The organism is Citrobacter sp. CK181 (assembly GCF_030333595.1).
Classification (GTDB): Bacteria; Pseudomonadota; Gammaproteobacteria; order Enterobacterales; family Enterobacteriaceae; genus Citrobacter_B; species Citrobacter_B koseri.
Genome location: NZ_JAOWFN010000010.1, coordinates 1 through 52835 on the forward strand (window position 1 = coordinate 1; position 52835 = coordinate 52835).

49 protein-coding genes and 6 tRNA genes are annotated in these 52835 nt (G+C 54.8%); 44 read left to right on the forward strand and 11 right to left on the reverse strand.

Going from position 1 to position 52835, the window contains the following annotated elements; all coding sequences use genetic code 11:
• The first annotated feature begins 2 nt into the window (after positions 1-2).
• Positions 3-79, forward strand: a tRNA-Asp gene (locus OGW17_RS03810).
• A gap of 8 nt (positions 80-87) precedes the next feature.
• A tRNA-Trp gene (locus OGW17_RS03815) sits at positions 88-163 on the forward strand.
• A 103-nt stretch (positions 164-266) separates the two neighbouring features.
• Here OGW17_RS03815 and hdfR read toward each other — a convergent pair.
• A complete protein-coding gene (gene hdfR, locus OGW17_RS03820) occupies positions 267-1112 on the reverse strand; it encodes an HTH-type transcriptional regulator HdfR (protein WP_012131114.1) in 846 nt (281 codons plus the stop codon).
• Between the two features lie 106 nt (positions 1113-1218).
• On the opposite strand from hdfR, the gene maoP reads away from it, so the two are divergent.
• A complete protein-coding gene (gene maoP / locus OGW17_RS03825) occupies positions 1219-1557 on the forward strand; it encodes a macrodomain Ori organization protein MaoP (RefSeq protein ID WP_012131115.1) in 339 nt (112 codons plus the stop codon).
• Between the two features lie 26 nt (positions 1558-1583).
• Here the strand turns inward: maoP and OGW17_RS03830 are convergent, their stop codons facing one another.
• Positions 1584-3104: a YifB family Mg chelatase-like AAA ATPase gene (locus OGW17_RS03830; RefSeq protein ID WP_071258123.1), complete on the reverse strand. Its 1521-nt coding sequence runs from the start codon at positions 3102-3104 to the stop codon at positions 1584-1586.
• 351 nt (positions 3105-3455) lie between these two features.
• Here OGW17_RS03830 and ilvL point away from each other — a divergent pair, with 351 nt between their 5' ends.
• The 7 genes from ilvL (at position 3456) to ilvA (ending at position 10011) form a co-directional block, all read left to right on the forward strand.
• Positions 3456-3554, forward strand: a complete 99-nt coding sequence (gene ilvL, locus OGW17_RS03835) for an ilv operon leader peptide (RefSeq protein WP_001311244.1) — start codon at positions 3456-3458, stop codon at positions 3552-3554.
• 86 nt (positions 3555-3640) lie between these two features.
• Positions 3641-3691, forward strand: a complete 51-nt coding sequence (ilvX, locus tag OGW17_RS21585; RefSeq protein WP_202401504.1) for a peptide IlvX — start codon at positions 3641-3643, stop codon at positions 3689-3691.
• Positions 3692-3693: 2 nt separating this feature from the next.
• Positions 3694-5340: an acetolactate synthase 2 catalytic subunit gene (ilvG, locus tag OGW17_RS03840; RefSeq protein WP_071258124.1), complete on the forward strand. Its 1647-nt coding sequence runs from the start codon at positions 3694-3696 to the stop codon at positions 5338-5340.
• Positions 5337-5600: an acetolactate synthase 2 small subunit gene (ilvM, locus tag OGW17_RS03845; RefSeq protein WP_012131119.1), complete on the forward strand. Its 264-nt coding sequence runs from the start codon at positions 5337-5339 to the stop codon at positions 5598-5600. The genes ilvG and ilvM overlap by 4 nt, the downstream gene beginning before the upstream one ends.
• A 17-nt stretch (positions 5601-5617) precedes the next feature.
• Positions 5618-6547, forward strand: coding sequence for a branched-chain-amino-acid transaminase (gene ilvE / locus OGW17_RS03850; protein ID WP_012131120.1), 930 nt, complete (start codon positions 5618-5620; stop codon positions 6545-6547).
• A 66-nt stretch (positions 6548-6613) separates the two neighbouring features.
• Positions 6614-8464, forward strand: a complete 1851-nt coding sequence (ilvD, locus tag OGW17_RS03855) for a dihydroxy-acid dehydratase (protein WP_024130091.1) — start codon at positions 6614-6616, stop codon at positions 8462-8464.
• Between the two features lie 2 nt (positions 8465-8466).
• Complete coding sequence (ilvA, locus tag OGW17_RS03860) at positions 8467-10011, forward strand: threonine ammonia-lyase, biosynthetic (RefSeq protein ID WP_024130092.1); 1545 nt, start codon at positions 8467-8469, stop codon at positions 10009-10011.
• Positions 10012-10103: 92 nt separating this feature from the next.
• Here the strand turns inward: ilvA and ilvY are convergent, their stop codons facing one another.
• Positions 10104-10994: an HTH-type transcriptional activator IlvY gene (gene ilvY / locus OGW17_RS03865; RefSeq protein ID WP_024130093.1), complete on the reverse strand. Its 891-nt coding sequence runs from the start codon at positions 10992-10994 to the stop codon at positions 10104-10106.
• Positions 10995-11159: 165 nt separating this feature from the next.
• On the opposite strand from ilvY, the gene ilvC reads away from it, so the two are divergent.
• Positions 11160-12635, forward strand: a complete 1476-nt coding sequence (gene ilvC / locus OGW17_RS03870; protein ID WP_012131124.1) for a ketol-acid reductoisomerase — start codon at positions 11160-11162, stop codon at positions 12633-12635.
• A 121-nt stretch (positions 12636-12756) separates the two neighbouring features.
• Here the strand turns inward: ilvC and ppiC are convergent, their stop codons facing one another.
• A complete protein-coding gene (gene ppiC, locus OGW17_RS03875) occupies positions 12757-13038 on the reverse strand; it encodes a peptidylprolyl isomerase PpiC (protein ID WP_071258125.1) in 282 nt (93 codons plus the stop codon).
• A gap of 194 nt (positions 13039-13232) precedes the next feature.
• Here ppiC and OGW17_RS03880 point away from each other — a divergent pair, with 194 nt between their 5' ends.
• The 4 genes from OGW17_RS03880 (at position 13233) to rep (ending at position 17555) form a co-directional block, all read left to right on the forward strand.
• Complete coding sequence (locus OGW17_RS03880; RefSeq protein ID WP_024130094.1) at positions 13233-13934, forward strand: Crp/Fnr family transcriptional regulator; 702 nt, start codon at positions 13233-13235, stop codon at positions 13932-13934.
• A 28-nt stretch (positions 13935-13962) separates the two neighbouring features.
• The gene (locus tag OGW17_RS03885) at positions 13963-14706 is read left to right on the forward strand and encodes a nucleoside phosphorylase (protein WP_047460034.1); all 744 of its coding nucleotides are present in this window, start codon (positions 13963-13965) and stop codon (positions 14704-14706) included.
• Positions 14706-15434: a nicotinamide riboside transporter PnuC gene (gene pnuC, locus OGW17_RS03890; RefSeq protein ID WP_071258126.1), complete on the forward strand. Its 729-nt coding sequence runs from the start codon at positions 14706-14708 to the stop codon at positions 15432-15434. The genes OGW17_RS03885 and pnuC overlap by 1 nt, the downstream gene beginning before the upstream one ends.
• 99 nt (positions 15435-15533) lie before the next feature.
• Entirely contained in the window at positions 15534-17555 is a 2022-nt protein-coding gene (rep, locus tag OGW17_RS03895; RefSeq protein ID WP_049009050.1) for a DNA helicase Rep, read from the forward strand.
• Positions 17556-17602: 47 nt separating this feature from the next.
• Here the strand turns inward: rep and gppA are convergent, their stop codons facing one another.
• Together gppA and rhlB are read right to left on the reverse strand one after the other, a co-directional pair.
• Entirely contained in the window at positions 17603-19087 is a 1485-nt protein-coding gene (gene gppA / locus OGW17_RS03900) for a guanosine-5'-triphosphate,3'-diphosphate diphosphatase (protein ID WP_071258127.1), read from the reverse strand.
• An 8-nt stretch (positions 19088-19095) separates the two neighbouring features.
• On the reverse strand, positions 19096-20361 hold the full coding sequence (gene rhlB, locus OGW17_RS03905; RefSeq protein ID WP_012131132.1) for an ATP-dependent RNA helicase RhlB: 1266 nt from the start codon (positions 20359-20361) through the stop codon (positions 19096-19098).
• 143 nt (positions 20362-20504) lie between these two features.
• Here rhlB and trxA point away from each other — a divergent pair, with 143 nt between their 5' ends.
• From trxA to OGW17_RS04005, 20 genes are all read left to right on the forward strand, one after another.
• A complete protein-coding gene (gene trxA / locus OGW17_RS03910) occupies positions 20505-20834 on the forward strand; it encodes a thioredoxin TrxA (protein ID WP_001280776.1) in 330 nt (109 codons plus the stop codon).
• 169 nt (positions 20835-21003) lie between these two features.
• Positions 21004-21096, forward strand: coding sequence for a rho operon leader peptide (locus tag OGW17_RS03915; RefSeq protein WP_223849128.1), 93 nt, complete (start codon positions 21004-21006; stop codon positions 21094-21096).
• A 78-nt stretch (positions 21097-21174) separates the two neighbouring features.
• The gene (gene rho, locus OGW17_RS03920) at positions 21175-22434 is read left to right on the forward strand and encodes a transcription termination factor Rho (RefSeq protein WP_002437993.1); all 1260 of its coding nucleotides are present in this window, start codon (positions 21175-21177) and stop codon (positions 22432-22434) included.
• A gap of 202 nt (positions 22435-22636) precedes the next feature.
• On the forward strand, positions 22637-23767 hold the full coding sequence (gene wecA, locus OGW17_RS03925) for a UDP-N-acetylglucosamine--undecaprenyl-phosphate N-acetylglucosaminephosphotransferase (protein ID WP_012131134.1): 1131 nt from the start codon (positions 22637-22639) through the stop codon (positions 23765-23767).
• Positions 23768-23779: 12 nt separating this feature from the next.
• Positions 23780-24826 (forward strand): ECA polysaccharide chain length modulation protein, encoded by a 1047-nt coding sequence (gene wzzE / locus OGW17_RS03930; protein WP_049009048.1) that lies wholly within the window; start codon positions 23780-23782, stop codon positions 24824-24826.
• Between the two features lie 55 nt (positions 24827-24881).
• A complete protein-coding gene (wecB, locus tag OGW17_RS03935) occupies positions 24882-26012 on the forward strand; it encodes a non-hydrolyzing UDP-N-acetylglucosamine 2-epimerase (protein ID WP_071258128.1) in 1131 nt (376 codons plus the stop codon).
• Positions 26009-27271 carry a UDP-N-acetyl-D-mannosamine dehydrogenase gene (wecC, locus tag OGW17_RS03940; RefSeq protein WP_012131137.1) on the forward strand — a complete coding sequence of 421 codons (1263 nt, stop codon included), beginning with the start codon at positions 26009-26011 and terminating at the stop codon, positions 27269-27271. Before wecB ends, wecC begins: the two co-directional genes overlap by 4 nt.
• Positions 27271-28338 carry a dTDP-glucose 4,6-dehydratase gene (gene rffG / locus OGW17_RS03945; protein WP_047460017.1) on the forward strand — a complete coding sequence of 356 codons (1068 nt, stop codon included), beginning with the start codon at positions 27271-27273 and terminating at the stop codon, positions 28336-28338. The genes wecC and rffG overlap by 1 nt, the downstream gene beginning before the upstream one ends.
• Positions 28339-28355: 17 nt before the next feature.
• Positions 28356-29237 (forward strand): glucose-1-phosphate thymidylyltransferase RfbA, encoded by an 882-nt coding sequence (gene rfbA / locus OGW17_RS03950; RefSeq protein WP_071258130.1) that lies wholly within the window; start codon positions 28356-28358, stop codon positions 29235-29237.
• A complete protein-coding gene (gene rffC, locus OGW17_RS03955; protein ID WP_071258132.1) occupies positions 29215-29892 on the forward strand; it encodes a dTDP-4-amino-4,6-dideoxy-D-galactose acyltransferase in 678 nt (225 codons plus the stop codon). Before rfbA ends, rffC begins: the two co-directional genes overlap by 23 nt.
• Positions 29893-29896: 4 nt before the next feature.
• Positions 29897-31027, forward strand: a complete 1131-nt coding sequence (gene rffA / locus OGW17_RS03960) for a dTDP-4-amino-4,6-dideoxygalactose transaminase (RefSeq protein WP_049009039.1) — start codon at positions 29897-29899, stop codon at positions 31025-31027.
• Position 31028: 1 nt separating this feature from the next.
• Positions 31029-32279, forward strand: a complete 1251-nt coding sequence (gene wzxE, locus OGW17_RS03965; protein WP_060816125.1) for a lipid III flippase WzxE — start codon at positions 31029-31031, stop codon at positions 32277-32279.
• Positions 32276-33355 carry a TDP-N-acetylfucosamine:lipid II N-acetylfucosaminyltransferase gene (locus OGW17_RS03970; RefSeq protein ID WP_058668338.1) on the forward strand — a complete coding sequence of 360 codons (1080 nt, stop codon included), beginning with the start codon at positions 32276-32278 and terminating at the stop codon, positions 33353-33355. Before wzxE ends, OGW17_RS03970 begins: the two co-directional genes overlap by 4 nt.
• Complete coding sequence (gene wzyE, locus OGW17_RS03975; protein ID WP_058668339.1) at positions 33352-34704, forward strand: ECA oligosaccharide polymerase; 1353 nt, start codon at positions 33352-33354, stop codon at positions 34702-34704. The genes OGW17_RS03970 and wzyE overlap by 4 nt, the downstream gene beginning before the upstream one ends.
• Positions 34705-34706: 2 nt before the next feature.
• Positions 34707-35447 carry a lipopolysaccharide N-acetylmannosaminouronosyltransferase gene (wecG, locus tag OGW17_RS03980; protein WP_012131145.1) on the forward strand — a complete coding sequence of 247 codons (741 nt, stop codon included), beginning with the start codon at positions 34707-34709 and terminating at the stop codon, positions 35445-35447.
• 206 nt (positions 35448-35653) lie between these two features.
• Entirely contained in the window at positions 35654-37039 is a 1386-nt protein-coding gene (gene thrP / locus OGW17_RS03985) for a bifunctional threonine/serine APC transporter ThrP (protein WP_058668340.1), read from the forward strand.
• Positions 37040-37141: 102 nt separating this feature from the next.
• Positions 37142-37218 (forward strand) — tRNA-Arg (locus tag OGW17_RS03990).
• Positions 37219-37272: 54 nt separating this feature from the next.
• Positions 37273-37348 (forward strand) — tRNA-His (locus OGW17_RS03995).
• A gap of 19 nt (positions 37349-37367) precedes the next feature.
• Positions 37368-37454, forward strand: a tRNA-Leu gene (locus OGW17_RS04000).
• 43 nt (positions 37455-37497) lie between these two features.
• Positions 37498-37574: transfer RNA gene (locus OGW17_RS04005), tRNA-Pro, on the forward strand.
• Between the two features lie 624 nt (positions 37575-38198).
• Here OGW17_RS04005 and hemY read toward each other — a convergent pair.
• The 4 genes from hemY to hemC are packed head-to-tail and all read right to left on the reverse strand — an operon-like array spanning position 38199 to position 42279.
• On the reverse strand, positions 38199-39395 hold the full coding sequence (gene hemY, locus OGW17_RS04010; RefSeq protein ID WP_047460000.1) for a protoheme IX biogenesis protein HemY: 1197 nt from the start codon (positions 39393-39395) through the stop codon (positions 38199-38201).
• A gap of 2 nt (positions 39396-39397) precedes the next feature.
• Entirely contained in the window at positions 39398-40579 is a 1182-nt protein-coding gene (gene hemX / locus OGW17_RS04015) for a uroporphyrinogen-III C-methyltransferase (RefSeq protein WP_012131148.1), read from the reverse strand.
• 21 nt (positions 40580-40600) lie between these two features.
• On the reverse strand, positions 40601-41341 hold the full coding sequence (gene hemD, locus OGW17_RS04020) for a uroporphyrinogen-III synthase (protein WP_071258134.1): 741 nt from the start codon (positions 41339-41341) through the stop codon (positions 40601-40603).
• A complete protein-coding gene (hemC, locus tag OGW17_RS04025) occupies positions 41338-42279 on the reverse strand; it encodes a hydroxymethylbilane synthase (RefSeq protein ID WP_071258150.1) in 942 nt (313 codons plus the stop codon). The genes hemD and hemC overlap by 4 nt, the downstream gene beginning before the upstream one ends.
• A gap of 387 nt (positions 42280-42666) precedes the next feature.
• Here hemC and cyaA point away from each other — a divergent pair, with 387 nt between their 5' ends.
• Positions 42667-45213: a class I adenylate cyclase gene (gene cyaA / locus OGW17_RS04030; protein ID WP_071258135.1), complete on the forward strand. Its 2547-nt coding sequence runs from the start codon at positions 42667-42669 to the stop codon at positions 45211-45213.
• Positions 45214-45292: 79 nt separating this feature from the next.
• On the opposite strand, the gene cyaY is transcribed toward cyaA, so the two are convergent.
• A complete protein-coding gene (gene cyaY, locus OGW17_RS04035) occupies positions 45293-45613 on the reverse strand; it encodes an iron donor protein CyaY (protein ID WP_047459992.1) in 321 nt (106 codons plus the stop codon).
• Between the two features lie 138 nt (positions 45614-45751).
• Here cyaY and lptM point away from each other — a divergent pair, with 138 nt between their 5' ends.
• The 8 genes from lptM (at position 45752) to corA (ending at position 52812) form a co-directional block, all read left to right on the forward strand.
• Entirely contained in the window at positions 45752-45955 is a 204-nt protein-coding gene (gene lptM, locus OGW17_RS04040) for an LPS translocon maturation chaperone LptM (RefSeq protein WP_012131153.1), read from the forward strand.
• Positions 45956-45991: 36 nt separating this feature from the next.
• Entirely contained in the window at positions 45992-46816 is an 825-nt protein-coding gene (dapF, locus tag OGW17_RS04045; RefSeq protein WP_024130100.1) for a diaminopimelate epimerase, read from the forward strand.
• Positions 46813-47520, forward strand: a complete 708-nt coding sequence (locus OGW17_RS04050; protein ID WP_012131155.1) for a DUF484 domain-containing protein — start codon at positions 46813-46815, stop codon at positions 47518-47520. Before dapF ends, OGW17_RS04050 begins: the two co-directional genes overlap by 4 nt.
• The gene (gene xerC, locus OGW17_RS04055) at positions 47517-48419 is read left to right on the forward strand and encodes a tyrosine recombinase XerC (RefSeq protein ID WP_060816126.1); all 903 of its coding nucleotides are present in this window, start codon (positions 47517-47519) and stop codon (positions 48417-48419) included. Before OGW17_RS04050 ends, xerC begins: the two co-directional genes overlap by 4 nt.
• On the forward strand, positions 48419-49135 hold the full coding sequence (yigB, locus tag OGW17_RS04060; RefSeq protein WP_012131157.1) for a 5-amino-6-(5-phospho-D-ribitylamino)uracil phosphatase YigB: 717 nt from the start codon (positions 48419-48421) through the stop codon (positions 49133-49135). The genes xerC and yigB overlap by 1 nt, the downstream gene beginning before the upstream one ends.
• Positions 49136-49221: 86 nt before the next feature.
• A complete protein-coding gene (gene uvrD / locus OGW17_RS04065; protein ID WP_071258136.1) occupies positions 49222-51384 on the forward strand; it encodes a DNA helicase II in 2163 nt (720 codons plus the stop codon).
• Positions 51385-51650: 266 nt separating this feature from the next.
• Positions 51651-51707 carry a YsgD/CorL family protein gene (gene ysgD / locus OGW17_RS04070; protein ID WP_213164972.1) on the forward strand — a complete coding sequence of 19 codons (57 nt, stop codon included), beginning with the start codon at positions 51651-51653 and terminating at the stop codon, positions 51705-51707.
• 154 nt (positions 51708-51861) lie between these two features.
• Positions 51862-52812 (forward strand): magnesium/cobalt transporter CorA, encoded by a 951-nt coding sequence (gene corA, locus OGW17_RS04075; RefSeq protein ID WP_012131160.1) that lies wholly within the window; start codon positions 51862-51864, stop codon positions 52810-52812.
• The last annotated feature ends 23 nt before the right edge of the window (positions 52813-52835 follow it).

Sequence of the window (52835 nt, forward strand, 5' to 3'; positions counted from 1 at the left end):
GTGGAGCGGTAGTTCAGTTGGTTAGAATACCTGCCTGTCACGCAGGGGGTCGCGGGTTCGAGTCCCGTCCGTTCCGCCACCCTAATTAGGGGCGTAGTTCAATTGGTAGAGCACCGGTCTCCAAAACCGGGTGTTGGGAGTTCGAGTCTCTCCGCCCCTGCCAGAAAATTATCCTTAGCATTTGCTAAGGATTTTTTTTGCCTGAAAAACGGCCCCCGGCATATCCATTCAACTCCTTTCCCGGCATCCTTGCCATGGCTGTCCCTTTAATCTTCCAGGACGTTTGTTTTTAACAGATCGCGGATCAACGTATGTTTATCGCTATTTTGTAGCCATATTGCATATAACGGGCGTGAAAGCGTAGCGCTGTCGGCAACGGTATGAAGCCCGCCTTTTTCTTTGGCCCAGCCAACAGGAAGCCAGCTGCATCCATTAAGAGCAGACAGTTGCTGTCTCGCCAGTTCAGCTGAACTGGTGGTAAGAACGGGAACCTCATCGCTCGCAATCAAACCCACTTCATGCTGTTGAAAATCAGGCCCCCATTCAAGACGCAGATAATTTAATTCATCTTTCATCTGTGATGGGCTGCTGCAATACAATGCGAGTGTGAAATGTCCCAGCAATTGACTGCTAAACTCATCCATTTTTGGCGCTTCGGTGGTAATGAGCAGATCAAGCTGACGTTCATGGAGTTGCTTTACTAACGACTGGCGTTGAGCGATCCTGGCTTCAAATTGCAGACTGGCTTGCGGCTCCAGAGACTGATATAAGCGTGCCAGCCAGCCATTGAGCATGCACTCCCACAGAGAAGCGCTGGCACCGATAGAAAACTCATTATGCCGCGATGTATGCGCCACTTCCTTACGTGCCGCCTGCCACGTATTCATCAGCGTTTCTGCATAGGGTAGTAGCTTTTCACCTGCTGCGGTTAAGCGGATATTGTTTCTGTGCCGGGTGAACAGGTTCACACCAAGCTGATTTTCCAGTTGTCTTATCCGAAAACTGACCGCCGATTGGGTCAGGTAGAGCGCTTCTGCCGCTCGTCCAAAGTGGCGTGTCCGGCTAACTTCCAGGAAAGTTTTTAACAATTCCGTATCCACAACGCTCTCCACAAAATTATTTGTCGTAATGATTTAAATCTTTTGTTTTACACTCTGTCAAGCGTAACTAATACTCCGCGCCATAAATAGCTCGGCCAAAGAATTAGGAGCGTGCAGGATGGCGGAAAGCTTTACGACGACTAATCGATATTTCGACAACAAATATTATCCACGCGGATTCTCTCGTCATGGTGATTTCACCATCAAAGAGGCACAACTGCTTGAACGTCATGGTTATGCCTTCAATGAGCTGGATCTGGGGAAACGTGAGCCAGTAACCGAAGAAGAGAGACTGTTTGTCGCGGTATGCCGTGGCGAACGTGAGCCGGTGACAGAAGCAGAACGCGTCTGGTCTAAATATATGACGCGTATTAAGCGTCCAAAACGTTTCCACACTCTGTCTGGCGGTAAACCGCAGATGGAAGGTGCGGAAGACTACACCGAATCTGACGATTAATAAAAAAAGGGCGAAATGCCCTTTTTTTACGTCAGTAGTTTTTGTAAATGAATCAGTAGTCTGTCTATTGCCCGATAGCCCACAGCCTCCTGCAAATGCAGGCGCGTAATATTCTCCGTTTGTTCCAGATCGGCAATGGTACGGGCAACCTTCAGTAAGCGCTGCCAGGCTCGTATAGACAATCCCAGATGTATCAGCGTCTCCTCCAGCCAGTGCGCATCATCACTGTGTAGAGAGCAGTACTTTCGTATACCCTGGCTGTCCAGATGGGCGTTTAGCTTCCCCTGTCGTTCGTACTGGCGTTTCCGTGCGGATATCACCCGTACTTTCACTGTAGCGCTGTCCTCGCCTTTCACCGCTGCCTGGCTGAGTATACCGGGCGGTGGCAGGGGAATTTCGAGCGAGAGATCGAATCGATCGAGAAAGGGGCCGGATAAACGGCTGAGGTAGCGCAACGTCTGTTCCGGGCTACAGCGATTATGGTTCCCCTGATAGTGACCGGTCGGGCTGGGATTCATCGCTGCAATCAGTTGGAAGCGCGCAGGATAGGTGATCTTTGCCCGGGTGCGCGAAAGGTGTATCTGACCAGACTCAATAGGTTCACGCAGCGCATCCAGCGTGCGTCGCTCAAACTCAGGCAGTTCATCCAGAAACAAAATACCGTTGTGCGCCAGCGATATTTCTCCTGGCGCGGGTATTGAACCTCCCCCCACCATTGCCGTTAATGACGCGCTGTGATGAGGCGAGCGGAAAGGACGTCGTTTCCACTGCCTTTGTACCGTATCGGCGTTCACCAGGCTGAGAATCGCCGCGCTTTCCAGCGCTTCTTTGTCGCTTAATGATGGCAGTAGCCCATTAATGCGGCTGGCCAGCATGGTTTTTCCCGTACCTGGCGGGCCTATCAGCAGCAGGTTGTGCCCTCCTGCGGCCGTGATTTCCAGGCCTCGTTTCCCCTGTTCCTGACCGATAACATCACTGAGATCGTCATGCAGTAAACAGGCGTCAGAATCGGTAGAGACTGGTTTCTCAAGATCCCGTTTCCCTTCCAGAAATGCGCATACCGTTTGCAGATGATCTGCAATCAGGCATCCCTCTCCGCTGATTAGCCCAACTTCTGTTGCATTCTCTTTTGCAACAATGATATGTCTGCCTGCCCGAATTGCCTCGGTTGCACTGGATATCGCGCCTGGAACGCCACGTAACGCACCTGTAAGGGCCAGTTCGCCCACCAGTTCATATTCATTAAGCTTATTTGTTGTAAGTTGCTCTGACGCCGCCAGAAGCGCAATTGCGATAGGTAAATCATATCTTCCGCCCTCTTTGGGTAAATCTGCCGGGGCCAGATTAATGGTGATTTTCTTCGCCGGAAATTCATACCCGCTATTGATGATTGCGCTGCGAACCCGATCCCGGGCCTCCTTTACCGTCGTTTCAGGTAGCCCAACCATTGTTAAACCCGGCAGGCCATTACTGATATGCACCTCGATGGTTATTGGGGGCGCATTAACGCCAAGTGCGGCGCGTGTGTGAACAATCGACAGTGACATAATTCCTCCCGTTGAGAGAATTATGCTGCATTAAAAACCAGGAATATCCTGCACGATCGTTAACTTTCGGCGCGTATTCCGGTAATTTTATCGCCTTTTCAAAATATGCTTTGCTGTTCGGAAGCGTGCTCGCAAAAAATCACAGATGCGAAAAAAAGATGGGGGTTGCTGCTGTTTATGAGGCAAAAAGTGAAAATTTTTCATTTCCTGTTTTTTGTATAAAAAACAATGATTTTTTGCTAAACCGTTAGCTGCGTCAGAAAAATGAAAATAAAAATATCTTGTGCTATTGGCGAAAGCTATGGTAACTCTTTAGGCATTCCTTCGAACAAGATGCAAGAATAGACAAAAATGACAGCCCTTCTACGAGTGATTAGCCTGGTCGTGATTAGCGTGGTGGTGATTATTATCCCACCGTGCGGGGCTGCACTTGGACGAGGAAAGGCTTAGAAATCAAGCCTTAACGAACTAAGACCCCCGCACCGAAAGGTCCGGGGGTTTTTTTTGACCTTAAAAACATAAACGAGGAGCAGACAATGACTAATAGCATAAAATTCTGTTTCTCCAGATTTACGGCGGGGATGTAGCTATGAATGGGGCACAGTGGGTGGTACATGCTTTGCGAGCACAGGGCGTTGAAACCGTTTTTGGTTATCCCGGTGGTGCAATTATGCCGGTTTACGATGCGTTGTATGACGGCGGCGTGGAACATCTGTTGTGTCGTCACGAGCAGGGTGCGGCGATGGCGGCAATCGGCTATGCGCGTTCAACGGGCAAAACGGGCGTCTGTATCGCCACGTCCGGCCCTGGCGCTACCAATTTGATCACCGGTCTGGCTGACGCACTGTTAGATTCCGTGCCGGTTGTGGCCATCACGGGTCAGGTTTCCGCTCCGTTCATCGGAACGGACGCTTTTCAGGAGGTTGATGTGCTGGGGCTGTCGTTGGCATGTACGAAGCACAGCTTCCTCGTGCAATCGCTGGAAGAGCTGCCGCGCATCATGGCTGAGGCTTTCCGGGTTGCTAACTCGGGTCGTCCTGGCCCTGTTCTGGTTGATATCCCCAAAGATATCCAGTTAGCCAATGGTTCACTGGAGCCGTATTTCACCACCGTTGAAAACGAAACGGCTTTCCCGCACGCGGACGTTGAACAGGCGCGTCGGATGATGGCGCAGGCGCAAAAACCGATGCTGTACGTGGGCGGCGGCGTAGGCATGGCGCAGGCCGTACCCGCGCTGCGCGAATTTATCGCTGCGACGCAAATGCCGGTGACCTGCACGTTAAAAGGCCTGGGCGCGGTGGATGCCGACTATCCGTATTATCTCGGTATGTTGGGGATGCATGGCACTAAAGCGGCAAACTTTGCGGTGCAGGAGTGCGATCTGCTGATTGCCGTAGGGGCACGTTTTGATGACCGGGTGACGGGCAAGCTGAATACCTTTGCGCCGAACGCCAGCGTGATCCACATGGATATCGATCCGGCGGAAATGAACAAACTGCGTCAGGCGCATGTCGCGTTGCAGGGCGATCTGAACGCATTATTGCCCGCGTTACAGCAACCGTTAAATATTGACGCCTGGCGTCAGCACAATGCTGAACTGCGTACTGAGCACGCCTGGCGTTACGATCATCCCGGTGAAGCCATCTATGCGCCGCTGCTGTTAAAACAGTTGTCGGAACGTAAACCCGCAGACAGCGTGGTGACAACGGATGTGGGCCAGCATCAGATGTGGTCTGCGCAGCATATGACGTACTCGCGCCCGGAGAATTTCATCACCTCCAGCGGCTTAGGTACGATGGGTTTTGGCCTGCCTGCGGCGGTTGGCGCGCAGGTTGCGAGGCCGAATGATACCGTTATCTGTATCTCCGGTGACGGCTCTTTCATGATGAATGTACAAGAGTTGGGCACCGTAAAACGCAAGCAGTTGCCGTTGAAGATTGTCTTACTCGATAACCAGCGGTTAGGCATGGTTCGACAATGGCAACAACTGTTTTTCCAGGAACGATATAGCGAAACCACCCTTACCGATAACCCCGATTTCCTCATGTTAGCCAGCGCCTTCGGCATTCCTGGCCAACACATCACCCGTAAAGACCAGGTTGAAGCGGCGCTCGACACCATGCTGAACAGTGATGGGCCATACCTGCTTCATGTCTCAATCGACGAACTTGAGAATGTCTGGCCCCTGGTGCCGCCTGGCGCCAGTAACTCAGAAATGCTGGAGAAATTATCATGATGCAACATCAGGTCAATGTGGCGGCTCGCTTCAACCCGGAAACGTTAGAACGTGTTTTACGCGTGGTTCGCCACCGTGGTTTTCAGGTGTGCTCCATGAATATGGAAGCCGCCACCGATGCGCAAAATATAAATATCGAATTGACCGTTGCCAGCCCCCGGTCGGTCGACTTACTGTTTAGTCAGTTAAGTAAACTGGTAGATGTTGCACATGTTGCTATCTGCCAGAGCACAACCACATCACAACAAATCCGCGCCTGAGCGCAAAAGGAAGAAAAATGACGACGAAAAAAGCTGATTACATCTGGTTCAATGGTGAGATGATTCGTTGGGAAGATGCGAAGGTTCATGTGATGTCCCACGCACTGCACTACGGTACTTCCGTGTTTGAAGGGATCCGTTGCTACGACTCTCACAAAGGTCCAGTGGTGTTCCGCCATCGTGAACACATGCAGCGTTTGCATGATTCAGCCAAAATCTATCGTTTTCCCGTCTCCCAGAGCGTTGATGAGCTGATGGAAGCCTGCCGCGACGTTATCCGTAAAAACAACCTGACCAGCGCGTATATTCGTCCGCTGGTGTTTGTGGGCGATGTGGGGATGGGCGTTAACCCGCCTCCGGGATACAGCACTGACGTCATCATCGCGGCGTTCCCATGGGGCGCATACCTGGGCGCAGAAGCGCTGGATCAGGGGATCGATGCGATGGTTTCTTCCTGGAACCGCGCAGCGCCAAACACCATTCCGACAGCGGCAAAAGCGGGCGGTAACTACCTTTCTTCACTGCTGGTAGGGAGTGAAGCGCGTCGTCATGGCTACCAGGAAGGTATCGCGTTGGATGTGAATGGTTATATTTCCGAAGGCGCAGGCGAAAACCTGTTTGAAGTGAAAGATGGCGTGTTGTTTACCCCGCCGTTTACCTCCTCCGCGCTGCCAGGTATTACCCGTGATGCGATCATTAAGCTGGCGAAAGAGCTGGATATCGAAGTGCGTGAGCAGGTGCTGTCTCGCGAATCTCTGTATCTGGCGGACGAAGTGTTTATGTCCGGTACTGCGGCAGAGATCACACCGGTTCGCAGCGTGGACGGTATCCAGGTAGGCGAGGGCCGCTGCGGTCCGGTCACCAAACGTATTCAGCAAGCATTCTTTGGCCTCTTCACCGGTGAAACCGAAGATAAATGGGGCTGGTTGGATCAGGTAAATCCATAAATTAAAAATAAATGGGACGGCACGCACCGTCCCATTTAACAGACAGACACTGGGAGTAAATTACGCATGCCTAAGTATCGTTCCGCCACAACCACACATGGTCGCAATATGGCGGGTGCCCGCGCGCTGTGGCGCGCCACCGGGATGACCGATGCCGATTTTGGCAAACCGATCATCGCCGTCGTGAACTCATTCACCCAATTTGTACCGGGTCACGTTCATCTGCGCGATCTCGGTAAGCTGGTCGCCGAACAGATTGAAGCCGCTGGCGGCGTCGCCAAAGAGTTCAACACCATTGCCGTGGATGATGGAATCGCTATGGGTCACGGGGGCATGCTGTATTCACTGCCGTCTCGCGAACTGATCGCCGACTCGGTGGAGTACATGGTGAACGCCCACTGTGCGGATGCGATGGTCTGTATCTCCAACTGCGACAAAATCACCCCAGGGATGCTGATGGCCTCGCTGCGCCTGAACATTCCGGTAATTTTTGTCTCCGGCGGCCCGATGGAAGCCGGGAAAACCAAACTTTCCGATCAGATCATCAAGCTCGATCTGGTTGATGCGATGATTCAGGGCGCGGACCCGAAAGTTTCCGACGATCAGAGCAATCAGGTCGAACGCTCCGCCTGCCCGACCTGTGGGTCGTGTTCCGGGATGTTCACCGCTAACTCAATGAACTGCCTGACGGAAGCGCTGGGCCTGTCGCAGCCGGGCAACGGCTCGTTGCTGGCAACCCACGCCGATCGCAAGCAGCTGTTCCTCAATGCCGGTAAGCGCATTGTTGAGCTGACTAAACGTTACTACGAGCAGGACGACGCTTCCGCACTGCCGCGTAATATCGCCAGTAAAGCGGCGTTTGAAAACGCCATGACGCTGGATATCGCTATGGGCGGTTCGACCAACACCGTTTTACACCTGCTGGCGGCGGCACAGGAAGCGGAAATCGACTTCACCATGAGTGATATCGACAAGCTTTCCCGCAAGGTTCCACAGTTGTGTAAAGTCGCGCCAAGTACGCAGAAATACCACATGGAAGACGTCCACCGCGCAGGCGGCGTGCTGGGTATTCTGGGCGAGCTGGATCGCGCCGGGCTGATGAATCGCGATGTAAAAAACGTGCTGGGTCTGACGCTGCCGCAAACGCTGGAGCAGTACGACGTTATGGTCAGCCAGAATGAAGCGGTAAAACAGATGTTCCGTGCAGGCCCGGCGGGTATCCGCACGACGCAGGCGTTCTCGCAGGATTGCCGCTGGGATTCGCTGGATACCGACCGCGCCGAAGGCTGCATTCGCTCGCTGGAACATGCCTACAGCAAAGATGGCGGTCTGGCTGTGCTCTACGGTAACTTTGCTGAAAACGGCTGTATCGTAAAAACCGCAGGCGTGGATGACAGCATCCTGAAATTTACCGGCCCGGCGAAAGTCTATGAAAGCCAGGACGATGCGGTTGAGGCGATCCTCGGCGGTAAGGTGGTTGCCGGTGATGTGGTGGTTATTCGCTACGAAGGGCCTAAGGGTGGGCCTGGTATGCAGGAAATGCTCTATCCGACCACCTTCCTGAAATCGATGGGGCTGGGTAAAGCCTGTGCGCTGATCACCGATGGCCGTTTCTCCGGCGGCACGTCTGGCCTCTCTATCGGTCACGTCTCACCGGAAGCGGCCAGCGGCGGTAATATTGCCATCATCGAAGATGGCGACATGATTGCTATTGATATTCCAAACCGTGGTATTCAACTGCAACTGAGCGATGCGGAAATCGCCGCGCGCCGCGAAGCGCAGGAAGCCCGTGGTGATAAAGCCTGGACGCCGAAAGATCGTCAGCGTCCGGTCTCCTTTGCGCTGCGTGCTTATGCCAGCCTGGCGACCAGCGCCGATAAAGGCGCGGTACGCGATAAATCGAAGCTGGGAGGTTGATGATGGCCGAGTCGCAACCCCTGTCAGCCGCCCCGGAAGGGGCGGAGTATCTGCGTGCGGTACTCCGCGCGCCGGTATATGAAGCAGCGCAGGTGACGCCGCTGCAAAAAATGGAAAAACTCTCTTCGCGCCTCGACAACGTTATTCTCGTGAAGCGTGAAGACAGGCAGCCTGTACACAGCTTCAAGCTGCGCGGAGCCTACGCGATGATGGCGGGGCTCACCGAAGAACAAAAAGCCCACGGCGTTATCACCGCATCGGCGGGTAACCATGCTCAGGGCGTGGCGTTCTCCTCCGCGCGTTTGGGTGTGAAAGCATTGATTGTGATGCCGCTGGCGACCGCCGATATCAAAGTGGACGCGGTGCGTGGGTTTGGCGGGGAAGTGCTGCTGCACGGCGCGAACTTTGATGAAGCGAAAGCGAAAGCTATCGAGCTGGCGCAACAGCAGGGCTTCACCTGGGTTCCGCCGTTCGATCATCCGATGGTGATTGCCGGGCAGGGCACGCTGGCGCTGGAACTGCTCCAGCAGGATGCGCATCTCGACCGCGTATTCGTGCCGGTTGGCGGCGGTGGACTGGCGGCAGGCGTAGCGGTGCTCATCAAACAACTGATGCCGCAAATCAAAGTGATCGCCGTTGAAGCGGAAGATTCGGCCTGCCTGAAAGCGGCGCTGGATGCCGGTCATCCGGTGGATCTCCCGCGTGTGGGACTGTTTGCCGAAGGCGTGGCGGTTAAACGTATCGGCGATGAAACCTTCCGTCTGTGCCAGGAATATCTCGACGACATTATCACCGTCGACAGCGATGCGATTTGCGCAGCGATGAAAGATCTGTTCGAGGATGTGCGTGCGGTGGCGGAACCTTCCGGTGCGCTGGCGCTGGCGGGGATGAAAAAATACATCGCCCAACACAATATTCGCGGCGAACGCCTGGCGCATGTGCTTTCTGGCGCGAATGTGAACTTTCATGGTCTGCGCTATGTGTCTGAACGCTGCGAGCTGGGTGAACAGCGCGAAGCGCTGCTGGCGGTGACTATCCCGGAAGAGAAAGGCAGCTTCCTGAAGTTTTGTCAGCTGCTGGGCGGCCGTTCCGTTACTGAATTTAACTACCGTTTTGCCGACGCTCAAGATGCCTGCATTTTTGTCGGCGTCCGTCTGAGCCGTGGACTGGAAGAGCGCAAAGAGATTCTCGCGCTGCTGCATGAAGGCGGCTACAGCGTGGTGGATCTCTCCGACGACGAAATGGCGAAACTGCATGTGCGCTATATGGTTGGCGGACGCCCATCGAAACCGTTGCAGGAACGTCTGTACAGTTTCGAATTTCCAGAGTCGCCCGGCGCGCTGCTGAAGTTTCTGCACACGCTGGGAACGCACTGGAATATTTCGCTGTTCCACTATCGCAGCCACGGCACCGACTATGGTCGTGTGCTGGCGGCGTTCGAACTGGGCGAAAACGAGCCTGATTTCGAAACCCGGCTGAACGAGCTGGGCTATGAGTGCCACAACGAAAGCGATAACCCGGCATTCCGCTTTTTCCTGGCGGGTTAGGGTGTTCGGGAAAATGCCTGATGGCGCTGCGCTTATCAGGCCTACGTTCTTTTGAGCCGTAGGTCGGATAAGGCGCTTGCGCCGCCATCCGGCTAGTGGTTGGGCAGAATGTTCCAGAACGCATCAATAAGCGGCTCATGCAGCCGCTTTTTTTGTGCGCAAACGCCCAGCTCAAACGGCGTTTTCTCGTCGCTGCGCTCCAGGATCATCACGCGGTTACGCACGGGTTCAGGGCTATTTTCCAATACTACTTCCGGCAGCAGCGCCACGCCGCAGCCGAGCGCGACCATCGACACCATCGCTTCATGTCCACCGACCGTCGCGTATATCGACGGATTGCTGATTTTCTGACGGCGGAACCACAGCTCAATACGGCGACGCACCGGGCCTTGATCGGCCATGATAAACGGCACCGTTGACCAGTCGGGTTTATCCACTGAGACCTGATTTCGCACCGGGCAAGGCAATGCGGGAGCTATCAGCACCACCGCCAGATTCTCCAGCATTGAAAACGCGACCGCCCCGGGCAGGGTTTCCGGTTTACCGGCAATCGCCAGATCCGCCTCGCCCGTCACCACTTTTTCCATCGCATCGGCGGCATCGCCGGTGGTGAGTTTGATTTCCACAGAGGGATGCTCCGCCCGGAAACGGTCAAGAATGGGCGGCAGATGGCTATAAGCGGCGGTGACCGAGCAGAAGATATGCAGCTCGCCCGACAGCGACGGGCCTTGTTGGTCGATGGTGTGGCGTAACTGCTGATACTGCAACAGCGTTTGCTGGGCAAACGTTCGCAGCTCTTCTCCCGCTTCGGTGAGCGTGACGGTACGGTTATCGCGAATGAACAGCGGCTGGCCGAGATCCTCTTCGAGGCGTTGAATCTGCCGGGAGAGCGTGGAAGGGCTAACGTGCATTGCCCGCGCGCTGCGGCCAAAATGGCGACTTTCCGCCAGATGCAGGAAGGTTTTCAGATCGCGTAAATCCACTGGCTTTACTCCCGATGTCTACGTTGCAGAAATTGCAATGTGATGTTGTGAATATATCAATTTCCGCAATAAATTTCCTGTCATATAGTGAGTTCATTCTCTCTTGCACAGACACGGCAAGCGAACCGAACAATAAGCACGACACAACATCACGGAGTTACAGATATGGCTAACTACTTTAATACACTGAATCTGCGCCAGCAGTTGGCGCAACTGGGTAAATGTCGCTTTATGGGCCGCGATGAATTTGCCGATGGCGCGAGCTACCTTCAGGGTAAAAAAGTGGTCATCGTCGGCTGTGGCGCTCAGGGGCTGAACCAGGGCCTGAACATGCGTGACTCCGGTCTGGATATCGCCTACGCCCTGCGTAAAGAGGCGATTGCCGAGAAACGTGCTTCCTGGCGTAAAGCGACCGAAAACGGCTTCAAAGTGGGGACTTACGAAGAGCTGATCCCGCAGGCTGATCTGGTGGTTAACCTGACGCCGGACAAACAGCACTCCGACGTGGTGCGTTCCGTACAACCTCTGATGAAAGACGGCGCGGCGCTGGGTTACTCCCACGGTTTCAACATCGTGGAAGTGGGCGAGCAGATCCGCAAAGATATCACCGTGGTGATGGTGGCGCCGAAGTGCCCGGGTACTGAAGTCCGTGAAGAGTACAAACGTGGTTTCGGTGTACCGACGCTGATCGCCGTTCACCCGGAAAACGATCCGAAAGGCGAAGGGATGGCGATTGCTAAAGCATGGGCGGCGGCAACTGGCGGTCATCGTGCGGGCGTGCTGGAGTCCTCCTTCGTGGCGGAAGTGAAATCTGACCTGATGGGCGAGCAGACCATCCTGTGCGGTATGCTGCAAGCGGGTTCTCTGCTGTGCTTCGATAAGCTGGTGGAAGAAGGTACCGATCCGGCATATGCGGAAAAACTGATTCAGTACGGCTGGGAAACTATCACCGAAGCGCTGAAGCAGGGCGGCATTACGCTGATGATGGATCGTCTGTCCAATCCGGCAAAACTGCGTGCTTATGCGCTGTCTGAACAGCTGAAAACCATCATGGCGCCGCTGTTCCAGAAACACATGGACGACATCATCTCCGGTGAATTCTCCTCCGGTATGATGGCGGACTGGGCGAACGACGATAAGAAACTGCTGACCTGGCGTGAAGAGACCGGTAAAACCGCATTCGAAACCGCGCCGCAGTATGAAGGTAAAATCGGTGAGCAGGAGTACTTCGATAAAGGCGTACTGATGATCGCGATGGTGAAAGCGGGCGTTGAGCTGGCATTCGAAACCATGGTGGATTCCGGCATCATCGAAGAGTCTGCGTACTATGAGTCACTGCACGAACTGCCGCTGATCGCCAACACCATCGCCCGTAAGCGTCTGTATGAAATGAACGTGGTTATCTCTGATACCGCCGAGTACGGCAACTACCTGTTCTCTTACGCTTGTGTACCGTTGCTGAAAGCGTTCATGACTGAAATTCAACCGGGCGATCTGGGTAAAGCGATTGCTGAAGGTGCGGTTGACAACGCACAGCTGCGTGATGTGAACGAAGCGATTCGTGGCCACGCTATTGAGAAAGTGGGCCAGAAACTGCGTGGCTATATGACGGATATGAAACGCATTGCGGTAGCTGGTTAAACAGGTTGTCGGGTGGCGCTAACGCTTACCCGATCTACAAAAAGCCATTATTTCGTAGGCCGGGTAAGCGTTAGCGCCATCCGGCAAAAAAGCCCGGTGTTTATACTCACCGGGCTTTTTATTAGTTGCGATACAGCACCTTAATGATGTGGTATCCGAACTGAGTGTGCAGTGGGCCGGTTGGTTCCAGCACCGGGCAGGAGAAGACCACTTTGTCGAACGCCGGAACCATCTGGCCCTGACGAAACTCACCTAAGTCACCGCCTCTTTTGCCTGACGGGCAGATAGAGTGCTTTTTCGCCAGTTGGCCGAAGTCGGCGCCATTCTTGATTTGTTCCAGAAGATCCAGCGCCAGCTTCTCTTCTTTTACCAGGATATGCAGTGCTGCTGCGGTTTTCGCCATTATTTCGCTCTCATGTCTCAAAGGTTGCCCGCCACTTTATCATTCCTTGGGGTGTCGGACATATACTCTTCGCCATCGCAGGACAGATGTCCCGCCGGGTTTAATGAACCGGGAGATGAACGACACTTTTATCAGACATATTCCCTCTGCAACAGGACAGCCGTCCTGTCTTTCCATCTCAGGAGAGAGATAACATGAGCTCAATGAAAAACGCAGAATTTTCAGGCGACTGGCTGACAGGGCTAACCCAAATCGTACGCGATCCGCAGCTGTATGAGCTGCTCAAATATTGCCCTCTGGACATCATGCAGCGCTGGCGCGTTGAGGAAATACCTCGCGGAGCGCTGATTTGCCGTCAGGGCGACATTTGTCGGCAATTCTCGCTGATTGTTTCCGGTGAGGTGGATGTCTTTTACGAAGCTGAAGACGGGCGCCGTTATCGGCAGGCACATTACCGCAAAGGCGACATGCTGGGCGAGCTGGAGATTTTTGAGTCGCGGCATTACATCTGTTCGGTGATGGCGGTTGGTAGCGTTCAGTTGTTAAGCCTGCCGCAGGCGGATTTTCATCGCTGGCTGGCGCTGGATAACCATTTTAACCAGCGGATGCTGCGCTTTTTCAGCCAGCAATATTATCAGTTGTCGAAAAAGGCCAGCAGCGACAATTTGTACTCGCTGTATCAACGGGTTTGCCAGGCATTATGGCAGCGATATCAACATGATGAATCGACCACGATTTTGCTGGATAAACAAAATCTCAGTCAGGAATTTGCGGCGACGACGCGCAGTATCAACCGTATTTTGCACGATCTGAAATCGCTGAAAATTATTGATACCGACGGTGAGCGGATCGTCTTATTAGCCCCTGAAAAACTGAAACAGGAGGCGGAGATCTGAGTCCCTCAGCACAGTAAGGAGACAGAAGATGCAACCCCATATTCGATTAAGCAATAGCATGACCGGTGCGCGGTATGCGCTATTGCCCGGCGATCCCGAGCGGGTGGACAGGATCGCCCACTTTCTTGATAACCCTGAGATACTGGGGCAAAACCGGGAATTTCGGGCGGCGCGCGGCACATATAAAGGGATTGAGATTCTGGTGCTGTCGACGGGAATCGGCGGGCCATCAACGGCCATTGCCATTGAAGAGTTACGGCAGATTGGCGTGGACACGCTGATTCGCATCGGTAGCTGTGGGGCATTGCAGGATACGCTGGCGCTGGGTGATCTGATTATCGCCAACGGTGCGGTCGCCGATGACGGCACCAGCAAAACCTACGCGCCAGCCTGCTATCCGGCCTGCGCAGACCCGCAGCTTATCGCCACGTTGATCCAGCAGGCGAAGCAGATGAACATTCCTGCGATTTGCGGGCTGGTGCGCAGCCACGACAGCTTTTATACCGATCGTGAAGCTGAACTGGATGCGGAATGGTCAGCGCGCGGCATTCTCGGGGCGGATATGGAAACGGCGGCGCTGATGGTGGTCGGCGCATTACGTGGGCTGCGTACGGCGTCGTTGCTGAACGTGGTCGTTGCCCACAACGGCTGTCTGGACAGCAGTATTAATGATTATGTTCAACAGGAAACGCTGTGCCTGCGGGGTGAAGAACGTCAGATTTCCCTGGCGCTACAGGCCATTTATTTCGATAGCCAGCAAGGAGAGCAGTGATGGACTTTTTCAGTATTAACAACGTGATGGTCAACATTCCTCTCGGCGAAGGCGGGTATGCGCTGTCGTGGATTGAGGCTATCGGCACGGTCTTTGGTTTATTGTGCATCTGGTGCGCCAGCCGGGAAAAAATCATCAATTACCTGTTTGGTCTGATTAACGTCACCCTGTTTGCCGCGATCTTTTTCCAGATTCAGCTATATGCCAGCCTGCTGCTTCAGGTGTTCTTCTTTGCCGCCAATATCTATGGCTGGTATGCGTGGAGCCGTCAGAATGAGGCGCAAGAGGCAGCGCTGAAGGTGCGCTGGCTCTCCCGCCAGCAAACGCTGGTGCTGAGTGGTGTGTGTATTGTCGCCATCCTGCTGATGACGCGGTTTATCGACCCGGTGTTCGCCATGCTGACCCATATTATGCTCGGGATGCTGCAAACGGTAGGAGTTCAGGTGGCGATGCCAGAGCTACAGCCAGACGCGTTCCCGTTCTGGGATTCCACCATGCTGGTGTTGTCGATCGCGGCGATGGTGCTGATGACCCGCAAATATGTGGAAAACTGGCTGCTGTGGGTGCTTATCGACGTCATTAGCGTGGTGATTTACGCGGTACAGGGTGTCTATGCGATGTCGCTGGAGTATATCCTGCTAACGGCGATTGCGATTATGGGATCGTACAGCTGGGTCCTGAGCGCAAAACGCAACGGCTATACGCCGCTTGCCGCCAGCGCCTCCTGATTAACGCTTTCCAGGCTGTCTGAAAGGGCAGCCTGTTACTCCCTCGGCCCTGCTTTCTGCTACAATCCTTCCCCCGTTCGAAGATTGAGCAATATTCCCATGCGTTTAAACCCCGGCCAACAACACGCTGTCGAATTCGTCACCGGCCCCTGCCTGGTACTGGCGGGCGCGGGTTCTGGTAAGACACGCGTTATTACCAATAAAATCGCCCATCTGATTCGTGGTTGCGGCTATCAGGCGCGCCATATTGCGGCAGTGACCTTTACCAATAAAGCGGCACGTGAAATGAAAGAGCGTGTCGGGCAAACGCTGGGGCGTAAAGAGGCGCGCGGGCTGATGATCTCCACTTTCCATACGTTGGGGCTGGATATCATCAAACGTGAATATGCGGCGTTGGGGATGAAATCGAACTTTTCGCTGTTTGACGATACCGATCAGGTCGCATTGCTGAAAGAGCTGACTGACGGTCTGATTGAAGATGACAAAGTTATCTTGCAACAGCTGATCTCGACGATCTCTAACTGGAAAAACGATCTGATGACGCCCGCTCAGGCGGCGGCAAGCGCAAAAGGGGAGCGCGACCGTATCTTCGCTCACTGTTATGGTCTGTACGATGCACATCTGAAGGCCTGCAATGTGCTCGATTTTGACGACCTGATTCTATTGCCGACGCTGCTGCTACAGCGTAATGAAGAGGTGCGTGAGCGCTGGCAGAACAGGATTCGCTATCTGCTGGTGGATGAATACCAGGATACCAACACCAGTCAGTATGAACTGGTGAAGCTGCTGGTAGGAAGCCGCGCGCGCTTTACGGTGGTGGGTGATGATGACCAGTCGATCTACTCCTGGCGCGGCGCGCGTCCGCAAAACCTGGTGTTGTTGAGTAAGGATTTCCCGGCGCTACAGGTGATCAAGCTGGAGCAGAACTATCGTTCCTCCGGGCGCATTCTGAAAGCGGCGAATATCCTGATTGCCAATAACCCTCACGTCTTTGAAAAACGCCTCTTTTCTGAACTGGGCTATGGCGCGGAACTCAAGGTTCTGAGCGCGAACAATGAAGAGCACGAGGCCGAACGCGTCACCGGCGAGCTGATTGCTCATCACTTTGTGAATAAGACTGAATACAAGGATTACGCCATTCTGTATCGCGGGAACCACCAGTCGCGGGTGTTTGAAAAATTCCTTATGCAGAACCGTATTCCCTACAAAATTTCTGGCGGCACGTCGTTCTTCTCCCGCCCGGAGATTAAAGACCTGCTGGCCTATCTGCGCGTACTGACCAACCCGGATGATGACAGCGCTTTCCTGCGGATTGTGAATACGCCAAAACGAGAAATCGGCCCGGCTACGCTGCAAAAGCTGGGCGAATGGGCGATGACGCGCAACAAGAGTCTGTTTACCGCCAGTTTTGATGTGGGGCTGAACCAGACGCTGACCGGGCGCGGCTATGATTCACTGACCCGCTTCACCCATTGGCTGGGGGAAATTCAGCGTCTGGCGGAGCGTGAGCCGATTGCCGCCGTGCGCGATCTCATCCACGGTATTGATTACGAATCCTGGTTGTATGAGACCTCGCCGAGCCCAAAAGCGGCGGAAATGCGCATGAAGAACGTCAACCAGCTGTTTAGCTGGATGACCGAAATGCTTGAAGGTAACGAACTTGACGAACCCATGACGCTCACCCAGGTGGTGACGCGCTTTACGCTACGCGACATGATGGAGCGTGGCGAAAGTGAAGAAGAGTTGGATCAGGTACAGCTCATGACGCTGCATGCCTCGAAAGGGCTGGAGTTTCCGTACGTGTTTATGGTGGGAATGGAAGAAGGATTCCTGCCGCACCAGAGCAGCATTGACGAAGACAATATCGATGAGGAGCGCCGTCTGGCCTATGTGGGGATCACCCGCGCGCAGAAAGAGCTGATCTTCACGCTGTGCAAAGAGCGTCGTCAGTACGGCGAACTGGTGCGCCCGGAACCAAGCCGCTTTTTGCTGGAACTGCCGCAGGACGATCTTATCTGGGAGCAGGAGCGTAAAGTGGTAACGGCCGAGGAGCGGATGCAGAAAGGGCAGGCCAGCATAGCCAATATCCGCGCCATGATGGCGAAAGCAAAAGCGAAGTAGGTATTTTCCAGGCCGGATAAGCGTAAGCGCCATCCGGCTGCCAGCATCTAATGAACGTCCAAAGGCCAGTGGACATAGCTTTGCCACTGGCTTTCCTGCTCGATCAACTCTTTACCCAGCGGGTGATGCTCCAGCCACCCTTGCGGCAAGGTTAACGTCAGATTCTCATCCTGCGCCTGCAACGTAATCTGTGGCACCAGATCGTCACGGCGACGGCTGGCAAAAATGATCGCCAGACGCAACAGGCGACAAAGATGTTCAGCGACGCGCGGCGGCACCGCATTCTGCTGGTGGAGGGAAGAGAGGTCGATCGGGTTGGTCTGATTTAACAGCAGGGTGGCTAACAGCTTCTTTTGCGCGGGGGTGAATCCCGGTAAATCCAGATTACGCACCAGATAAGCCGCGTGCTGCGGCGCCTGTTTAAAATCAACGCTCAGGCCGATTTCATGCAGCTGACAGGCACTGGTCAGGAGTTCGCGACTGATCGGCTCAAGATGCCACTTATCTTCCACCTGATCGAGAAAGTTTACCGCCAGATCCGCTACGCGATGCGCCTGTTCGGTATCGACCATAAATCGACGCTGAATGTTACGCAGCGTGCGGCTGCGAATATCCTGATCCACCGCCAGATGCAGCATGCCATACACCAACCCTTCGCGCAGCGCTCCGCCCGCAAGCGTCATACACTGGATGTCCAGTTCGGTGAAAATCGCGATCAGAATGGCCAGACCGCTGGGGAATACCAGCGCGCGTTCCAGCGTTAACCCTTCAATTTCCAACTCTTCCAGACGGCCGCAATGAATTGCGCGTTGCTTCAGCTGTTGAAGTTTCGCCAATGTGATGCGCTCATCCATGCCCTGCGCCATCATGATTTCCTGCAACGCCTGGACGGTGCCAGACGCGCCTACGCAGACTTTCCAGCCATGCTTGCGTAGCTCATCGGCGACCGGACGTAGCACTTCACGCGCGGCTTTTTCCGCTTCATCGAAGTTTTCTTGCGCCAGATTGCGATCGGTAAAGTAGCGTTCAAGCCAGGTGACGCAGCCCATTGACAGGCTAAACAGAGAGGTGGTTTGTGCGCCGGTTCCGGTGACCAGTTCGGTGCTGGCGCCGCCAATATCGACCACCAGACGCTGATCGGCGCCGCCGGTGGTATGGGCAACACCCTGATAAATCAGCCGCGCTTCTTCTTCGCCGCTAATGACCTGGACAGGACAACCGAGGATCTCCTGCGCTTTGGCGATAAACTCGCCCGCATTGACGGCGAGACGCAGCGTTGCCGTGGCGACGACGCAGATTTGCGGTTGAGGAATATCCTGTAGGCGTTCAGCGAAAAGGCGCAGGCATTGCCAGCCGCGCTCCATCGCTTCAGCGGAAAGCGAATTATCACTGTTCAGGCCCGCAGCCAGACGCACCTTGCGCTTAATTCGCGTGAGCGTCTGGATGCTTCCAGCCACCTCGCGTACAACCAGCATATGAAAACTATTGGAACCGAGATCAATTGCGGCATATAGCGAAGTGGAAGTGAGCATATATTACGTTAACCTGAACGACGACGATTACGCGGCGCGCCGGTGCGACGCGGTCCATTGCCTGGGCGCGAGCGCGTCAGGCGCAACGGCTTCGGCAAATTGGTCATCAGCGCTTCCGGGTTATATTTGCTGACCGGGATAGAGTGACCAATATAAGCCTCAATGGCAGGCAGGTTCAGCGCGTACTCTTCACAGGCCAGGCTGATAGAGTGACCGCTCGCTCCTGCGCGACCCGTACGTCCGATACGGTGAACGTAGTCTTCGCAGTCATCCGGCAGGTCATAGTTAAAGACGTGCGTTACGGCCGGAATGTGCAGACCGCGCGCGGCAACGTCGGTTGCGACGAGGATATCGAGATCGCCACGGGTAAACTCGTCGAGAATACGCAGACGTTTTTTCTGCGCAACGTCGCCGGTCAACAGGCCGACACGATGACCGTCAGCTGCCAGATGCCCCCAGATGTCTTCGCAGCGGTGCTTGGTATTGGCGAAAACAATGGCGCGATCCGGCCACTCTTCTTCGATCAGCGTTTGCAGCAAACGCATCTTCTCTTCGTTAGAAGGGTAGAAGAGCTCTTCTTTAATACGGTGGCCTGTCTTTTGTTCCGGCTCCACTTCAACATATTCGGCGTTGTTCATCTGCTCGAACGCCAGTTCGCGAACACGGTAAGAGAGGGTTGCGGAGAACAGCATGTTCAGACGCTGATTGGCCGGCGGCATGCGGCGGAACAGCCAGCGGATGTCTTTAATAAAGCCCAGATCGTACATGCGATCGGCTTCATCCAATACGACGACCTGAATGGCGCCGAGGTTAATGTGGTTTTGTTTCGCGTAGTCGATCAGACGACCCGTGGTGCCGATCAGAATGTCGACGCCGCTTTCCAGCACTTTCAGCTGTTTGTCGTAGCCGTCACCGCCGTAGGCCAGGCCTAATTTCAGGCCGGTGGTCTGCGCCAGCGGTTCCGCATCGGCGTGGATCTGCACGGCCAACTCACGCGTCGGCGCCATAATTAAGGCGCGCGGCTGGTTCACCTTGCGATCGTCAATCGCGGGATGAGAGAGAAGATAATGAAACGAAGACGTCAGGAACGCCATCGTTTTCCCGGTTCCGGTTTGCGCCTGCCCTGCGACATCACGACCCGCCAGCGTTAGCGGGAGGGCCAATGCCTGAATGGGCGTACAATTATGAAACCCTTTATTTTCAAGGGCTTCTATCACCTTTGGGTGCAGGGCGAAGTCGGAAAACTTCTGTTCTGTTAAATGTGTTTTGCTCATAGTGTGGTAGAATATCAGCTTACTATTGCTTTACGAAAGCGTATCCGGTGAAATAAAGTCAACCTTTAGTTGGTTAATGCGACATCAACACGTCGTTGATGAAGGCGAAACCAACACACCAGGCTTATTCCTGTGGAGTTATTATGAGCGATAAAATTATTCACCTGACTGACGACAGTTTTGACACGGATGTACTCAAAGCGGACGGGGCTATCCTCGTTGATTTCTGGGCAGAGTGGTGCGGACCGTGCAAAATGATCGCCCCGATTCTGGATGAAATCGCTGACGAATATCAGGGCAAATTGACGGTTGCTAAACTGAACATCGACCAAAACCCAGGCACCGCGCCGAAGTATGGTATCCGTGGCATCCCGACCCTGCTGTTGTTCAAAAACGGTGAAGTCGCAGCAACCAAAGTGGGCGCACTGTCCAAAGGTCAGCTGAAAGAGTTCCTCGACGCCAACCTGGCGTAAGACGGAAGTTTCATGTTCGGGTGACCAGCATCCTAAATTATTCGGATGACTGGACGCCCGGCTTGAGTCGTGCTAACTTAGTGTTGACTTCGTATTAAACATACCTTATTAAGTTTGAGTCTTGTTTTTTCCAACGCTTCCCGTTTTTTCTCGCGCGAGAAGTGAACAGATTCCTGGCTTGTCACTCAATCCGTCTTGTCGTTTCAGTTCTGTGTACTTTCCTGTGACCAGACAGCGAACAGACATGAGTTGGTGGCCGTAAACAGGCATGGATGATCCTGCCATACCATTCACAACATTAAGTTCGAGATTTACCCCAAGTTTAAGAACTCACACCATTATGAATCTTACCGAATTAAAGAATACGCCGGTTTCTGAGCTGATCACTCTCGGCGAAAATATGGGGCTGGAAAACCTGGCTCGTATGCGCAAGCAGGACATTATTTTTGCCATCCTGAAGCAGCACGCAAAGAGTGGCGAAGATATCTTTGGTGACGGTGTGCTGGAGATATTGCAGGATGGATTTGGTTTCCTCCGCTCTGCAGACAGCTCCTACCTCGCCGGTCCTGATGACATCTACGTTTCTCCCAGCCAAATCCGCCGTTTCAACCTCCGCACTGGTGACACCATTTCTGGTAAGATTCGCCCGCCAAAAGAAGGCGAACGTTACTTTGCGCTGTTGAAAGTTAACGAAGTTAACTACGACAAACCTGAAAACGCCCGTAATAAAATCCTCTTTGAGAACTTAACGCCGCTGCACGCGAACTCACGTCTGCGTATGGAACGTGGTAACGGTTCTACTGAAGATTTAACGGCTCGCGTACTGGATCTGGCTTCCCCGATTGGCCGTGGTCAGCGTGGTCTGATCGTCGCACCGCCGAAAGCGGGTAAAACTATGCTGTTGCAGAACATCGCGCAGAGCATTGCTTACAACCATCCTGACTGCGTACTGATGGTGCTGCTGATCGACGAACGTCCAGAAGAAGTGACCGAAATGCAGCGTCTGGTAAAAGGTGAAGTGGTTGCTTCCACCTTCGACGAACCGGCATCCCGTCACGTTCAGGTTGCTGAAATGGTAATCGAGAAGGCGAAGCGTCTGGTTGAACACAAAAAAGACGTCATCATTCTGCTCGATTCCATCACTCGTCTGGCTCGCGCCTACAACACCGTGGTTCCGGCTTCCGGTAAAGTCCTGACCGGTGGTGTGGACGCCAACGCCCTGCACCGTCCGAAGCGTTTCTTCGGCGCGGCGCGTAACGTGGAAGAGGGCGGCAGCCTGACCATTATCGCAACGGCGCTGATCGACACCGGTTCTAAGATGGATGAAGTGATCTACGAAGAGTTTAAAGGCACCGGTAACATGGAGCTGCACCTCTCCCGTAAGATCGCTGAAAAACGCGTCTTCCCGGCTATCGACTACAACCGTTCCGGTACGCGTAAAGAAGAGCTGCTCACCACTCAGGAAGAGCTACAGAAAATGTGGATCCTGCGCAAAATCATCCATCCGATGGGTGAAATCGACGCGATGGAATTCCTCATTAACAAGCTGGCAATGACCAAGACCAACGACGACTTCTTTGACATGATGAAGCGCTCGTAAGTCCGGCTGATACCGAAAACGCCACGTTTTTACGTGGCGTTTTTCTTTTGCGATTTATCTGATCTGTTAGTCAAATAAACAAGTCATCATCACATTCATTATGTGGAATTGCTGTGGGCTGTATAAACTACGAGTGGTCGAAAGTGTAATGTTCTGAATGCTCTCTTCTAGAGACAGACGTAACGCATTATACTTTAAGGAAATGATATATGCTGAGAGCACATACACTGTGAATTTACTCGCTGCTTTATCTGAGCTAATCAGTATTTTTTTATTCACAACCATTTTTATTTTTCTTGCGCGAAAAGTAGCCATCAAGATAGGTTTAGTGGATAAACCCAATTTTCGTAAACGGCACCAGGGGGTGGTTCCTTTGGTTGGCGGGATTTCTGTGTTCGCAGGAATCAGCTTTATGTTTGCTCTCTCGGATTACTATATTCCGCACGCATCGTTATACCTTTTTTCTGCTGGTGTGCTGGTTTTGGTCGGCGCATTGGATGATCGTTTTGACATTAGCGTGAAAATTCGCGCTGTGGTACAGGCCGCTATTGCTGTTGTCATGATGGTGATAGGGAAACTCCATCTCAGTAGCCTGGGGTATATTTTCGGTCCCTGGGAATTGGTGCTCGGCCCCTTTGGCTATTTCCTCACGCTCTTTGCCGTCTGGGCGGCGATCAATGCTTTCAATATGGTTGATGGTATTGATGGCTTACTTGGCGGGCTGTCCAGCGTCTCATTTGCCGCAATGGGGCTGATTCTGTGGTTTGATGGGCAGACGAGTCTGGCGGTATGGTGTTTCGCCATGATCGCCGCGATTCTGCCCTATATCATGTTAAACCTTGGTGTTCTGGGGCGTCGTTATAAAGTCTTTATGGGCGATGCGGGCAGTACGCTGATTGGCTTCACGGTTATCTGGATCCTGCTGGAAACCACGCAGGGTAAAACGCATCCTATCAGCCCGGTTACTGCGCTGTGGATTATTGCGATTCCATTAATGGACATGGTGGCGATTATGTATCGTCGCCTGCGTAAGGGCATGAGCCCCTTTTCTCCCGATCGCCAGCATATTCATCATTTGATCATGCGTGCAGGGTTTACTTCCCGACAGGCATTTGTTCTCATTACGCTCGCCGCTGCGATTCTGGCTTCCATTGGCGTTGCCGCAGAATATTCCCATTTTGTTCCAGAATGGGTCATGTTGGTGCTCTTTTTGCTAGCATTCTTCCTTTACGGTTACTGCATTAAGCGTGCCTGGAAGGTGGCGCGATTTATTAAGCGCGTGAAGCGCAGACTACGCAGAAACCGTGATAACAATCCAACGATAACCAAGTAAATTGAGGATGCGATGACACAACCATTACCGGGGGCACACGCCGTGAGCGCTGAAAATGAACTGGATATTCGTGGGTTGTTTCGTACCTTGTGGGCTGGGAAGCTATGGATTGTGGGAACAGGGCTGGCTTTTGCGCTGATTGCGTTAGCGTATACGTTTTTTGCCCGTCAGGAGTGGAGCGCAACGGCGATTTCCGACCGCCCCACCGTCAATATGCTGGGCGGCTATTACTCCCAACAGCAGTTTTTGCGCAACCTTGATATCAAAGCCAGCCTCGCGCCGGCCGATCAGCCTTCGGTAATGGATGAAGCGTATAAAGAGTTCGTCATGCAACTGGCGTCCTGGGATACGCGTCGCGATTTCTGGCTACAGACCGATTATTACAAGCAGCGCATGGTCGGCAACAGCAAAGCCGATGCCGCGATGCTGGATGAAATGATCAATAACATTCAGTTCACGCCAGGCGATTTCACTCGCAACACCAATGATAGCGTGAAGCTGATTGCGGAAACGGCGCCCGATGCCAACAACCTGCTTCGCCAGTATGTGGCGTTTGCCAGCCAGCGTGCGGCGAGCCATCTGAATGATGAGTTAAAAGGCGCATGGGCCGCGCGGACTATCCAGATGAAAGCGCAGGTTAAACGCCAGGAAGAGGTGGCAAAAAGCATTTTCTCTCGTCGTGTTCATAGCATTGAACAGGCGCTCAAAATTGCCGAGCAGCATAATATTTCTCGTACGGCTACCGATGTTCCTGCCGATGAATTACCCGACTCTGAGCTGTTTTTGCTTGGCCGCCCTATGCTACAAGCGCGTCTTGAAAACCTTCAGGCTGTCGGTCCGGCATTCGATCTGGACTATGATCAAAACCGGGCCATGTTGAACACGCTGAACGTGGGGCCGACGCTGGACCCGCGTTTCCAGACCTATCGTTATTTGCGCACGCCGGAAGAACCGGTAAAACGCGATAGCCCGCGCCGTGCTTTCCTGATGGTTATGTGGGGCATTGTTGGGGCGCTGATCGGGGCTGGCGTCGCATTAACCCGCCGTCGAGCGATTTAGCAACATCTCAGCAGTGAGGGGTTAGGCCCTCACTGCCTATTCGAAGAGAATCGATGTGAAAGTACTGACTGTATTTGGCACGCGACCGGAGGCCATTAAGATGGCGCCTCTGGTTCATGCGCTGGCAAAGGACCCTCATTTTGAGGCAAAAGTCTGCGTTACTGCGCAGCATCGGGAGATGCTCGATCAGGTTTTGAATCTCTTTTCTATTGTGCCTGACTACGATCTCAATATTATGCAGCCGGGTCAGGGGCTGACAGAGATTACCTGTCGAATCCTGGAAGGATTAAAACCGATTCTTGCCGATTTTAAACCTGATGTCGTATTGGTGCATGGCGATACGACAACCACTCTCGCCACCAGTCTGGCGGCTTTCTACCAGCGTATTCCTGTCGGTCATGTAGAGGCCGGGCTGCGAACCGGCGATCTCTACTCCCCCTGGCCTGAAGAGGCGAACCGCACCTTGACCGGTCGCCTGGCGATGTACCATTTTGCGCCGACGGAAAATTCACGGCAGAATTTACTGCGGGAACAGATCCCTGATAACCACATCTTTGTCACCGGCAATACCGTGATTGATGCGCTGATCTGGGTGCGCGATCGCGTACTGGCCAGCGATACGCTACGCGCCGAACTGGCAAAGCGGTATCCTTTCCTGTGTGACGATAAAAAAATGATCCTGGTGACCGGACATCGCCGTGAGAGCTTTGGCCGGGGGTTTGAGCAAATCTGTCATGCGCTGGCGGAGATAGCCGCTACTAATCAGGATGTACAAATTGTGTATCCGGTTCACCTGAATCCCAACGTCAGCGAACCGGTTAACCGCATCCTGGGTCATGTTGAAAATGTGATACTGATTGAGCCGCAGGATTACCTGCCGTTTGTCTGGCTGATGAACCACGCCTGGCTGATCCTTACCGATTCCGGCGGGATTCAGGAAGAGGCGCCGTCATTAGGCAAACCGGTGTTGGTTATGCGCGAAATAACGGAACGGCCAGAAGCCGTTACCGCTGGCACGGTGCGTCTGGTGGGAACCGATTCACACCGTATTGTGGAAGAAGTCACACGTTTGCTGCACGACGAAAATGAATATCAAACCATGAGCCGCGCCCATAATCCTTATGGCGACGGACAGGCGTGCGGCCGCATTTTACACGCGTTAAAAAATAATCGGGTATCGCTATGAGTTTTACGACCATTTCTGTTATTGGGCTGGGATACATCGGGTTGCCGACGGCTGCGGCCTTTGCTTCTCGCCAAAAGCACGTTATTGGCGTGGATATCAATCAGCAGGCGGTGGACACCATCAACCGTGGAGCCATCCATATTGTTGAGCCGGATCTGGATAGCGTCGTGAAAACTGCGGTTGAAGGAGGATTCCTCCGGGCAACGACAACGCCGGTAGCAGCCGACGCGTACTTGATCGCCGTGCCGACGCCGTTCAAGGGCGATCACGACCCCGATATGGTTTATGTCGAAGCGGCCGCGAAATCTATTGCTCCCGTATTGAAAAAAGGCGCGCTGGTCATCCTCGAATCCACCTCGCCGGTGGGCGCGACAGAACAAATGGCCGCATGGCTGGCGGAAATGCGCCCGGATCTGACTTTCCCGCAGCAGGCGGGGGAACAGGCTGATGTGAACATTGCCTACTGCCCGGAGCGCGTATTGCCAGGTCAGGTCATGGTGGAGCTCATCAAGAATGATCGCGTGATTGGCGGCATGACGCCGGTATGTTCCGCGCGTGCCAGCGAGTTGTACAAGATTTTCCTTGAAGGCGAGTGTGTGGTGACTAATTCCCGCACCGCCGAAATGTGTAAGCTCACGGAAAACAGCTTCCGTGACGTCAATATCGCCTTTGCGAACGAGCTGTCGCTGATTTGCGCCGATCAGGGGATTAACGTCTGGGAACTGATTCGTCTGGCGAATCGTCATCCACGCGTGAATATTCTCCAGCCTGGGCCGGGCGTGGGCGGCCACTGCATCGCCGTCGATCCGTGGTTTATCGTGGCGCAAAACCCGCAGCAGGCGCGACTGATCCGTACCGCGCGTGAAGTGAACGACGGTAAACCACACTGGGTAGTGGCGCAGGTGAAAGCCGCAGTGGCGGATTGCCTGACGGCAACGAATAAGCGCGCCAGCGACATCAAAATCGCCTGCTTTGGTCTGGCGTTTAAACCGAATATTGACGATCTGCGTGAAAGCCCGGCGATGGGCATTGCGCAGGAGATTGCGCAATGGCATGCCGGTGAAACGCTGGTGGTAGAGCCTAATATTCATCAGTTGCCGAAAAAACTGGAAGGTCGCTGCACGTTAGCCACGCTGGAAAATGCGCTGGCGGAAGCGGATGTGCTGGTCATGCTGGTTGACCATCATCCGTTTAAAGCGATTAACGGCGACGCCGTGCGGCAACGCTACATTGTGGATACGAAAGGAGTCTGGCGCTGATGAAACGGATTCTGGTCACTGGCGGCGCGGGATTTATCGGCTCTGCCGTTGTGCGCCACATCATTGATGAAACCCCCGACGCCGTAGTGGTGGTGGATAAGCTCACCTACGCCGGAAACCTGATGTCGCTGGCGCCAGTTGCACAGCATGAGCGCTTTGCCTTTGAGAGAGTGGATATCTGCGATCGGGCATCGCTGGATCGCGTTTTTCAGCAGTACCAGCCGGATTACGTGATGCATCTGGCGGCGGAAAGCCATGTTGACCGGTCTATCGACGGCCCGGCTGCGTTTATTGAAACCAATATCGTGGGAACCTACACGCTGCTGGAAGCGGCCCGGACTTACTGGGCGACGCTCAATGATGAGAAAAAATCGGCGTTTCGTTTCCACCATATCTCCACTGACGAGGTGTATGGCGATCTGCATTCCACGGATGATTTCTTTACTGAGACCACGCCGTATGCGCCGAGCAGTCCTTATTCCGCCTCGAAAGCCAGCAGCGATCACCTGGTGCGCGCGTGGTTGCGTACCTATGGTCTGCCGACGCTGGTCACTAACTGTTCCAATAATTACGGCCCTTACCACTTCCCGGAAAAGCTGATCCCATTGATGATCCTGAACGCGCTGGCGGGTAAACCGCTGCCGGTGTATGGCAATGGACAACAGATCCGCGACTGGCTGTACGTTGAAGATCACGCCAGGGCGCTGTATCGCGTGCTGACGGCGGGCGAAGTGGGGGAGACATATAACATTGGCGGCCATAATGAGCGCAAGAATCTGGAGGTTGTGGAAACGATTTGCGATCTGCTGGAAGAGCTTGCGCCACAAAAACCGCAGGGCGTGGCGCATTATCGCTCCCTGATCGCTTTTGTGGATGACCGTCCAGGCCATGATTTACGCTATGCCATCGACGCAGCGAAAATTGCGCGTGAACTCGGCTGGACGCCGCAGGAAACCTTTGAAAGCGGAATGCGGAAAACCGTGCAGTGGTATCTGGCGAATGAGGCCTGGTGGAAGCCCGTGCAGGATGGCAGCTATCAGGGTGAACGTTTAGGTCTGAAGGGCTAAACCCGGAGGAGGAACGCATGAAAGGTATCATTCTGGCGGGCGGCTCTGGCACCCGCCTGCATCCGATTACGCGCGGCGTGTCAAAGCAGCTTCTGCCGATTTATGACAAGCCGATGATCTACTATCCGCTGTCGGTACTGATGCTGGCGGGTATCCGGGAAATCCTGATTATCACCACACCGGAAGATAAGCACTATTTTCAGCGTCTGCTGGGCGATGGTTCGGAGTTTGGCATTGAGTTGCAGTATGCCGAACAACCCAGCCCGGATGGGCTGGCGCAGGCCTTTATCATTGGTGAAACATTCCTTAACGGCGAGCCGTCCTGTCTTGTACTGGGCGACAATATCTTCTTCGGTCAGGGGTTCAGCCCGAAGTTGCGTCATGTGGCGGCGCAAACCGAAGGGGCGACCGTTTTTGGTTATCAGGTTATGGACCCGGAACGTTTTGGCGTCGTGGAGTTCGACGACAATTTTCGCGCGGTCTCGCTGGAAGAAAAGCCGAAACAGCCGAAATCAAACTGGGCGGTGACCGGTCTCTATTTTTACGACAGCAAGGTAGTAGAGTACGCGAAGCGCGTGAAGCCTTCCGAGCGCGGTGAGCTGGAGATTACGTCCATTAATCAGATGTACCTTAATGACGGCAAGCTGACGGTTGAGTTGCTCGGTCGTGGCTTTGCGTGGCTGGATACCGGCACCCATGACAGCCTGATTGAAGCGAGCACGTTTGTGCAGACGGTTGAAAAACGCCAGGGCTTCAAAATTGCCTGTCTGGAAGAGATCGCCTGGCGTAACGGCTGGCTGGATGACGAGGGCGTAAAACGCGCCGCCAGTTCTTTAGCGAAAACCGGCTATGGCCAATATTTACTGGAGCTACTCCGTGCCCGTCCGCGCCAGTATTGAACCATTAACGTGGGAAAATACGTTCTTTGGCGTCAATAGCGCTATTGTTCGCGTGAACCCTGCCGCGCCGGTGTTAACGCCAGAGGCATTGCAACCCTGGTCGCGCGTGCAGGCGAAAATTTCTGCTGCGCGTACGGATGAATTAGATGCGCTGCAACAGTTGGGGTTTTCGCTGGTAGAAGGCGAAGTCGACTTCAGCCTGCCGGTCGCTGGCGTTGAACGTATTTCTGGCGTGGAAATTGCACAAATTGCCGATATTCCCGCGTTACGTCAACAGGCGTCCGCCGCGTTTGCGCAAAGCCGTTTCCGCGCACCGTGGTATGCGCCGGACGCCAGCGCCCGTTTTTATGCTCAGTGGATTGAAAATGCCGTGCGCGGCACCTTCGATCACCTGTGTCTGGTTATCCGGGCGGCGAATAACGATATTCGCGGGTTTGTCTCGCTGCGCGAACTGAACGACACCGATGCGCGCATCGGCCTGTTGGCCGGGCGTGGCGCAGGGGCAGAATTAATGCAGGCGGCGCTCGAGTGGGCGCAGTCTCGCGGAAAGACAACATTGCGGGTGGCGACCCAGATGGGCAACACCGCCGCGCTTAAACGTTATATACAGAGCGGTGGCAACGTAGAAAGCACCGCGTACTGGTTATACAGGTGACAAAATGATTCCATTTAACGCGCCGCCGGTGGTGGGAACCGAACTCGATTACATGCAGTCAGCGCTGGGAAGCGGCAAGCTTTGCGGAGATGGCGGCTTTACGCGCCGTTGCCAGCAGTGGCTGGAGCAACGTTTTGGCAGCGCTAAAGTGTTGCTGACGCCATCCTGTACGGCGTCACTTGAAATGGCGGCATTGCTGCTGGACATCCAGCCGGGCGATGAAGTCATTATGCCAAGCTACACCTTCGTTTCTACCGCCAACGCCTTTGTGCTGCGCGGGGCGAAAATCATTTTTGTCGATATCCGCCCGGATACCATGAACATTGATGAAACGCTGATTGAAGCGGCGATTACCGACAAGACGCGCGTCATTGTTCCGGTGCATTACGCGGGCGTCGCTTGCGAAATGGACACCATTATGGCGATTGCGAAGCGTCATAATCTGTTTGTGGTGGAAGATGCCGCGCAGGGTGTGATGTCGACCTGGAAAGGCCGTGCGCTGGGGACGATTGGTCATATCGGTTGCTTCAGTTTTCACGAAACCAAAAACTACACGGCAGGTGGTGAAGGCGGCGCGACGCTGATTAACGACCGTTCCCTGATTGAACGGGCGGAAATCATCCGTGAAAAAGGCACCAATCGCAGCCAGTTCTTCCGGGGACAGGTGGATAAATACACCTGGCGGGATATCGGCTCCAGCTATCTGATGTCCGATCTCCAGGCGGCGTATCTGTGGGCGCAGCTGGAAGCGGCCGATCGCATCAATCAACAGCGTCTGGCGCTGTGGCAGACCTACTATGACGCGCTGGCGCCGCTGGCGCGCGCGGGACGTATTGACCTGCCCTCTATCCCGGACGACTGTAGGCACAACGCGCATATGTTTTATATCAAACTGCGGGATATTACCGATCGCAGCGCGCTGATCAACTTCCTGAAAGAAGCGGAAATCATGGCGGTGTTCCATTACATCCCGCTACATGATTGTCCGGCAGGCGACAAGTTTGGCGAGTTCCGTGGCGAAGATCGGTACACCACCAAAGAGAGCGAGCGCCTGCTGCGCTTGCCGCTGTTTTATAATCTGTCTCCCGTTAATCAGCGAACGGTGATCTCGACCTTGCTGAACTATTTCTCCTGATATGTCGCTTGCGAAAGCGTCCCTGTGGACGGCCGCCAGTACGCTGGTGAAAATTGGCGCAGGCTTACTGGTCGTAAAACTGCTGGCGGTGTCGTTTGGCCCTGCGGGCGTCGGCCAGGCGGGTAACTTCCGCCAGATGGTGACCGTGCTCGGCGTGCTGGCCGGGGCCGGGATATTTAACGGGGTGACGAAGTATGTCGCTCAGCATCATGATAACCCTGCCCGGTTGCGTAACGTGGTGGGCACTTCATCCGCAATGGTGCTGGGGTTCTCCACGCTACTGGCGCTGGTCTTCGTGCTGGCGGCGGCCCCCATTAGCCAGGGGCTGTTTGGGCACAGCCACTACCAGGGTCTGGTGCGTTTAGTGGCGCTGGTGCAGATGGGGATCGCCTGGGCGAACCTGCTGCTGGCGCTGATGAAAGGGTTTCGTGACGCTGCCGGGAATGCGCTGTCGCTGATTGTGGGGAGCCTGGTGGGGGTTGTGGCCTACTATGGCTGCTACCGTCTGGGCGGCTATGAAGGTGCGCTGCTGGGTCTGGCGCTGGTGCCTGCGCTGGTGGTGATCCCGGCGGCGATTATGCTGATTAAACGCGGCGCGATCCCGCTTAGCTACCTGAAACCGTCGTGGGATAAAGGGCTTGCCGGACAGCTCAGCAAATTTACGCTGATGGCGCTGATTACGTCCGTCACGCTACCGGTGGCTTATGTGATGATGCGAAACCTGCTGGCGGCGCATTACAGCTGGGATGATGTTGGTATCTGGCAGGGCGTAAGCAGTATTTCCGATGCCTATCTACAATTTATTACCGCCTCGTTTAGCGTGTACTTATTGCCAACGCTGTCGCGTCTGACCGAAAAGCAGGCGATTACGCGCGAAGTGGTGAAATCGCTGAAATTTGTTCTGCCTGCGGTGGCGGCGGCGAGTTTTACGGTCTGGCTGCTGCGTGATTTCGCCATCTGGCTGCTCTTTTCCGCCAAATTCACCGCCATGCGCGATCTGTTCGCCTGGCAACTGGTGGGCGATGTGCTGAAAGTGGGCGCGTACGTTTTTGGCTATCTGGTGATCGCAAAAGCGTCGCTGCGGTTTTATATTCTGGCTGAGATTAGCCAGTTCATTTTGTTGACGGCATTCGCCCACTGGCTGATCCCCGCGCATGGCGCGCTGGGGGCGGCACAGGCGTATATGGCCACCTATGTGGTCTATTTCTCTCTCTGTTGTGGCGTGTTTTTACTCTGGCGTAGGCGGGCATGACTGTACTGATTCACGTACTGGGATCGGATATCCCTCACCATAATCAAACCGTGCTGCGGTTTTTCAATGATGCGCTGGCCGCGACAAGCGAGCATGCGCGCGTGTTTATGGTTGCAGGTCAGGATGCGGGGCTCAGGGAAAGCTGCCCGGCTCTGTCGCTGAGTTTCTACGCCGGGAAAAAAACGCTGGCTGAGGCGGTCATCGCCAAAGCGAAAGCCAATCGCCGGCAACGTTTCTTCTTCCACGGTCAGTTCAATACCAGCCTGTGGCTGGCGCTGCTAAGTGGCGGAATCAAACCTGAGCAGTTTTACTGGCACATCTGGGGCGCGGATCTGTATGAAGTTTCCCGTGGGCTGAAATTCCGTCTGTTTTACCCCGTTCGCCGCATGGCGCAAAATCGAGTGGGCTGTGTGTTCGCTACTCGTGGCGATTTGAGCTATTTCGCCCGTCAGCACCCGCGCGTGCGTGGTGAACTGCTCTATTTCCCGACGCGAATGGACTCTTCGCTTAATAACATGGCAAACGATCGTCCGCGTGAAGGGAAAATGACGGTTCTGGTGGGTAACTCCGGCGATCGCAGTAACGAACATATTGCGGCGTTACGCGCGGTGTATCAGCAGTTCGGCGACACGGTAAATGTGATCGTGCCGATGGGCTATCCGGCCAATAACGACGCGTACATTGATGAAGTCCGTCAGGCGGGACTGGCGCTGTTCAGTGCGGAAAATTTACACATCCTCAGCGAAAAACTGGAATTCGATGCCTATCTGGCGCTGCTTCGCCAGTGCGACCTCGGGTATTTCATCTTTGCCCGTCAGCAGGGAATCGGCACGTTGTGTCTGCTTATCCAGGCCGGTGTCCCGTGCGTGCTTAACCGTGAGAACCCGTTCTGGCAGGATATGGCGGAACAGCATCTGCCCGTGTTGTTCACGACGGACGCGCTTAATGAGGGCGTGGTTCGTGAGGCGCAGCGGCAGCTGGCGTCCGTGGATAAAAGCGGGATCACCTTCTTTAGCCCAAATTACCTTGAAGCGTGGCATAACGCGTTACGCATTGCCGCAGGAGACGCCGCATGAGCCTGATGCAATTTAGCGGGTTACTGGTCGTCTGGCTGCTCTCTACGCTGTTTATCGCCACGTTGACCTGGTTTGAGTTTCGCCGCGTGCGCTTTAACTTCAACGTATTCTTTTCATTGCTGTTTTTGCTGACCTTTTTCTTCGGCTTCCCGTTGACCAGCGTGCTGGTGTTCCGCTTTGACGTCGGCGTGGCGCCGCCGGAAATCCTGTTGCAGACGTTATTGTCCGCTGCGTGTTTTTATGCCGTTTATTACGTGACCTATAAAACCCGCTTACGTAAACGCGTGACGGATGTGCCGCGCAAGCCGCTATTTACCATGAACCGGGTGGAGACTCACCTTACCTGGGTCATGCTGATGGGGATTGCACTGGTGAGCGTTGGCATCTTCTTTATGCACAATGGGTTCCTGCTGTTCCGGCTGCACTCTTACAGCCAGATCTTCTCCAGCGAAGTCTCCGGCGTGGCATTGAAACGCTTCTTCTACTTCTTTATTCCGGCGATGCTGGTGATCTACTTCCTGCGCCAGGACAGTAAAGCGTGGCTGTTTTTCCTGGTGAGTACCGTTGCGTTTGGCCTGCTGACCTACATGATTGTTGGCGGCACGCGCGCTAACATCATTATCGCGTTTGCCATCTTCCTGTTTATCGGCATTATTCGTGGCTGGATCTCGCTGTGGATGCTGGTGGCGGCGGGTGTGCTGGGAATTGTCGGGATGTTCTGGCTGGCGCTGAAGCGCTATGGGCTGAACGTGAGCGGCGATGAGGCGTTTTACACTTTCCTGTATCTGACCCGCGATACCTTCTCGCCGTGGGAGAACCTGGCGCTGCTGTTGCAAAACTACGACAACATCGATTTCCAGGGACTGGCGCCGATCGTCCGTGATTTTTATGTCTTTATTCCTTCGTGGCTGTGGCCTGGGCGTCCGGGCATTGTGCTGAATTCAGCCAACTACTTTACCTGGGAAGTGCTGAACAACCACTCTGGCCTCGCCATTTCCCCCACGCTGATTGGTTCGCTGGTGGTGATGGGCGGCGCGCTGTTTATCCCTCTGGGGGCGGTCGCGGTTGGGCTGATTATCAAATGGTTTGACTGGCTGTATGAGCTTGGCAACCGCGAGACGAATCGCTATAAGGCGGCGATTTTGCACAGTTTCTGCTTTGGCGCCATCTTCAATATGATTGTTCTGGCGCGAGAAGGGCTGGATTCTTTTGTCTCGCGAGTGGTCTTTTTCCTCGTGATTTTTGGTGCCTGCCTGCTGGTGGCAAAACTTTTGTTCTGGCTTTTCGATTGTGCCGGGTTGGTCCATCAACGGACGAAACCGCAGCCGCAGACTCAGGTTGAAGGATAATAATGACGGATAACACGACAGCGCCGCTCTATTCACTTCGTGGATTGCAGCTGATTGGCTGGCGCGATATGCAACATGCGCTGAATTACCTGTTTGCCGATGGGCAAATGAAGCAGGGTACGCTGGTGGCGATCAATGCTGAGAAAATGCTGACCGCAGAAGATGACCCGGAAGTCAGGGCGTTGATTGATGCCGCTGAGTTTAAATATGCGGATGGCATTAGCGTCGTGCGCTCAGTGCGTAAGAAATTCCCCCAGGCGCAGGTTTCACGGGTGGCCGGGGCCGATCTCTGGGAAGAGCTGATGGCGCGCGCCGGTAAAGAAGGGACGCCTGTTTTTCTGGTCGGCGGTAAGCCGGAGGTGCTGGCGCAGACGGAAGCGAAACTGCGTGCGCAGTGGAACGTCAATATTGTCGGTAGCCAGGACGGTTATTTTAAACCTGAGCAGCGCCAGGCGCTGTTTGAGCGCATCCATGCCAGCGGGGCGAAGATTGTGACCGTGGCAATGGGATCGCCGAAACAAGAAATCCTGATGCGCGACTGTCGGGTGATTCATCCTCAGGCCTTATATATGGGGGTGGGCGGCACCTACGATGTCTTTACCGGTCATGTGAAACGCGCGCCCAAAATGTGGCAGACGCTGGGGCTGGAGTGGCTGTATCGCCTGCTGTCTCAGCCGAGCCGTATCACCCGCCAGCTGCGTCTGTTGCGCTATCTCCGCTGGCATTACACCGGCAATCTCTGAACGCTGCTTTTCTTACGGGCAGCGCATTCTGCTTAATACGTTGCCCGCCTCCCACATTTTTGTTCCTTTTTTACACAAAACATGCATTTTTTTAATGCTTCATTTGCCATTTTGCCAAATTTAAGAAACCATTCGCATCGCTTGATGTACCCATAACAATAACCGGCAACAACGCCGGAACGAGTGCAAACACGACAAGAGGATTTATGGCAGAGAAAAAACCGGAGCTACAGCGTGGGCTGGAAGCTCGTCATATCGAATTGATCGCCCTTGGGGGCACGATTGGCGTTGGGTTGTTTATGGGCGCCGCCAGTACGCTGAAATGGGCGGGGCCCTCCGTGCTGCTGGCGTATATCGTCGCCGGGCTGTTCGTCTTTTTCATCATGCGCTCAATGGGCGAAATGCTGTTCCTGGAGCCGGTTACTGGCTCATTCGCCGTTTATGCGCACCGTTACATGAGCCCCTTCTTTGGCTATCTCACCGCGTGGTCATACTGGTTTATGTGGATGGCGGTGGGGATATCGGAAATAACCGCTATCGGGGTATACGTGCAGTTCTGGTTCCCGGACATGGCGCAATGGATACCCGCCCTGATCGCCGTTGGGCTGGTGGCGCTGGCTAATCTGGCCGCTGTCCGTCTGTACGGCGAAATCGAGTTCTGGTTTGCGATGATCAAAGTCACCACCATCATTGTGATGATTGTGGTCGGACTGGGGGTGATTTTCTTTGGCTTTGGCAATAGCGGCCAGGCGATCGGTTTTGGCAACCTGACGGAACACGGCGGCTTCTTTGCCGGTGGCTGGAAAGGGTTCCTGACGGCGTTGTGTATTGTGGTCGCCTCCTATCAGGGCGTGGAGCTGATCGGCATTACCGCGGGTGAAGCGAAGAATCCGCAGGTTACGCTGCGCAGCGCGGTAGGCAAGGTACTGTGGCGTATCCTGATTTTCTATGTAGGGGCGATTTTCGTTATCGTGACGATCTTCCCGTGGAACGAAATCGGCAGTAACGGCAGCCCGTTTGTACTCACTTTTGCCAAAATCGGGATTACCGCTGCGGCGGGCATTATTAACTTCGTGGTGCTGACCGCCGCGCTTTCCGGCTGTAACAGCGGCATGTATAGCTGCGGACGTATGCTGTATGCCCTGGCGAAAAACCGCCAGCTTCCGGCGGCGATGGCGAAAGTCTCCCGTCATGGCGTACCGGTCGCCGGGGTGGCGCTGTCGATCGCGATTCTGCTGATTGGTTCATGCCTGAACTACATTATTCCGAACCCGCAGCGGGTGTTTGTGTATGTCTACAGCGCCAGCGTATTGCCGGGTATGGTGCCGTGGTTCGTGATCCTGATTAGCCAGTTGCGTTTCCGTCGTGCTCATAAAGACGCGATGATCAGCCATCCTTTCCGTTCTATTATGTTCCCGTGGGCGAATTATCTGACGATGGCGTTCCTGGTTTGCGTTTTAATTGGCATGTACTTGAATGAAGATACCCGTATGTCGCTGTTTGTCGGCATCATCTTCCTGCTTGCCGTCACGCTCGTCTACAAGGTTTTCGGCCTGAATCGCGCCGGAACTGCCCACAAGGTGGGGGAATAAGCAGCAAAACGCGCAAAGCGTAACCAAACGCGCATTTTATTTAAAAAGGCACTAGACAGAGGGGTGGGAAGTCCGTATTATCCACCCCCGAAACGGCGCTAAGCGCCCGTAGCTCAGCTGGATAGAGCGCTGCCCTCCGGAGGCAGAGGTCTCAGGTTCGAATCCTGTCGGGCGCACCATTTACCCGGTGCTGGAGCTGCGGTGGTTTTAATACCGCGTAAAAGATTTCAGTGGTGGCTATAGCTCAGTTGGTAGAGCCCTGGATTGTGATTCCAGTTGTCGTGGGTTCGAATCCCATTAGCCACCCCATTATTAAAAGTTGTGAAATGCGAAGGTGGCGGAATTGGTAGACGCGCTAGCTTCAGGTGTTAGTGTCCTTACGGACGTGGGGGTTCAAGTCCCCCCCCTCGCACCACGACTTAAAGAGTTGAACTAAAAATTCAAAAAAAGCAGTACATCGGCGAGTAGCGCAGCTTGGTAGCGCAACTGGTTTGGGACCAGTGGGTCGGAGGTTCGAATCCTCTCTCGCCGACCAATTTTGAACCCCGCTTCGGCGGGGTTTTTTGTTTTCACCTCTTCTTCCTCTTCTTTCCCGATCCCCTGTATCGCTGTCGCAATGTTGAGACATTCCAGGCTTCTGTTGTCGCTATCTGGTGACGTCTAACGTCATGATTTATCACTAATTATCGGTATTGCGTGTTATTTGTCTCCGTTCAGAGACAAAGAGGGGATTTTTATGGCGAAGAAGGCTGGCAGAAACCGCCGCAGAGCCGCGAATGGCCTGATACGTTAAAAAGTCTGAATCCTTATTTTTGGCGGTGCAATCCTGGCATGCAATGTGCAATAATATCCCTGTAGATGCTCATTCCATCTCTTATGTTCGCCTTAGTGCCTCATAAACTCAGGAATGATGCAGAGCCGTTTACGGTGCTTATCGTCCACAGACAGATGTCGCTTACGCCTCATCAAACACCATGGACATAACGTTGAGTGAAGCACCCATTTATGTTGTCATACAGACCTGTTTTGACGCCTGCTTATTTGAGCAGGCGTTTTTTTATGGGGAAGCGGAAGAGAACTGCCGGATGGCGGCTTCGCCTTATCCGGCCTACGGTGACCTGGCAGGCCCGGTAAGCGTAGCGCCACCGGGCAATGGATATTACTGCGGAGGATTGTTCTGCAAGGTCAGCATAAGACCGTCGCGGCGCATGGTGGCCGCTTCTTCCGGCTGATGCAACCGGTCCAGCGCATCGGCGAGCCAGGCGTAGTCGTAGGCGTCAGGGCGTTGCTTGAGCGCGGCGCGGAAGGCGAACGTAGCCTCCTGCCATTCGCCATGCTTCATCAATGACTGACCCAGCGTGCTCCACAGTAGCGGACGATCGCCAACGGTTTTAATCTGCTGGCGCAGCACTTTTTCCAGCTGCTCCGGGTTGTTGGTTTTCAGGCGCGGGATCGGCAGAACCAGGCGGTCGTCATACTGGCGCTTCAGGCCGTCGATGATGATCTGCTGCGCCATATCGTGATCGTCACATTCAATCAGATGCTCTGCCATTGCCACTTGCAGCGGAACCTGGTGGCGAGTTTTACGGCTCTGGTTCTTCCACCATTCGCGTAATCCTTCGCTGCCCTGATCGGCTCGCGCCTGATCCATCAGCCCAATCCAGGCCTGCTGTTCCAGCATGGCGCGATGTTCTTCATCACCGACGTTGGCCTTCGCCATTGACGGGATGATGTCCAGCAGCGAACTCCATGCTCCGGTGCGGATGTAAGCCTGTTCCGCCAGGCGCAGCACTTCTGGATGACGCGGGGTAACTTCCAGCAGTTTGTCCACGCCGTGACGCGCCGCATGATTCTCGTTGCGCGCCAGTTGCAGACGTACGCGGGCGATCTCCACCGGAATCGTGTCATTGCCCGCCAGTTCAGCGGCACGTTCCAGATGCTGATTAGCGCGCGCTTCGTCACCACGCTGTTGCGCGGCTTCGGCGGCCAGCAGATAGTTCACCACCGGCTGTTCAGCGTGATCGGCATTCTTCGCCATCAGCTTCTCAACCTGCTGGTAATCGCCTTCCGCCAGCTTAAGCAGCGCCTGTTCGGTCTGCTTACGTGCGCGGCGGCGTTTACGCCCGACAAACCAGCCGCGAGTGTGCGCGCCGGTGCGGAAAACGCGTCGCAGCAGCCACTCAATGGCGAACAGAATGACCATCATAACGATCAGGATGATCACCAGCCCCGTTACGCTGGTCTCAATGTTGTAATTATCGGTCTGGATCAGAACATAGCCCTGATGACCGGCGATCATTGGGCCTATGACGATACCGGCGATCAACAACACAAAGAGCAATAATACTTTCAGCATCATTATTCTCCTTGCGGCGCGGCTGCCGGTGCTTCTGCCTGCGGAGCAGGGGCCTGAGCCGCTTCGGTCGTGGCCGCCGCCGGCTGCGCCAGCAGGTTACGCACGCGAGTCTGCATCAGTTTCTCAAGAATCGGCTGGCTCTGTAACGTCTCCGGCACGTCCATCGTGATGCTCTGTTGACTCAGTTTATCCACGTCATCAAGAAACGCTTTGGTCGTTGCGTCGTCGGTGTCGTAGTACGCGCGTACCCAGGTGGAGACATTATCCAGCGCCTGACGGTAAGTCTCTTCCTGATGACGCGGCACGGCTTGCGCCGCCACTAACAGGCGGGAGCGGATGTTTTCACGTAAGTAAACGTCCTGGTTCGGTGCCAGCAGCGGGACGGCGGTGTCATCACGACGGCGAATAGTAATAAAGCTGTCCATAAAGTTCTGCCAGCTTTTTTGCAGGTTAACGCGCCATTCGCTGATCGAGCTGGACAGCTCGCTGCTGTCGGAGTCCATTGGCGAATCGTCGGTGTCATTATCGGCCAGACGCAGGTTATCAATCTGGTTAGAGAGCTGGTTCACTTTGAGGATAATGCCGTCGTAGTCCACCTGCGCCACCGCCGACAGGCTGGCAATATCATCGGTAATGGCGCGGCGCGCGGCGATCAGACTGGGGTCGTTCATGTCCGCCAGGCTGGCATCCGCGCTTTTGAGCAGCGCCGCAGCGGTGGTGACATCCTGATCGCTCCACAATTTACGTCCGGCGAGTTTGACCAGAAAATCAGATTGCGCCAGCAGCCAGGTTTTGGCATCGCTGCCGGAGATCGTCGCGACTTTCTGTTGCACTTCATCCAGCTGTTTCGCCAGCGCGGCCTGTTGGCGATTTGCATCATCCAGTTGCGTCGCCTGCTGTTTGATAATGCCTTCCAGCTCCGCTTTTTGGCTTTCCTGGGCTTTTTGCAGCGCCGTAAGTTGGTTAACCAGCGCATCGCTGGTGGCCGTTTGTTTAACGGCCTGCTGCTTTCCCCAGCCATACAGACCGACGCCCGCGGCCAGGGCAATGGCGATTGCCACCGCACTCAATACCAGCGCGGCGCCGTTCTTACTCTTCTTTTCTGCATTGACTGGCTGCGGCGTGGTTTCCACGGCCTCCCTGGTCTCTTCAACCACGGCGGAGGATTTTTCTTGTTCCGTCATTATGGCATCCCATTATGAGAGTTATTGTAATGCGCGCAGTAGCGCATCGTTGTCGGCGTTATCAGCGACCTTAATATCTTGCCAGCCCAGTTCCCGGGCGAGGTGCGCCAGACGCTCACTGACGACCAGCAGCCGACAGCGTAGTAACCAGTGCTCACGATACCACTGCGGGATCAGCGACCAGAGCTGTTGCAGCATTTCGCCGCTGGTGACAACAATCGTCGTCACGCCGCGAGAGTGCCAGCGCATCGCCTCTTCCGCGCCATCGTAATGTTTTGCACTGCGTTGATAACATTCACAAAAGGTGACTTCAGCGCCGCGTTCTGTGAGGGTTTTGCCTAACAGTTCACGCCCGCCGTTGCCCCGTAAAATAAGCGCTCGTTTTCCCGCAATATTTTGTAATTCAGGTAATTGTAGCAAGACTTCGCTGATTTCCCGATCCAGAGGATAGCGAATATCGCATCCGCTAACGGTATGCAGCGCCAGCGCCGTTGTGCGCCCGATGGCGAAGTAGCGTGGCTGCACAGGCCAGCCCAGTCCCTGCTGTTGCAGTTGGGCGTGGGCAAAGGCGACGGCGTGTTGCGAGAGGGCGAACACCAGATCGTTGTCCGTGAGCGCCGCCAGGCGATCGGCAAGCGTTGCCAGTTCCCGGCCCGGCGTAAACTCAATAAGCGGAAAACTCCAGGCCACCTGCCCCAGTGTGCGCAGACGGCTCACTAACTCTTCCCCGGAGGGAGACGGGCGGGTGACCAGAATACTCATGCGGGCGCTTCTCCGTTATAAACCTCGGTCAGAATCGCGCGGGCGCCGTTTTCCAGCAGCTCTTCCGCCAGGGAAATGCCCATTTGCGCGGCGTCCTGCGGCAATCCGCGACGTTCTCCGCGAATCATCTGCGAACCGTCAGGCGCGCCAACCAGCGCACGCAGCCAGACTTCACCATCAATGATTTCAGCATAGCTGCCAATCGGCACCTGACAGCCCCCTTCCAGGCGGGTGTTCATGGCGCGTTCGGCTTTTACACGTAGCGCGGTTTCTTCATGATTCAGCGGTGCTAACAGCGCCTGAGTACGTGCGTCATCCAGTCGGCATTCAATGCCCACTGCGCCTTGCCCTACGGCAGGGAGAGAGATTTCGGGAGGCAGCGCGGTGCGAATACGCGACGTCAGACCTAACCGTTTTAACCCGGCAACCGCCAGGATAATTGCGTCATAATCACCGTTATCGAGCTTACTCAGGCGTGTGCCGACGTTGCCGCGCAGCGAGCGGATGACGAGATCCGGGCGACGCTCGGCCAACTGGCACTGGCGACGCAAACTTGATGTGCCGACGATGCTGCCTGCGGGCAGTTCATCCAGATTGTTGTATTGGTTCGAGACGAAAGCATCGCGTGGATCTTCGCGTTCGCAAATCGTGACCAGGCCAAGCCCTTGCGGGAATTCTACCGGCACATCTTTCATCGAATGCACGGCGATATCGGCGCGCTTTTCCAGCAGCGCGACTTCCAGCTCTTTTACAAACAAGCCCTTACCGCCCACTTTTGCCAGAGGGGTGTCCAGAATCACGTCGCCGCGCGTCACCATCGGCACCAGTTCCACGACCAGTCCCGGATGCTGTGCTATCAACGCGTCTTTGACATAATGTGCCTGCCAGAGCGCAAGGGGGCTTTGGCGTGTGGCAATTCTTAAAACATTGTCTAACATGCTTGTTACCGTCATTATCGTCCGTGGACCATCCTAACATCCTTACAAGTGGGATGTCAGTGTTACGGTCAAAGGTGAGTAAGAGGATCAGGCGCGGCGTCGCGACTGGCAGTGAATAATGACGAGAAACCGCCTGACCGTATTAAGGAATTTACACGCAGCTAACGGTGCTACACTTGTATGTAGTGCATCTTTCTTTACGGTCAATGAGCAAGGTGTTAAATTGATCACGTTTTAGACCATTTTTTCGTCTTTACCCCTTAATGGGGAGAAGGATGAAAAAGGTAACGGTTATTTTTGACATACGGTTTATCCCGAATGGTTTGGTTGTCCGCACTCGCGATGGCAATCAGACGCATGACGGGTAGCAACATCAGGCGATACGTCTTGTACCTCTATATTGAGACTTTGAAACAGAGACTGGATGCCATCAATCAATTGCGTGTGGATCGCGCGCTTGCTGCCATGGGCCCTGCCTTCCAGCAGGTATACAGTCTGCTGCCGACATTATTGCACTACCATAATCCGCTGATGCCGGGTTACCTCGACGGTAACGTTCCCAAGGGCATATGCTTTTACACGCCTGATGAAACCCAACGCCACTACCTGAATGAACTTGAACTGTACCGGGGAATGTCCACGCAGGACCCGCCGAAAGGCGAGCTGCCGATCACCGGCGTGTACTCAATGGGCAGTACATCTTCAGTAGGGCAAAGCTGTTCTTCTGACCTGGATATCTGGGTCTGCCACCAGTCCTGGCTTGATAGCGAAGAGCGCCAGTTGCTGCAACGTAAATGCAGCCTGCTGGAAAGCTGGGCCGCTTCGCTGGGCGTGGAAGTCAGCTTCTTCCTGATCGACGAAAACCGTTTCCGCCATAATGAAAGCGGCAGTCTGGGTGGTGAAGACTGCGGCTCGACGCAGCACATCCTGCTGCTCGACGAATTTTATCGCACCGCTGTGCGTCTGGCCGGTAAGCGTATTCTGTGGAATATGGTGCCGTGCGACGAAGAAGAGCATTACGACGACTACGTCATGACGCTTTACGCGCAGGGTGTCCTCACGCCAAACGAATGGCTGGATCTGGGCGGATTAAGCTCGCTCTCCGCCGAAGAGTACTTTGGCGCCAGCCTCTGGCAGTTGTACAAGAGTATCGATTCCCCGTACAAAGCGGTGCTGAAAACGCTGCTGCTGGAAGCCTACTCCTGGGAATATCCCAATCCGCGCCTGTTGGCGAAAGACATTAAACAGCGCCTGCATGACGGCGAGATCGTTTCGTTTGGTCTCGACCCGTATTGCATGATGCTGGAACGCGTGACCGAATACCTCACGGCTATCGAAGATCCGACGCGTCTTGATTTAGTCCGTCGATGTTTCTACTTAAAAGTGTGTGAGAAACTGAGCCGTGAACGCGCCTGCGTTGGCTGGCGTCGTGAAGTGTTAAGTCAGTTAGTGAACGAGTGGGGATGGGACGACGCCCGTCTGACAATGCTCGACAACCGGGCGAACTGGAAGATCGATCAGGTACGCGAAGCGCATAACGAACTGCTCGACGCCATGATGCAGAGCTATCGTAATCTGATCCGTTTTGCCCGCCGTAACAATCTCAGCGTTAGCGCCAGCCCGCAGGATATTGGCGTGCTGACGCGTAAACTGTATGCCGCATTTGAAGCCCTGCCGGGCAAAGTGACGCTGGTGAACCCGCAGATTTCACCGGATCTCTCCGAACCGAACCTAACCTTTATCCATGTGCCGCCGGGCCGGGCCAACCGTTCTGGCTGGTATCTCTACAACCGTGCGCCGAACATGGATTCGATCATCAGCCATCAGCCGCTGGAATATAACCGCTACCTGAACAAACTGGTGGCGTGGGCCTGGTTTAACGGTTTGCTGACGTCGCGTACCCACCTTTTTATTAAGGGCAACGGCATTGTGGACCTGCCTAAGTTGCAGGAGATGGTGGCCGATGTGTCGCACCATTTCCCGCTGCGTTTGCCTGCGCCAACGCCTAAAGCGCTCTACAGTCCGTGTGAAATTCGCCATCTGGCGATCATCGTTAACCTTGAATATGACCCGACGGCGGCGTTCCGCAATCAGGTGGTGCATTTCGATTTCCGTAAGCTGGATGTCTTCAGCTTTGGCGAAGAGCAAAACTGCCTGGTCGGCAGTGTCGACCTGTTGTATCGCAACTCGTGGAACGAAGTGCGTACCCTGCACTTCAACGGCGAACAGGCGATGATTGAAGCGCTGAAAACGATTCTCGGTAAAATGCACCAGGATGCCGCGCCGCCGGACAGTGTGGAAGTGTTCTGCTATAGCCAGCATCTGCGCGGCCTGATCCGCACCCGCGTACAGCAACTGGTCTCCGAGTGCATTGAACTGCGTCTCTCCAGCACCCGCCAGGAAACCGGACGTTTTAAAGCGCTGCGCGTTTCGGGCCAAACCTGGGGGCTGTTCTTCGAGCGCCTGAATGTTTCGGTGCAGAAACTGGAAAACGCCATTGAGTTTTACGGCGCGATTTCGCACAACAAACTTCACGGACTTTCCGTTCAGGTTGAGACCAACCATGTGAAATTACCGTCGGTGGTGGATGGGTTCGCCAGCGAAGGGATCATCCAGTTCTTCTTTGAAGAAACCGGCGATGAGAAAGGCTTTAATATTTATATTCTGGACGAGAGTAACCGGGCGGAAGTGTATCACCACTGCGAAGGCAGCAAAGAAGAGCTGGTACGCGACGTGAGCCGCTTCTATTCGTCGTCGCACGATCGCTTCACCTACGGCTCCAGCTTCATCAACTTCAACCTGCCGCAGTTCTACCAGATTGTGAATACCGATGGTCGCGAGCAGGTCATTCCGTTCCGTACCCAGCCCATCAGCGCCGTGCCACCGGCAAACCAGGACAACGACGCGCCGCTGTTGCAGCAGTATTTCTCGTGAACATGATGCCGGGTGGCGGTGTTACAAATGACGCGAGATACGTAGGCCGGATAAGCGCAGCGCCATCCGGCAATAAAACTTAGCGGAAGCTCACCGCTTCTCCAGCCTGTTGTGTCGCGGCCTGCTCCAGCAGATCCCAGAAGGTTTCGCCGCTGCGATCGCAAATCCATTCGTCGCCTTTCAGGTCAAAATGGTAGCCGCCCTGTTTGGTCGCCAGCCATACCTGGTGCAGCGGCTCCTGACGGTTGATGATGATTTTGCTGCCGTTTTCAAAGGTAATGGTTAGCACGCCGCCGTTGATTTCGCAGTCGATATCGCTGTCGCCGTCCCAGTCGTCCAGACGTTCTTCAATGGTCATCCACAGGGTGTCTGCGAGGCGATGAAATTCACTGTCGTTCATTGTTGTTTCCCGTTTTTTACGTGATGGCGGCAGTATAACCTGGAAGAATTCATGATGCAGTTTTCAGCCAACTCTTGCTTTTACGTCTTCTCCTGCGATGATAGAAAACAGAAAGCATGAACTTACAGGCAATCCATAATGAAAAATGTGTTTCAGGCACTCGCTGTACTTCTCACTCTGTTCAGCCTGACCGGCTGCGGTCTGAAAGGCCCGCTCTATTTTCCACCTGCTGACAAAAACGCGCCGCCGCCGACGCATGAGGTTGATTCACAAATCCAATCGACGACGCCCGATCAAAACGATCGCGCTACGGGAGACGGCCCTTCTCAGGTGAACTATTGACGGTACGTTTCTGTCCCCGCGTAAATGGAGTGAATGATGCAATTCTCTAAAATGCATGGCCTTGGCAACGATTTTATGGTCGTCGACGCGGTAACGCAGAATGTCTTTTTCTCGCCGGAGTTGATCCGCCGCCTGTCAGACAGGCATCTGGGCGTGGGGTTCGACCAGCTTCTGGTTGTCGAGCCTCCTTACGATCCTGAACTGGATTTTCATTACCGCATCTTCAACGCCGATGGCAGCGAAGTGTCGCAGTGCGGTAACGGCGCCCGCTGCTTTGCGCGATTTGTGCGTCTGAAAGGGCTGACCAATAAGCGCGATATCCGCGTCAGCACGGCCAATGGCCGGATGGTGCTGAGCGTCACAGATGATGAGCTGGTGCGGGTGAACATGGGTGAGCCAAACTTTGAACCCGCGCAGGTTCCTTTTCGCGCCAACAAAGCGGAAAAGACCTATATTATGCGAGCGGCCGAGCAGACAATATTGTGCGGCGTGGTTTCAATGGGGAACCCGCACTGCGTGATTCAGGTCGATAATATCGACACGGCGGCAGTCGAAACGCTGGGACCGGTTCTGGAAAGCCATGAACGTTTTCCAGAACGAGCGAATATTGGGTTTATGCAGGTTGTGAAGCGCGAGCATATCCGATTACGCGTTTATGAACGTGGGGCAGGAGAAACTCAGGCCTGCGGCAGCGGCGCATGCGCCGCCGTTGCGGTGGGTATTCAGCAGGGTTTGCTGGCAGAAGAAGTACGCGTGGAATTACCTGGCGGTCGCCTTGATATCGCCTGGAAAGGCCCGGGTCATCCGTTGTATATGACTGGCCCGGCGGCACATGTCTACGACGGATTTATTCATCTATGAAGCAACCAGGGGAAGAACTACAGGAAACACAGATGGAACTGGACGACCGGGCGGTCGTCGATTATCTACTGCGTAACCCTGAGTTTTTTATCCGTAATGCGCGCGCCGTTGAGGCGATGCGCGTTCCGCATCCCGTGCGGGGTACGGTGTCGCTTGTTGAGTGGCACATGGCCCGCGCCCGGAATCATATCCATGTTCTTGAAGAGAACATGACGCTGCTAATGGAACAGGCGAATGCCAACGAAAGCCTGTTCTACCGTCTGCTGCATTTGCAGGGACGGCTGGTTTCCGCCAGTAGCCTGGATGAAATGCTGATGCGTTTTCATCGCTGGGCGCGGGAGCTGGGGCTGGCGGGCGCGACCATCCGGCTGTTTCCCGATCGCTGGCGACTCGGCGCGCCGTCGAATCATACCCATCTGGCGTTAAGCCGTCAGGCCTTTGAACCGCTGCGTATCCAGCGTCTGGGGCAGGCGCAACACTATCTTGGCCCATTGAATGGCCCGGAACTGCTGGTGGTGCTGCCTGAAGCCAAAGCGATTGGCTCGGTGGCGATGTCGATGCTGGGGCGCGATGGCGATCTGGGGGTCATACTCTTCAGTAGCCGCGATGTGCATCATTACCAGCAGGGGCAGGGGACACAGTTACTGCAAGAAATCGCCTTGATGTTGCCGGAACTGCTGGAGCGCTGGATTGAACGTGTATGACCGAATTATCGCTTTCTCAGGACGTTGCGCGCTTCTTGCGTTACCTGGGCGTAGAACGGCAACTTAGCCCCATCACGCTACTGAACTATCAGCGTCAGCTTGATGCCATTATCGTTTTAGCCGGAGAAACCGGTCTGCAAAGCTGGCAACAATGTGACGCTGCAATGGTGCGCGCTTTCGCGGTACGCAGCCGCCGTAAAGGGTTAGGGCCCGCCAGCCTGGCGTTGCGCCTCTCTGCTTTACGCAGTTTCTTTGACTGGCTGGTGAGCCAGGGCGAACTCAACGCCAACCCGGCGAAAGGCGTCTCTGCGCCGAAAGCGCCTCGCCACCTGCCGAAAAATATCGACGTGGATGATATTAACCGACTGCTGGATATCGACCTTAACGATCCGCTTGCCGTGCGCGATCGGGCGATGCTGGAGGTGATGTACGGCGCGGGGTTGCGTTTGTCTGAACTGGTAGGGTTAGACATCAAACACCTCGATCTCGATACGGGCGAAGTGTGGGTGATGGGGAAGGGCAGCAAAGAACGGCGTCTGCCCATTGGCCGCAATGCGGTGGCGTGGATTGAGCATTGGCTGGATCTGCGCGGCCTGTTCGGCAGCGATGACGATGCGCTGTTTCTCTCGAAGCTCGGGAAACGGATCTCCGCGCGCAATGTACAAAAACGGTTTGCGGAGTGGGGCATTAAGCAAGGGCTGAACAGCCATGTCCATCCGCATAAACTGCGTCACTCGTTCGCGACCCATATGCTGGAGTCGAGCGGCGACCTGCGCGGCGTGCAGGAGCTGTTAGGCCATGCCAATCTGTCTACCACGCAAATCTATACTCATCTTGATTTTCAACACCTGGCCTCGGTGTACGATGCGGCGCATCCACGCGCCAAACGGGGGAAATAATGCGTTTTTACCGGCCTTTGGGACACATCTCAGCACTCACGTTCGATCTGGATGACACCCTTTATGATAACCGTCCGGTTATCCTGCGCACCGAGCAGGAAGCGCTCACCTTTGTGCAAAACTACCATCCTGCGCTGCGTACATTGCAGAATGCCGATCTGTATCGCCTGCGTCAGGCGGTACGCGAAGCAGAGCCGGAAATTTATCATGATGTGACGCGATGGCGTCATCGCGCCGTGGAGCGCGCCATGCTGGAAGCGGGCCTGTCGGCGGAAGAGGCAATGGCGGGGGCGAACGCCGCGATGATCAATTTCGCAAAGTGGCGCAGCCGTATCGATGTTCCACAAGTGACGCATGACACGCTGAAGCGGCTTGCAAAAAAATGGCCGCTGGTGGCCATTACTAACGGCAATGCGCAGCCGGAACTGTTTGGGCTGGGCGATTACTTCGAATTTGTGCTGCGCGCAGGCCCGGACGGGCGCTCTAAACCGTTCAGCGACATGTACTCTCTGGCGGCGGAGAAGCTCAACATGCCGATCGGCGAGATCCTCCACGTCGGCGACGATCTGACGACCGATGTCGCCGGGGCGATCCGCTGTGGAATGCAGGCCTGCTGGATCAAACCGGAAAATGCCGACCTGATGCAGACCACTGACAGCCGTTTACTGCCGCATATCGAAATTTCACGGTTGGCATCTTTGACCTCGCTGATATAATCACCAGCAGTATTGTATATATACCCAGCTTTTTGGCGGATGGCGCTGCGCTTATCCGCCCAACACACTTTTACGCGGCGGTGCCAATGGACGTTTCTTACCTGCTCGAAAGCCTTAATGATAAACAGCGCGAAGCGGTGGCTGCGCCACGTAGCAACATGCTGGTGCTGGCGGGAGCGGGGAGCGGCAAAACTCGCGTGCTGGTGCACCGTATCGCCTGGCTGTTGAGCGTAGAGAATAATTCGCCCTATTCCATTATGGCCGTTACCTTCACCAATAAGGCGGCGGCGGAAATGCGCCACCGTATCGGTCAGTTAATGGGAACCACGCAGGGCGGGATGTGGGTCGGCACCTTCCACGGTCTGGCGCACCGTCTGCTGCGCGCGCACCATATGGACGCCAACCTGCCGCAGGATTTCCAGATCCTCGACAGCGAAGATCAGCTGCGCCTGCTCAAGCGCCTTATTAAAGCGATGAACCTTGACGAGAAGCAGTGGCCGCCGCGTCAGGCAATGTGGTACATCAACAGCCAGAAAGACGAAGGGCTGCGTCCGCACCATATTCAGAGCTACGGCAACCCGGTAGAGCAGACCTGGCAGAAGGTTTACCAGGCCTATCAGGAAGCGTGCGATCGCGCAGGGCTGGTGGACTTTGCCGAACTGCTGCTGCGCGCGCATGAACTGTGGCTCAACAAGCCGCATATCCTTCAGCACTACCGCGAACGTTTTACCAATATCCTGGTGGACGAATTCCAGGATACCAACAACATCCAGTACGCGTGGGTCCGTCTGCTGGCAGGCGATACCGGCAAAGTGATGATCGTCGGCGATGATGACCAGTCTATTTACGGCTGGCGCGGGGCGCAGGTGGAGAACATCCAGCGTTTCCTCAAGGATTTCCCGGGCGCGGAAACCATTCGTCTGGAGCAGAATTACCGCTCGACCAGCAACATCCTCAGCGCGGCGAACACCCTGATTGAAAACAACAATGGCCGTCTGGGGAAAAAGCTGTGGACCGATGGCATTGATGGCGAACCGATTTCACTCTATTGCGCGTTTAATGAGCTGGATGAAGCGCGTTTTGTCGTTAACCGCATCAAAACCTGGCAGGACAACGGCGGGGCGCTGGAACAGTGCGCCATTCTCTATCGCAGCAACGCCCAGTCGCGCGTGCTGGAAGAGGCGCTGTTGCAGGCCAGTATGCCGTACCGTATTTATGGCGGTATGCGCTTCTTCGAACGTCAGGAAATTAAAGATGCGCTCTCCTATCTGCGCCTGATCGCCAATCGTAATGATGATGCGGCGTTTGAGCGCGTGGTGAACACCCCGACGCGCGGTATTGGCGATCGCACGCTGGACGTTGTGCGCCAGACCTCGCGCGACCGTCAGTTAACCTTGTGGCAGGCGTGCCGCGAGCTGTTGCAGGAGAAAGCGCTGGCTGGCCGCGCCGCAAGCGCCCTGCAACGCTTTATCGAGCTAATTGACGCGCTGGCGCAGGAGACGACAGATATGCCGCTGCATGTTCAGACCGATCGGGTGATTAAAGACTCGGGTCTGCGCATGATGTACGAGCAGGAAAAAGGCGAGAAAGGCCAGACGCGTATTGAGAACTTAGAAGAACTGGTGACGGCGACGCGCCAGTTCAGCTACAACGAAGAAGATGAAGACCTGATGCCGTTGCAGGCGTTTCTCTCTCACGCCGCGCTGGAAGCGGGAGAAGGGCAGGCGGATACGTGGCAGGATGCGGTTCAACTGATGACCTTGCACTCGGCGAAAGGGCTGGAGTTTCCGCAGGTGTTCATCGTCGGCATGGAAGAGGGGATGTTCCCCAGCCAGATGTCGCTGGATGAAGGTGGGCGCCTTGAAGAAGAGCGTCGCCTGGCCTACGTCGGCGTAACCCGCGCGATGCAGAAGCTGACGTTGACCTATGCGGAAACCCGCCGTCTGTATGGCAAAGAGGTCTACCACCGCCCGTCGCGTTTTATCGGCGAATTGCCGGAAGACTGTGTGGAAGAAGTGCGGCTGCGCGCCACGGTCAGCCGTCCGGTGAATCACCAGCGGATGGGAACCCCGATGGCGGAAAACGACACCGGGTACAAGCTGGGGCAGCGAGTGCGTCACCCGAAATTCGGCGAAGGCACGATCGTCAACCTGGAAGGCAGCGGCGAGCACAGCCGGTTACAGGTCGCATTCCAGGGGCAGGGGATCAAATGGCTGGTAGCGGCCTACGCCAGACTGGAAACGGTTTAATCGGTTTGGCTTTGCCGGATGGCGACGCTGGCGCGTCTTATCCGGCCTACAGACCGGGTAACATTTTGATTTGTAGGCCGGATAAGGCGAAGCCGCCATCCGGCTATCTGTCGGTTAATATTCTGAATATCATAGATAAATAACTCCCCTCTGCTAACATTTTTGCATAAGGGGAAATTATTACTTTTTCGCGTTTCGTTGCGTGTTGACGTCAAATTTTTGCTGGCGTAACATGCGCGCACGATTACGCTAAGAGGACATTCGCCTTGGACACACCCAGTAGATGCTGGCTCATTATCCTGTCATTCAGGATCAACTCCTAAGGCTATCCCTTTTTGCTGATAGCCTTAGCGGTTGTCAGCGACCTTCTCTTTTTCCCGTCGCGCTGAGTCAGGCTGTTTAATGGTCTGAAACCCAATTTGTTTCTGTGTGCCCACCCGAACTGTCCGATATTTTTAAGCATTGGGAGTCCCGGTCATGCTGAGCGCATTTCAACTGGAAAATAATCGACTGACCCGGCTGGAAGTCGAAGAGTCACAAACCCTGATTGATGCCGTATGGGTCGATTTGGTCGAACCGGACGACGACGAGCGACTGCGCGTACAATCTGAACTGGGCCAAAGCCTGGCGACACGTCCTGAACTGGAAGACATCGAAGCATCCGCGCGTTTCTTTGAAGACGAAGACGGGCTGCACATCCACTCCTTTTTCTTTTTCGAAGATGCGGAAGACCACGCCGGTAACTCCACGGTGGCATTCACCATTCGCGATGGCCGCCTGTTTACGCTGCGTGAACGCGAACTGCCCGCTTTCCGCTTGTACCGTATGCGCGCCCGTAACCAGGCGATGGTGGACGGCAATGCCTATGAATTACTGCTCGACCTGTTTGAAACCAAAATCGAACAGCTGGCGGATGAAATTGAAAACATCTACAGCGATCTGGAAGAACTGAGCCGCGTGATCATGGAAGGGCATCAGGGCGATGAATATGACGAAGCGCTCTCCACGCTGGCAGAGCTGGAAGATATCGGCTGGAAAGTTCGCTTATGTCTGATGGATACCCAGCGCGCGCTTAACTTCCTGGTACGCAAGGCGCGTCTTCCGGGGGGGCAACTGGAGCAGGCGCGTGAGATCCTGCGCGATATCGAGTCCCTGCTGCCGCACAACGAATCCCTGTTCCAGAAGGTGAACTTCCTGATGCAGGCGGCGATGGGCTTCATCAACATCGAGCAGAACCGCATTATCAAGATCTTCTCGGTGGTATCCGTGGTATTCCTGCCGCCGACGCTGGTGGCGTCCAGCTATGGGATGAACTTTGAGTTTATGCCGGAGCTGAAGTGGAGCTTTGGTTACCCTGGCGCGATTATCTTTATGATCCTTGCGGGTCTGGCGCCGTATTTGTACTTCAAGCGTAAGAACTGGCTGTAATATTGCGCCCGGTGGCGCGTCGC

What these genes read in the sequence shown, in the direction of transcription:
- maoP (WP_012131115.1), top strand. Translation starts at nt 1,219, where the DNA reads ATGGCGGAAAGCTTTACGACGACTAATCGATATTTCGACAACAAATAT.
- OGW17_RS03830 (WP_071258123.1), bottom strand. Translation starts at nt 3,104, where the DNA reads ATGTCACTGTCGATTGTTCACACACGCGCCGCACTTGGCGTTAATGCG.
- ilvL (WP_001311244.1), top strand. Translation starts at nt 3,456, where the DNA reads ATGACAGCCCTTCTACGAGTGATTAGCCTGGTCGTGATTAGCGTGGTG.
- ilvG (WP_071258124.1), top strand. Translation starts at nt 3,694, where the DNA reads ATGAATGGGGCACAGTGGGTGGTACATGCTTTGCGAGCACAGGGCGTT.
- ilvM (WP_012131119.1), top strand. Translation starts at nt 5,337, where the DNA reads ATGATGCAACATCAGGTCAATGTGGCGGCTCGCTTCAACCCGGAAACG.
- ilvE (WP_012131120.1), top strand. Translation starts at nt 5,618, where the DNA reads ATGACGACGAAAAAAGCTGATTACATCTGGTTCAATGGTGAGATGATT.
- ilvD (WP_024130091.1), top strand. Translation starts at nt 6,614, where the DNA reads ATGCCTAAGTATCGTTCCGCCACAACCACACATGGTCGCAATATGGCG.
- ilvA (WP_024130092.1), top strand. Translation starts at nt 8,467, where the DNA reads ATGGCCGAGTCGCAACCCCTGTCAGCCGCCCCGGAAGGGGCGGAGTAT.
- ilvC (WP_012131124.1), top strand. Translation starts at nt 11,160, where the DNA reads ATGGCTAACTACTTTAATACACTGAATCTGCGCCAGCAGTTGGCGCAA.
- ppiC (WP_071258125.1), bottom strand. Translation starts at nt 13,038, where the DNA reads ATGGCGAAAACCGCAGCAGCACTGCATATCCTGGTAAAAGAAGAGAAG.
- OGW17_RS03880 (WP_024130094.1), top strand. Translation starts at nt 13,233, where the DNA reads ATGAGCTCAATGAAAAACGCAGAATTTTCAGGCGACTGGCTGACAGGG.
- OGW17_RS03885 (WP_047460034.1), top strand. Translation starts at nt 13,963, where the DNA reads ATGCAACCCCATATTCGATTAAGCAATAGCATGACCGGTGCGCGGTAT.
- pnuC (WP_071258126.1), top strand. Translation starts at nt 14,706, where the DNA reads ATGGACTTTTTCAGTATTAACAACGTGATGGTCAACATTCCTCTCGGC.
- rep (WP_049009050.1), top strand. Translation starts at nt 15,534, where the DNA reads ATGCGTTTAAACCCCGGCCAACAACACGCTGTCGAATTCGTCACCGGC.
- gppA (WP_071258127.1), bottom strand. Translation starts at nt 19,087, where the DNA reads ATGCTCACTTCCACTTCGCTATATGCCGCAATTGATCTCGGTTCCAAT.
- rhlB (WP_012131132.1), bottom strand. Translation starts at nt 20,361, where the DNA reads ATGAGCAAAACACATTTAACAGAACAGAAGTTTTCCGACTTCGCCCTG.
- trxA (WP_001280776.1), top strand. Translation starts at nt 20,505, where the DNA reads ATGAGCGATAAAATTATTCACCTGACTGACGACAGTTTTGACACGGAT.
- rho (WP_002437993.1), top strand. Translation starts at nt 21,175, where the DNA reads ATGAATCTTACCGAATTAAAGAATACGCCGGTTTCTGAGCTGATCACT.
- wecA (WP_012131134.1), top strand. Translation starts at nt 22,637, where the DNA reads ATGATATATGCTGAGAGCACATACACTGTGAATTTACTCGCTGCTTTA.
- wzzE (WP_049009048.1), top strand. Translation starts at nt 23,780, where the DNA reads ATGACACAACCATTACCGGGGGCACACGCCGTGAGCGCTGAAAATGAA.
- wecC (WP_012131137.1), top strand. Translation starts at nt 26,009, where the DNA reads ATGAGTTTTACGACCATTTCTGTTATTGGGCTGGGATACATCGGGTTG.
- rffG (WP_047460017.1), top strand. Translation starts at nt 27,271, where the DNA reads ATGAAACGGATTCTGGTCACTGGCGGCGCGGGATTTATCGGCTCTGCC.
- rfbA (WP_071258130.1), top strand. Translation starts at nt 28,356, where the DNA reads ATGAAAGGTATCATTCTGGCGGGCGGCTCTGGCACCCGCCTGCATCCG.
- rffA (WP_049009039.1), top strand. Translation starts at nt 29,897, where the DNA reads ATGATTCCATTTAACGCGCCGCCGGTGGTGGGAACCGAACTCGATTAC.
- wzxE (WP_060816125.1), top strand. Translation starts at nt 31,029, where the DNA reads ATGTCGCTTGCGAAAGCGTCCCTGTGGACGGCCGCCAGTACGCTGGTG.
- OGW17_RS03970 (WP_058668338.1), top strand. Translation starts at nt 32,276, where the DNA reads ATGACTGTACTGATTCACGTACTGGGATCGGATATCCCTCACCATAAT.
- wzyE (WP_058668339.1), top strand. Translation starts at nt 33,352, where the DNA reads ATGAGCCTGATGCAATTTAGCGGGTTACTGGTCGTCTGGCTGCTCTCT.
- wecG (WP_012131145.1), top strand. Translation starts at nt 34,707, where the DNA reads ATGACGGATAACACGACAGCGCCGCTCTATTCACTTCGTGGATTGCAG.
- thrP (WP_058668340.1), top strand. Translation starts at nt 35,654, where the DNA reads ATGGCAGAGAAAAAACCGGAGCTACAGCGTGGGCTGGAAGCTCGTCAT.
- hemY (WP_047460000.1), bottom strand. Translation starts at nt 39,395, where the DNA reads ATGCTGAAAGTATTATTGCTCTTTGTGTTGTTGATCGCCGGTATCGTC.
- hemX (WP_012131148.1), bottom strand. Translation starts at nt 40,579, where the DNA reads ATGACGGAACAAGAAAAATCCTCCGCCGTGGTTGAAGAGACCAGGGAG.
- hemD (WP_071258134.1), bottom strand. Translation starts at nt 41,341, where the DNA reads ATGAGTATTCTGGTCACCCGCCCGTCTCCCTCCGGGGAAGAGTTAGTG.
- hemC (WP_071258150.1), bottom strand. Translation starts at nt 42,279, where the DNA reads ATGTTAGACAATGTTTTAAGAATTGCCACACGCCAAAGCCCCCTTGCG.
- cyaY (WP_047459992.1), bottom strand. Translation starts at nt 45,613, where the DNA reads ATGAACGACAGTGAATTTCATCGCCTCGCAGACACCCTGTGGATGACC.
- lptM (WP_012131153.1), top strand. Translation starts at nt 45,752, where the DNA reads ATGAAAAATGTGTTTCAGGCACTCGCTGTACTTCTCACTCTGTTCAGC.
- dapF (WP_024130100.1), top strand. Translation starts at nt 45,992, where the DNA reads ATGCAATTCTCTAAAATGCATGGCCTTGGCAACGATTTTATGGTCGTC.
- OGW17_RS04050 (WP_012131155.1), top strand. Translation starts at nt 46,813, where the DNA reads ATGAAGCAACCAGGGGAAGAACTACAGGAAACACAGATGGAACTGGAC.
- xerC (WP_060816126.1), top strand. Translation starts at nt 47,517, where the DNA reads ATGACCGAATTATCGCTTTCTCAGGACGTTGCGCGCTTCTTGCGTTAC.
- yigB (WP_012131157.1), top strand. Translation starts at nt 48,419, where the DNA reads ATGCGTTTTTACCGGCCTTTGGGACACATCTCAGCACTCACGTTCGAT.
- uvrD (WP_071258136.1), top strand. Translation starts at nt 49,222, where the DNA reads ATGGACGTTTCTTACCTGCTCGAAAGCCTTAATGATAAACAGCGCGAA.
- corA (WP_012131160.1), top strand. Translation starts at nt 51,862, where the DNA reads ATGCTGAGCGCATTTCAACTGGAAAATAATCGACTGACCCGGCTGGAA.